General features: G+C 48.5%; 45 protein-coding genes (1 of these 45 only partly in view). 14 read left to right on the forward strand and 31 right to left on the reverse strand.

Going from position 1 to position 57671, the window contains the following annotated elements; genetic code table 11:
* Positions 1-116 precede the first annotated feature (116 nt).
* The 17 genes from H6F72_RS19660 to H6F72_RS19740 all read right to left on the reverse strand — a co-directional run bounded on the left by H6F72_RS19660 (position 117) and on the right by H6F72_RS19740 (position 21068).
* Positions 117-1211 (reverse strand): glycosyltransferase family 4 protein, encoded by a 1095-nt coding sequence (locus H6F72_RS19660; RefSeq protein WP_190439520.1) that lies wholly within the window; start codon positions 1209-1211, stop codon positions 117-119.
* A gap of 36 nt (positions 1212-1247) precedes the next feature.
* Complete coding sequence (locus tag H6F72_RS19665) at positions 1248-2414, reverse strand: glycosyltransferase (RefSeq protein WP_190439523.1); 1167 nt, start codon at positions 2412-2414, stop codon at positions 1248-1250.
* Between the two features lie 33 nt (positions 2415-2447).
* Complete coding sequence (locus tag H6F72_RS19670; protein WP_190439525.1) at positions 2448-3764, reverse strand: hypothetical protein; 1317 nt, start codon at positions 3762-3764, stop codon at positions 2448-2450.
* 42 nt (positions 3765-3806) lie between these two features.
* Positions 3807-4964, reverse strand: coding sequence for a glycosyltransferase (locus tag H6F72_RS19675; protein ID WP_190439527.1), 1158 nt, complete (start codon positions 4962-4964; stop codon positions 3807-3809).
* Between the two features lie 77 nt (positions 4965-5041).
* The gene (locus H6F72_RS19680) at positions 5042-6202 is read right to left on the reverse strand and encodes an acyltransferase (RefSeq protein WP_190439530.1); all 1161 of its coding nucleotides are present in this window, start codon (positions 6200-6202) and stop codon (positions 5042-5044) included.
* Between the two features lie 74 nt (positions 6203-6276).
* Entirely contained in the window at positions 6277-7689 is a 1413-nt protein-coding gene (locus tag H6F72_RS19685; protein WP_190439533.1) for an O-antigen ligase domain-containing protein, read from the reverse strand.
* Between the two features lie 41 nt (positions 7690-7730).
* Positions 7731-8567, reverse strand: a complete 837-nt coding sequence (locus H6F72_RS19690) for a glycosyltransferase family 2 protein (protein ID WP_199299182.1) — start codon at positions 8565-8567, stop codon at positions 7731-7733.
* 108 nt (positions 8568-8675) lie between these two features.
* Positions 8676-9692, reverse strand: a complete 1017-nt coding sequence (locus tag H6F72_RS19695; protein WP_190439537.1) for a glycosyltransferase family 2 protein — start codon at positions 9690-9692, stop codon at positions 8676-8678.
* Positions 9693-9769: 77 nt separating this feature from the next.
* A complete protein-coding gene (locus tag H6F72_RS19700) occupies positions 9770-10738 on the reverse strand; it encodes a glycosyltransferase (protein ID WP_190439541.1) in 969 nt (322 codons plus the stop codon).
* Positions 10739-10757: 19 nt separating this feature from the next.
* Positions 10758-11999: a glycosyltransferase gene (locus H6F72_RS19705; RefSeq protein WP_190439545.1), complete on the reverse strand. Its 1242-nt coding sequence runs from the start codon at positions 11997-11999 to the stop codon at positions 10758-10760.
* A 50-nt stretch (positions 12000-12049) separates the two neighbouring features.
* Positions 12050-13033 carry a glycosyltransferase family A protein gene (locus H6F72_RS19710; RefSeq protein ID WP_190439547.1) on the reverse strand — a complete coding sequence of 328 codons (984 nt, stop codon included), beginning with the start codon at positions 13031-13033 and terminating at the stop codon, positions 12050-12052.
* A 70-nt stretch (positions 13034-13103) separates the two neighbouring features.
* Positions 13104-14351, reverse strand: coding sequence for a glycosyltransferase family 4 protein (locus tag H6F72_RS19715; protein WP_190439550.1), 1248 nt, complete (start codon positions 14349-14351; stop codon positions 13104-13106).
* 41 nt (positions 14352-14392) lie between these two features.
* Positions 14393-16246 (reverse strand): heterocyst formation ABC transporter subunit HepA, encoded by a 1854-nt coding sequence (hepA, locus tag H6F72_RS19720; protein ID WP_190439553.1) that lies wholly within the window; start codon positions 16244-16246, stop codon positions 14393-14395.
* 131 nt (positions 16247-16377) lie between these two features.
* On the reverse strand, positions 16378-17292 hold the full coding sequence (gene hepC / locus H6F72_RS19725; protein WP_190439556.1) for a heterocyst development glycosyltransferase HepC: 915 nt from the start codon (positions 17290-17292) through the stop codon (positions 16378-16380).
* Positions 17293-17399: 107 nt separating this feature from the next.
* Positions 17400-19598: a polysaccharide biosynthesis tyrosine autokinase gene (locus tag H6F72_RS19730; protein WP_190439559.1), complete on the reverse strand. Its 2199-nt coding sequence runs from the start codon at positions 19596-19598 to the stop codon at positions 17400-17402.
* Between the two features lie 43 nt (positions 19599-19641).
* Entirely contained in the window at positions 19642-20724 is a 1083-nt protein-coding gene (locus tag H6F72_RS19735; RefSeq protein ID WP_190439562.1) for a glycosyltransferase, read from the reverse strand.
* Positions 20725-20834: 110 nt separating this feature from the next.
* A complete protein-coding gene (locus H6F72_RS19740) occupies positions 20835-21068 on the reverse strand; it encodes a hypothetical protein (RefSeq protein WP_190439566.1) in 234 nt (77 codons plus the stop codon).
* Positions 21069-22285: 1217 nt separating this feature from the next.
* Between H6F72_RS19740 and H6F72_RS19745 the strand changes: the two genes are divergently transcribed.
* Both H6F72_RS19745 and H6F72_RS19750 read left to right on the forward strand, forming a co-directional pair.
* Positions 22286-22681: a phosphomannose isomerase type II C-terminal cupin domain gene (locus H6F72_RS19745; protein WP_242017037.1), complete on the forward strand. Its 396-nt coding sequence runs from the start codon at positions 22286-22288 to the stop codon at positions 22679-22681.
* Positions 22682-22791: 110 nt separating this feature from the next.
* Complete coding sequence (locus H6F72_RS19750) at positions 22792-24321, forward strand: serine/threonine-protein kinase (protein WP_190439569.1); 1530 nt, start codon at positions 22792-22794, stop codon at positions 24319-24321.
* A gap of 60 nt (positions 24322-24381) precedes the next feature.
* Here H6F72_RS19750 and H6F72_RS19755 read toward each other — a convergent pair whose 3' ends face one another.
* Entirely contained in the window at positions 24382-24942 is a 561-nt protein-coding gene (locus tag H6F72_RS19755) for a pentapeptide repeat-containing protein (RefSeq protein WP_190439573.1), read from the reverse strand.
* Positions 24943-25384: 442 nt separating this feature from the next.
* On the opposite strand from H6F72_RS19755, the gene H6F72_RS19760 reads away from it, so the two are divergent.
* The 6 genes from H6F72_RS19760 (at position 25385) to H6F72_RS19785 (ending at position 30222) form a co-directional block, all read left to right on the forward strand.
* The gene (locus tag H6F72_RS19760) at positions 25385-26665 is read left to right on the forward strand and encodes a pentapeptide repeat-containing protein (protein ID WP_190439574.1); all 1281 of its coding nucleotides are present in this window, start codon (positions 25385-25387) and stop codon (positions 26663-26665) included.
* Positions 26666-26725: 60 nt separating this feature from the next.
* Complete coding sequence (locus tag H6F72_RS19765) at positions 26726-27220, forward strand: hypothetical protein (protein ID WP_190439577.1); 495 nt, start codon at positions 26726-26728, stop codon at positions 27218-27220.
* A gap of 63 nt (positions 27221-27283) precedes the next feature.
* The gene (locus tag H6F72_RS19770; protein WP_348252032.1) at positions 27284-27880 is read left to right on the forward strand and encodes a L,D-transpeptidase; all 597 of its coding nucleotides are present in this window, start codon (positions 27284-27286) and stop codon (positions 27878-27880) included.
* Between the two features lie 101 nt (positions 27881-27981).
* Positions 27982-29028 carry a PRC-barrel domain-containing protein gene (locus H6F72_RS19775; RefSeq protein ID WP_190439579.1) on the forward strand — a complete coding sequence of 349 codons (1047 nt, stop codon included), beginning with the start codon at positions 27982-27984 and terminating at the stop codon, positions 29026-29028.
* A gap of 95 nt (positions 29029-29123) precedes the next feature.
* Positions 29124-29900: an endonuclease domain-containing protein gene (locus tag H6F72_RS19780; RefSeq protein ID WP_190439582.1), complete on the forward strand. Its 777-nt coding sequence runs from the start codon at positions 29124-29126 to the stop codon at positions 29898-29900.
* 124 nt (positions 29901-30024) lie between these two features.
* Positions 30025-30222 (forward strand): hypothetical protein, encoded by a 198-nt coding sequence (locus H6F72_RS19785; RefSeq protein ID WP_190439585.1) that lies wholly within the window; start codon positions 30025-30027, stop codon positions 30220-30222.
* A 101-nt stretch (positions 30223-30323) separates the two neighbouring features.
* Here the strand turns inward: H6F72_RS19785 and H6F72_RS19790 are convergent, their stop codons facing one another.
* A complete protein-coding gene (locus H6F72_RS19790; protein ID WP_190439588.1) occupies positions 30324-31049 on the reverse strand; it encodes a hypothetical protein in 726 nt (241 codons plus the stop codon).
* Positions 31050-31431: 382 nt separating this feature from the next.
* On the opposite strand from H6F72_RS19790, the gene H6F72_RS19795 reads away from it, so the two are divergent.
* On the forward strand, positions 31432-33735 hold the full coding sequence (locus tag H6F72_RS19795; protein ID WP_190439591.1) for a Tex family protein: 2304 nt from the start codon (positions 31432-31434) through the stop codon (positions 33733-33735).
* 29 nt (positions 33736-33764) lie between these two features.
* Here the strand turns inward: H6F72_RS19795 and H6F72_RS19800 are convergent, their stop codons facing one another.
* A complete protein-coding gene (locus H6F72_RS19800) occupies positions 33765-34121 on the reverse strand; it encodes a hypothetical protein (RefSeq protein WP_190439594.1) in 357 nt (118 codons plus the stop codon).
* 290 nt (positions 34122-34411) lie between these two features.
* On the reverse strand, positions 34412-37012 hold the full coding sequence (locus tag H6F72_RS19805; RefSeq protein ID WP_199299183.1) for a dynamin family protein: 2601 nt from the start codon (positions 37010-37012) through the stop codon (positions 34412-34414).
* A gap of 84 nt (positions 37013-37096) precedes the next feature.
* Here H6F72_RS19805 and H6F72_RS19810 point away from each other — a divergent pair, with 84 nt between their 5' ends.
* A complete protein-coding gene (locus H6F72_RS19810) occupies positions 37097-38398 on the forward strand; it encodes a hypothetical protein (RefSeq protein ID WP_190439597.1) in 1302 nt (433 codons plus the stop codon).
* Between the two features lie 124 nt (positions 38399-38522).
* On the opposite strand, the gene leuS is transcribed toward H6F72_RS19810, so the two are convergent.
* Positions 38523-41087, reverse strand: a complete 2565-nt coding sequence (gene leuS, locus H6F72_RS19815; RefSeq protein WP_190439600.1) for a leucine--tRNA ligase — start codon at positions 41085-41087, stop codon at positions 38523-38525.
* 80 nt (positions 41088-41167) lie between these two features.
* Here leuS and H6F72_RS19820 point away from each other — a divergent pair, with 80 nt between their 5' ends.
* Positions 41168-41581 (forward strand): gamma-glutamylcyclotransferase, encoded by a 414-nt coding sequence (locus tag H6F72_RS19820; RefSeq protein ID WP_190439610.1) that lies wholly within the window; start codon positions 41168-41170, stop codon positions 41579-41581.
* 140 nt (positions 41582-41721) lie between these two features.
* Here the strand turns inward: H6F72_RS19820 and H6F72_RS19825 are convergent, their stop codons facing one another.
* The 5 genes from H6F72_RS19825 to H6F72_RS19845 form a co-directional block, all read right to left on the reverse strand.
* Positions 41722-42348, reverse strand: coding sequence for an anti-sigma factor (locus tag H6F72_RS19825; protein ID WP_242017025.1), 627 nt, complete (start codon positions 42346-42348; stop codon positions 41722-41724).
* Positions 42349-42491: 143 nt separating this feature from the next.
* The gene (locus H6F72_RS19830; RefSeq protein WP_190439613.1) at positions 42492-43151 is read right to left on the reverse strand and encodes a sigma-70 family RNA polymerase sigma factor; all 660 of its coding nucleotides are present in this window, start codon (positions 43149-43151) and stop codon (positions 42492-42494) included.
* Between the two features lie 256 nt (positions 43152-43407).
* The gene (locus H6F72_RS19835; protein ID WP_190439615.1) at positions 43408-43593 is read right to left on the reverse strand and encodes a hypothetical protein; all 186 of its coding nucleotides are present in this window, start codon (positions 43591-43593) and stop codon (positions 43408-43410) included.
* A 233-nt stretch (positions 43594-43826) separates the two neighbouring features.
* Complete coding sequence (locus tag H6F72_RS19840) at positions 43827-44159, reverse strand: hypothetical protein (RefSeq protein ID WP_190439616.1); 333 nt, start codon at positions 44157-44159, stop codon at positions 43827-43829.
* A gap of 106 nt (positions 44160-44265) precedes the next feature.
* The gene (locus tag H6F72_RS19845; protein ID WP_190439621.1) at positions 44266-47799 is read right to left on the reverse strand and encodes a DNA polymerase III subunit alpha; all 3534 of its coding nucleotides are present in this window, start codon (positions 47797-47799) and stop codon (positions 44266-44268) included.
* 370 nt (positions 47800-48169) lie between these two features.
* Here H6F72_RS19845 and H6F72_RS19850 point away from each other — a divergent pair, with 370 nt between their 5' ends.
* Both H6F72_RS19850 and H6F72_RS19855 read left to right on the forward strand, forming a co-directional pair.
* The gene (locus tag H6F72_RS19850; protein WP_190439624.1) at positions 48170-49399 is read left to right on the forward strand and encodes a DUF3747 domain-containing protein; all 1230 of its coding nucleotides are present in this window, start codon (positions 48170-48172) and stop codon (positions 49397-49399) included.
* Positions 49400-49539: 140 nt separating this feature from the next.
* Positions 49540-50700 (forward strand): isomerizing glutamine--fructose-6-phosphate transaminase, encoded by a 1161-nt coding sequence (locus H6F72_RS19855; RefSeq protein WP_190439627.1) that lies wholly within the window; start codon positions 49540-49542, stop codon positions 50698-50700.
* A gap of 17 nt (positions 50701-50717) precedes the next feature.
* Here H6F72_RS19855 and H6F72_RS19860 read toward each other — a convergent pair whose 3' ends face one another.
* The 4 genes from H6F72_RS19860 to gatA form a co-directional block, all read right to left on the reverse strand.
* The gene (locus H6F72_RS19860; protein ID WP_190439630.1) at positions 50718-54365 is read right to left on the reverse strand and encodes an NB-ARC domain-containing protein; all 3648 of its coding nucleotides are present in this window, start codon (positions 54363-54365) and stop codon (positions 50718-50720) included.
* Positions 54366-54642: 277 nt separating this feature from the next.
* The gene (locus H6F72_RS19865) at positions 54643-55548 is read right to left on the reverse strand and encodes an alpha/beta hydrolase (protein ID WP_190439631.1); all 906 of its coding nucleotides are present in this window, start codon (positions 55546-55548) and stop codon (positions 54643-54645) included.
* 105 nt (positions 55549-55653) lie between these two features.
* Positions 55654-55923, reverse strand: coding sequence for a hypothetical protein (locus H6F72_RS19870; protein ID WP_190439634.1), 270 nt, complete (start codon positions 55921-55923; stop codon positions 55654-55656).
* A gap of 74 nt (positions 55924-55997) precedes the next feature.
* Entirely contained in the window at positions 55998-57458 is a 1461-nt protein-coding gene (gene gatA / locus H6F72_RS19875) for an Asp-tRNA(Asn)/Glu-tRNA(Gln) amidotransferase subunit GatA (RefSeq protein ID WP_190439637.1), read from the reverse strand.
* Between the two features lie 124 nt (positions 57459-57582).
* Here gatA and H6F72_RS19880 point away from each other — a divergent pair, with 124 nt between their 5' ends.
* A protein-coding gene (locus H6F72_RS19880) for an alpha/beta fold hydrolase (protein ID WP_190439641.1) crosses the window boundary here: on the forward strand, positions 57583-57671 show its start. 775 nt of this gene lie beyond the right edge of the window; the window shows 89 of its 864 coding nt (coding positions 1-89); its start codon is at positions 57583-57585; its stop codon lies beyond the right edge, outside the window.

Genomic DNA, 57671 nt, shown 5'->3' on the forward strand with positions numbered 1-57671 from the left:
AGAGAAGACGGGGACAGGGCTACATAGGATGTCTGGTTTAACGAGTTGTTCTACTTGACTAGATAGAGACCCACCTTCAAGCCAGTGCCTGAATTCAACGGAGGAAACAGCAAATATTACAATTCAAAACTGGTAAATGCTTTAGAGCGATCGCGTTCTGCTATCAGCTCTTGGTAGACTGCTAAAGTTTCTTGATGCACACGCGACACACTCAGCCAAGCTAAGTTGCGTTGGGCCTGTTCCTTCCAGGCTTGCAACTGCTGAGAACACTGAAGCAATTCTAATAAAGCTGCCGCGATCGCTGCACTATCTTTAGGGTGAACTAATAAACCTGCGGCCCCCTGATCTAATGCTTCTGGGATACCATCTACATTGCTGGCGATGATGGCGCATCCCGCATCCCGCGCCTCCGACAGCACCAGACCAAATGGTTCTTGATGAGAAGCCAACACAAAAATATCTGTAGATTGCAAATATCTTTGGGGCTGAGGTTGAAACCCTAGAAAATGGATGCGCTCTGATACTGGCGTAGCCTGAGCTTGGGCTTCAAACATCTGGCGGTCAGGCCCCTCGCCAATTAAATACAGATGTGCCTCCGGGAAATCTGCGGCAATTTGAGCAAAAGCTGTAATCAATTCTGTAATGCCTTTGCGCTGATACATTCCTGCCACGGTAGCGATCGCAGGATGCTGGAGAGAGATCGTAGGGAGAGAAGAAGAACGCTGGCGAGGACTACCCAAAGTGCCATTGCGAATCACTCGCAGCTTCCTCTGCGGAATGCCCCGTCGCTCCATCGAATCAGCCACCGCTTGACTCACCGCAATCACGCGATCGGCCACGCCCATTAAAGTGGCGCTGCGCTGAAACTCATTATGAACGGTAGAAACTAGCTTATAGTTGCCAAATCTGCGTAAGCAGCGCGCCAAAACCACTCCAGTCATCATGTGGGCATGCACGATATCCGGTTGGAACGTTTGGGCGATCGCTCGGTATTCCTTGGTAGCTCGGAGGAGATTCCCCAATTGCCGCTGCTGATTCAAGGGGAAATGTGTGACACCGTAGTCTGCTAAAAGGGTTTCGTACTCGCCACCATCAGAGGCTACGGCTACCTCAAGCCCCGCTTTGGCTTGCAAACAGGCCAGATCGATCGCCACATTGATAATGCCGTTTCCGAGTTCTCGGACATCATTCAGGATATGGAGAATTCGCATCACGTTCTCTGCTCAACGACTTAGCTGTCTTGTAGATTAGCTAGCTTGAAGAGCATCTTGGCGGCTGAGGTTCTCCAGCACATCCAGATATTGCCCCACGATATTGTCCATAGCAAAAGCATTGGCCCGCTGCTGTAACACTTCAGCATCGGTTGGTTGCTCTAGCGCAGCAATAATTCCATCTGCCAAAGCTTTGAAATCACCGACAGGAGCCAAGCGACCATATTTGCCATTGCTCAAGATCTCTGCGGGGCCACTTTCGCAATCTGTCGAAACGACAGAAGTACCTGCGGCCAAGGCTTCTGCCACCACATTGCCAAATCCTTCATAAATCGAGGAGAGCACAAACACGGCTGACTGTGCCATGTAGGCATAAGGGTTTTCGACAAAGCCAGGCAACGATACATTATCTTGCAAGCCCAACTCTTGAATCAAAGCTTCCAACTCTGGCTTCACTAGAGGCTCGCGTGGATCGGCTTCTCCCAAAATCATCAATCGGGCGGGATGGCGTTGTCGCACCAAATCAAAAGCGCGGACTAAGGTGAGAAAATCTTTCTGCTTGACTAACCGCCCCACCCCCAAAACTACCGGAGGTTCTCCAGCCGCAAACCAGGGATGATCAATCGGTGCTTTAATTTTCTCGACCAAATTTGGCATCACGACTGGATTGTAGATGACTTGCACCTTATCCTCAGACAAGCCTGCCATCTGCGCCACATCTCTCGCTGTTCCTTGAGAAGCAGCCACGATCGCATCAGCCCAAGGATAAAACTGCCGCACCAGAAAAGGCCGAACGTTGCCACTCCCTCCATGCCTATCTTGAAACTGCTGCGAGAGATTGGTTTGCACACACATCACAATCCGAGTTGGCACCCCTGCTAAGCGCTGGGCCAAGGTTGCGGAACTAGCGATATCTAAAGCTGAGAGCAAGAAATCGGGTTTTTCTTGCTGCAAGTAGCGTCTGAGCGCCCAAGTTTTAGAAACGATGACAGGGGACTTGGCTTTGAGGTTAATCAGACGGACATTGGCAGGCACCTTATCGAGATAAGCACCTTCTCCTTGAGCCAGCACTAAATCAGTTTTTAAGCCTCTTGCCGCAAAGCCTTGAGCCAAATGCAACATCGCTCGCTCTGCTCCGCCCCCCGCTAAGTTAGGGATAAATAAGCTCACAGATGGTTGCTGCGATCGCAAGGTTACAGGCATAGAATCCTCCAGTTGCTTGGGTTATCGGTTCACTTACGCTGGAACTAGCTCAATCACGAGCGGCTGATCAGAGATAGTCAAGTTTAATTGCTTGGGATTGGCGTATCGCTGTACAGGAGCGACAGACGCTAACGGTTTGTAGGTGGTTGCCTGACGCACTCGCGTTCCCAGAGTTACAGTCACGGTCTGCTGAGGAACGTAAACATCCAGTTTCGTTTGCAAATCAAAACTAGAAATCTCTTGCCATAGCGCTAAATAAAATCGACCATCCCGTTTTTGCAGCAGCGTATGATGCACAGCGGGACTTAGGGGAGCACTGCTGCCGCTCAGGCTGTAGCTCAGAGCCTGCGGAGCAAACTCAGAACCCGGATCTTTTAGCAAAGCAATCAAGTTCTTTAGGGAGTCAAAGGCAGGTTTAGCAGAGCCATTGTTCCGGAGCAGACCAAAGTTCTGTTCTTGGGTAGTGCCCTGGCGCTCGTTGATGAGTTCGTAAAGGAACGATCGCTGGATGCCCCGATTAAAATACTCCAGATAGAGTCTAGGGACGTATTTAGCTGCTGCAAGTTCCGAAATCCCTGGCTGAGACGCTTTGAGATCGCTGGTGGCATTATGCCAACCGCATTCTGTCGCCACAATTGGCTTAGCTACCCCCGTGACTGCCTGAGTCAAAGGCACCCACTTTGTGTCTAGGTCCTGGCTGGGCAAGTTGCCCCCCGCATAGCTATGCATATTGCCCAGATCCGCCGAAGCCAGGGAGCCCAAGCGAGGAGCATAGTAGGGAATGGCCAAGGAAGGCATGAGCACAGGTAATGCGGCTGCCGTTGGATCTGCCTTGACTGCGGCATACAGTTCATCTTGGTAAGCCCGCAGCCCTTCCGGAAAAGCTTGGTTTTTATAAGTTGCTTGAGGATTCACATCCCACTCATTTGGCCCTTCGACTGCTTCAATCGAGGACAAGACAGGTTGAATCGCCTCTGCAACAACATTGGCAGGCGTAATGCCATCTCTAGAATCCATCACTAAGGTTGATTTGATTCCCAGGGTAGCTAAATCGTTGAGTCGGCGATAAAACTCTGAGTTCTTACCTCCGTCACGAATATGGCGCACTCCCAACTCTTGCAATTTGGGTCTGATAATCGTGTCGTAGTTGCCATAGGCAGTGTCAACATAGCGTAGATGAGTTGCCACGCCAATCGAGTTCACGAATGAGTCAGCACTGCGAGCCTGCTCTGGTTGTAATTGGGCCTGCGAGGGAGACCAGGAAGCGGTACAGGCAATTAGTAGAGCACTGAGTAAGGCTAGTAAGGGATAACGGTAGCGTTTCATGGAATAAGCAAGGGAAAACTTCATAAGCTGGCAACTTGCGAATAACGAGGAAAAGTCTAGGTGTAATTAAACCTGCGGGACTCGTGCGAGGGTTTGCCCTAGAAGTTGAGCAATTTTTTGGTTGATGATGTCTAGGTCAAAGCGTTGACTAGCTTGAATTTGAGCGTGATGGGCGATCGCGCTGGAGCGTTCTGGTTGATTCCGACAGAGATTAATCACAGCTGCCAGTTGTTGAGGATTTCCAGGAGTCGCTAGCCAACCATCAACCTCAGGCGTAATTAATTCGATCGCACCGCCCGATTTAGCAGCAACCACTGGTTTGCCGCAGAGCATGGCTTCTACAATTACCCGCCCAAACGGTTCTGGAGCTGTGGACGTGTGAGCAATCAGGTCACAAGATTTCATCAGGGTCACGACATCAGAACGAAACCCTAAAAAACGCACCCGTTTTTGTAAACCGAGCGTGTTGACTTGTTGATGCAGTTGTTCGACATATTGCTGCTCTCCAAATAAAGCGTCACCGACAAATAAAGCCATGACATCTTGTGGGCAGTGCGCCAAAGCCTCCAGCAAGACATGCTGCCCCTTCCAAGGCGAAAGCCGACTAAAATGACCCACTACAAACTGCCCCTCCAGACCCAGTTGCTGCCGCAATTGCGCAGCCTCAGCGTTGGAAGATTGATAGATTTGGGGTTCGAAGCCGTTATAAATGACTTGGGTTAACTCAGCACGACCACCCGCCGCAATAAAAGCGGTTTGGCTCGCCTCTGAGTTGGCAATCACTAAGGAGGAAAACCGATTTGCCAAAGTGACAGCAAGCCGCCGATTCATGGAGCTGAAGTGGTCGGGTGAGAGAATATCATGCAAGTGATAAACCAAAGGCCGACGACCGAGCCAAGCAGCCAAAGCTCCCACAACAAGAGCTTTCTGGGTGTTGGCATAGATCAAGTCGTAGTTGCGGCTCAACTGCACCACTTGGGTAATTAGGGGCAGGAGTTGAGCCAAGCTACCAAAGCCTTGCCGCCAACCGCTATCTTTTCGCACTTGGATGCCTTCAGAGCTAAGCACCTGTACCGGAATCTGATGTTGCTCTAGGAGATCCCGGAAGGGGCCATCTGCCAATAAAGCGACTAAACAGCGATCGCGATAGGGTTTCGCAATATCCAGCAGACATAATTCTGCCCCTCCTGGCTTGCCGCTTTGATCTAAGAAGAGAATCTTCATAAGAAATCCTTAGAAACGCCAGAATCAATTCAGAACTAAATAAGCTGGTTTTTTATCAACACTGAATTCAACTGAAGTTATTGAGCATTAACCCAAGCAGATTGCTTCGGAACTAATTTACGTCGTAGCCAGGTAATTAACGGTTTTTCAAGATACAAGTAGGTCAACCAACCAACAATGACTGCGATCACAGTCAACAGGCTCATGGTGAGGAAATTCCCAAATAAACTGACAAGATTTAGCGCGATCGCCACCTTGAAACAGGCAGCCAAACAGGGATAATGCACTAAATAAATCGAGTAGGAAGCATCTCCTAATCCGTTCAGCCAAGTAGGAGTTTTCCAGCCTTGATTCAAATCAATCGAGGCTGCCCCTAATACAACTAACATCGAGGGTAACCCATAAGCAATCACATCAAGAATTTCTACGTTTGTGTAGTTATCACCTAACCCCGAAGTGATAAATAATACTACTCCTGCAATCAAGTAGATTACTCCTGGTTTTATTCTTTTCCCTACTACCCAATAAGCCGCCAAACAACCAAAAGCAAACTCTAGATTGTGCGGATTAAAAATAAAGTTCAAGAGCAGGGGTGGCTGTACAGCGGAGGCGCGATCGCTGACACTCAACCAGAAAAAGGTCAGAGTTCCGCCTAGCCAACTACAAAGCACAAATCGAGAAACTTTAGGTGTGAGCCAAATTGCTAAACCAAAGATAAAGTAGAAGAAAATTTCGTGGCTTAGGGTCCAGCCAACGATTAAAACCGGAAAGTTTTCTTGAGGCACTAACAAAAGTGACTTTAAAATTACACCTAAATCCCGCTCGTAGCCTTTGCCAAATGAGGGAATTAAAAAGTAAATTGGCAATAAAGTCAGGGTGATGATCCAATAGAGGGGGTACACACGAATAACCCGTTTAACCATGAAAGCGTTAAGTTTTTGTTTCTGCCCAATATCAGCTTGGTGAGCGAAGAAGATAATAAATCCACTCAACACAAAAAAGAAATCAACGCCTGAACCCCCAAAAGCAAATAGCCCTGACAGGAAGTTTTGATTTAACTTTTCCTGGCTAAATTCGGTGACGTGAAACAACACCACTAACAACGCTGCAATACCTCGACAAGCCTGAATTAGTTCTAGCTTTTTCTTGGTAGATGAACCTGAGATTACTCCCTTAGCTGAAGTGCCTAACTGTACTGGACTGAGTGCAGTCGCAGGATAATTTGAAGTATCTTTCATTCATTTCTCCTGAAACTAAGTGAAATCCAGCGCGATCAAGAACGAGAGAGTCGCGATCGCTTTTTCTAAAATTTTCATCCTGACTGCAAAGCTGTTAACCGTTGGTAGCGATGGTATTGGCTAGCAGCCAGGGCCATACCCGCAAAACCCCAGAACACAACTCCTGAAAGGGCCAATGTGACGCTGCCTAGGCCAATTTGAGCAAATACGCCCAAACTGATCGCACGAGCGGCACTAGCAAAGGTATCGGCCCGAATATCGACAGACTGAAATAAGCTAAACAGCAGCAAAATAATGCCACCTAAATAAGGAATGGTGCCGAACCAACCGAGCGAGAAAAACATACTCAAAATGCCGCTGTCATTACTACCCAAACTGGTGCCTTCCAGCACAAATCCCAAGCCTTGGCCGAGAAATTGGGAGAGCGCTAAACTCAAGGTCGCGGCATACCCCTCGCTACGCTGGCTATAGCTGACATCTCCTTTGGTATTTGTGAGAGACTGCAAGCGGGCTCCAATCGTGTCGGCAAACGGATCAAGGTTGGCGAGCGGAATAATGCAAAGCGCCATCACTACAATCGTCACCACCAGACGCATCTGTAGCTTTGGTTTCAGGGATGGCAAAAAGGTCAACATCGCGACTCCCCAACCAAGCCAAGCCGAGCGGACCAGAGACAAGAGAAACGACAAATAGCCCACCCCAGAGGCAAAAAATCGCAGCTTGCCTTTGCCGCTTAGCAGCAACATTAAGCCTGCTAGCATGACTGTGGCGAAGGGTCCAGGGGAGTTCATGATGCTAAAGACCCGAATGCCCAAGGGTTCTGGGGTACCAAAGGCAATGGCTTTAGAATTGACTAGCCAAAATCGGTCCCATTGCGGTGCCACCAAATATTGATACACGCCGTAAGCCCCTGAAACTAAAACGCCCCAAAGAAATATGCGTTCTAAGCTTTGGCGGTAACTCGGATAACTCCGCCAATTGACAAATAGATGAAACCCAAACAGGATCGGGGTGAACCAGTTCAGCATGGGGACTACTACAGCCGTTGGCGGATATTTGATCAGCCCCACCAAAAAGCCGTAGATGACTCCCACAAAAGCCAAAATAAAGGGCAAACCTCCCTGGCGTGTGGCTCTAGGCAGCGATCGCACCAAAGTTGCTAGGGTCACTAACATGACCAAAAAAGGAGCCAGCAAGATAGTACTTGGGTCCACCCAACCACTGCTGTAATCCACCATGCGTCGCACCCAAGGCGACAAAAACGCAATCCACCAGGTAAAGCCTAGATAGAGCAAGGGATAACGCCCATAGAGAAACAATCCCACCAGAAAAGCGCCCCCAGGAAACGCAATTCTGAGTAGCCCTGCTTTCACCACCAGACATAAGGCTGAAAACAAGGTAAAACCCAGGATTGCCATCCAAGCAGGGGCTGGTTTCAACCCAAAGTTAAAGCTTTTTGTGGCTGCTCTGGAGGAGCGAATTTGCATGAGCTTGTGAAGTAATTAATGACTAAAAAGGTACGAAAAACTTAAGCTTGAACTTGATGAGTGGGTGTCACAGACAAACCAAATTCTTTTGGTTCTGGCTGAGTATTCCCTTTAGCTCGCCAATCAATTTCATAGAGCTTGATTTCCTTAAGAAAAATGTAATAACTCCACAAACTAGCTAATGTAAAACCTGCCAAACCTTGGCGATACATGCCATACCAAAGATATTGTTGCAAAAACTTTGCAGGTGGCTTTAATAGCAATCTAATTAAACTAAATTTCTTGCCTAATAAATGAGCTTGGTTAGCATCCAAATCAGTATATTTATTAAATCGAATTACTAGATCACTCATATCTCGAAATCCTTGATGCCATAAAGTTCCTGGCAACAACGTCACAGGGTCGTCTTTGACATCAGGCCCTTCATGAACGAGCACATCTTTAATTCGACATTGAGTTTTGTCATACAAGCGCACATGGGCTTCGGCTCGGCTATCTAACCATTTACCAAAAAAGTCTCCAACCCGTTTCACAGAGAGAGCTTTAGTAGTTGGCTCCAAACCCGTTTTCCAAGCTGAAATTGCGATCGCTAACTCTGTATCTACCACCTCATCAGCATCGAGAAAAAAGATCCAATCATGCTTTGCTTGGTCTGCTCCAAAATTGCGTTGCTTCGAGTATCCTGGCCAAGGATTGGTATAAACCTTACAGCCCAGGCTCTCAGAAATTTGCACTGTAGCATCTTGACTGCCACCATCAACCACAACAATCTCATCCGCAAAAGGTAAGCAAGATTGAATGGCATTAGCAATACATTCTTCCTCATTTTGGGCAATGATAACTGTTGAGATTGAGCGAATTAGGGTGGCTTGAATCATTTCTCTTTTCCTCTAAAGGTCTATTATCTAATAATTCAAAATTCAATAGATTTTCAAGTTTTCAGGACTTTAAAGCAACCATCTTCAGGAACAGAACAGATAGTTAACCTACAAATGATTGGAATGCTCGGCAAAGACATTTCGCATTTGCAAAAAAGGACTTGCTAACGACTGAGGAATAAAGCTTAAAGCTAAAGCCACCATCGTCCGAAGATTCAATTTTTGGTATTGAAGCGATCGCAAGAGATAGGGCCGAGCCGCGATCGCTTGATTTGCCCGCAACAATCCAATCCCCAAAGTCGTATTAGCGTAGGCCCATTCCCGCTCAAAGTATTTCCGTAGCTTTGGATTAGGCGCATCAGCCATAAAGCTTTCATAGCAAGCAATTCCTGCCTTACCTTTACGAATTTTGGCTTGAGCGTTGCGATTCCCACTAGTCATGTTTTCCGACTGAGCGTGAATGCGGTAGCAAGCTAAGCGCTCTGGGCAGTAGTAAGCTCCCTGACCAGAACGACAAGCCAGATAGCTAATGTAGTAGTCCCAAAATACGCCTGCTTCCTGTAAACGCTCCCAAGCCACAGCCTCACAGCGAATTAAGGCCGCAGAAGCTGCAAATACCGAGCGATCGATTAAACCCAGTTCCCAAAAGGGCCGATAAATACCCGCCTGCAATTGATGCCGCTTTTCCCGGCAAGATTGTTTCTCTGTGGCTGGAGCGTCGATCGTGCCCTCCGAGTTGATGATGAAGTAGTCACAGAATGCTAGAGCTAAATCTGGGTCAGCTTCCAACGGTGGTACCAATTTCTCTAGGAAATCTGGACACCAAAGATCATCATCATTCAGGCTTGCTACATATTTACCTTGAGCCTCTTTGAAGGCGTAGGTTGCATTCAAGCCAATGCCTAAGTTAGTCGGATTGCGGCGCAAGCGAATCCGCGCATCTTGAAAAGCATCAATAATTGGTTGGGGATGCTCCGGGCTACAGTCATCTGAAACGATGATTTCAAGATTGGTGTAAGTTTGCTGAACGACACTCGCGATCGCCTGCTTTAAGTAATCGGGGCGATTGTAGGTCGGAATAATCACACTGACGAGAGGCCCCTGATGCTTGGTCTCTGCGGTCATAATCTGTTTCCCCAATCCTCACAAAGTTCCATCATTTATTGCTGTCAAAGCTTAGGCTCACTAAATTAACCAGGAAATTAACCAGGCACTTCTTGTTTCAGCCAGGGCTTCTGCTTGCGGAGAGTATGCAACAGGTTTCTCAGCTTTTGGTAGCCTTGCGGACCTAACCAACGCATGGCGGTAATAATCAGACCCAAGCGCAGATAGCTTTTGGTGGAACGAAGTTGAGGATAGTAGGTCAAAGCCTGTCGCCGCAAGCTTAAAGCAGTGTCATAATCCTTCGCCAACAGAGGCTTCCAAGCGACCGACAGATGAGCCCGCCCATAGGCTCGATTTTTCAAATACTGGACTTCTGAGGAGGCAGAGGCAAAGGTTTTGTCGATTACCTTCAAACGGTGTTTGAGATGCCGCTGCAAGTTATTGGATTTACTGTTGGCATGCTGGCGATAAAACACCAACGGCTCCTTTACCACAGCAAAGTGATAGCGAGCGGCAATGCGAATCCACATATCCCAGTCTTCCGCCGATCGCAGCGTTTGGTCAAAAACTCCCACCGTTTCAAAGCAGCTACGCCGCACCATCGGAGAGCTGCCACAAAAGATCTGATTTTCTTCCGCGATCGCTTGCCAAATCTCTCCCTCAGCATCCGACATCAGAACTTGGTCGGTTAGGTTGCCTGCCGCATCCATATTTACAACCCAAGTATTGACCAAGCCAACGGCTGGATCTGCCTCCAAACACCGCACCTGTTTTTCTAGCTTGGTGGGTGCCCACAAGTCATCGGCATCCAGAAAGGCGATGTACTCTCCCTGAGCTTCCGCAATGCCTCTATTTCGCGCTCCCGCTGACCCTTGATTTTCCTGGGTAATCAGCCTGATGCGAGGATCGGTTAATGCAGATACCCATTCCACGGTGCGATCGGAACTGCCATCATCTACGATTAACAGTTCGAAGTCTGGATAAGTTTGCTCTAGGACACTAGCCACCGTATCGGGCAGGTAGGCGATCGCGTTGTAGGTGGGAATCACGACAGAAACTTGGGGCATAGGTCATCCTCTGAATTTACTAACAGGGTTGAAGCAACAGTTGCTGGTAAATTTCCACCAATCGGTCATTCAACTGGTTGATGTTGTAGTGAGTTTCTACATAAGAACGACCTGCGTGCCCCATTTGAGGCCAAATTTCCGGCTGCTCAATTAAGTAGCTGAGCTTGCTAGCTAAAGTATCAGCATCCCGCTCAGGCACTAAAAAACCAGAACTGCCATGTTCGATTAGCTCTGGAATGCCACTGTGGAATGTGCTAATTACAGGTAATCCCATTGCCATTGCTTCCATCAAAGCCACAGGAATTCCTTCTTGATCGCCGTCCTGGCTGGTGACACTCGGCGCTAGCAAAATGTGAGCTTGGTTCAAAATCTCCAATACTTCTTGGTCTTGTTTCCAGCCCAGCAGCTTCACATGTTTCTGCACACCCAAGTTTTGAATCAAGTCAGATAAAGCGTCTCGCAGTGGTCCATCCCCAACTACGTGATACTCCAGGCTTGGGTACGTTTCGGCTAGTTGAGCCACAGCTCGAATGCCGTACTCAATTCCTTTTTTCTCCACTAAGCGGGCGATCGTGACTAAGCGAATGCTGCCATCGGCATCGGGTTGGCGCGGTGCAAAGGTAAACTTTTGGCAGTCAATCCCCATCCGGTGAACCATAATTTTTTGCTCATCACAACCCAATTCAATCAAGCGTTGCTGCCACCGCTGACTGATGGGCAGAAACAGGTTGCCCATGCGAAATAGAGGATCGTAGAGGCGATCGCCAAACAGCTTCAAACTGGTCGTAATATCGAAGCCATGGAAGGTAGTGATTAGCTTTCCTCTGAGGGCACCAATATCCTTGAGAAAGGCACTTTGCAACCCACTCCAACCAAAGTGGCAATGAATAATGTCATAGGCAGGCCGCTCTTTGAGTAAGGGCAGAGTGGGGTAGAGCAATCGGAACGAGGCCGCTTCTTTGCCGTACTTCAACACATTGAGCGATCGCCCCAACAGCACTGGATCTTTGAAGCTATGCGTCAACAGCAACCCAGTCCCCTTGACCCATCGCCAGATTTGATTCTCAGGGATAGGGGGCCAATAGTGAGTATGGCGCAGCAAATCGTACTTCTCGACATCTGGATGGTTTTTAGGCTGCTTTTGCCCGACGTTGGCATAAATATCGACTTGATGTCCTCGGTCAATTAATCCTGTAATTTGGCTCAGGATAAAAGTTTGAGATATAGAGGGAAATTCCCCGACGACAAAAGCAATTTTCATGACTCAATTTCATCCCTAGCGACTCGTCTTACACCGCAAAGTTTTTGAGGTTACGATCGCACCAAGCTCTTGACCTGCCGCAGCCGATCCCGTAAACCAGGAGAGTCCATCAACCAGAGATGCACCTGGAGTTTGAGGTAGTCTCCCAAAAAATTCTGTGCCACTGGATAATTTTGCAAAAGCTGTTCTGCGGTGCCGCGATCGCCTGCCCGAATGCAACGCTCGGCAGCAATGACCGCTAAATAAGTCAAATAATGCTCCAGAGCTGAGTGATATTCAGGCGGACAATCCATCCGTAAAGGCTGAGGATCGCTCAGCATCGGCCAAGGCGGCACAATCTTTCTCGTACTATAAGCCGAGATCTCAGAGGCTTCGGTATGCCACCAAAAGAGCGGCGTGGGATTGCGATAGATTTTGTAGTTCAGGGCAATTTGCACCCACAGATACACATCCTCGCCATAGTTGCAGCCATTCTTGGTATAAAAGCCACCAAAACGTTCTAACACTTGTCGCCGACAGACAATCGCGCCTGGATGAAAGAAGTCTATGATTTGCTTGGTTGACTGACCATCCAGGTTAATCGGCATCCGCCACTCCCCTTCTGTCACTCCAAACCGTTGGCACTCAGCCTCCCAACTGGTGCGATCGCTACCCAAGAAGCGGCCAAAGGCACTCATCGCACAATCTGGATGTGCTTGCAGTTGTTGCACAGACTCGGCCAAATAGGTTGGCAGCCACTCGTCATCCGCATCCAAAAAAGCGATCAGGGAAGCTCGACTTTCCCGAATTCCCCGGTTACGAGCCTCGCCTGGTCCTGCATTTGCCTGACGGATAAATTGCAGCCGAGGATCTGTGTAGCCCTGGACAATTTCTGGCCCGTTGTCCGTGGAGCCATCATCCACCACGATGATTTCAAAATTTTGATGTGTCTGAGCCAAGATAGAATTTAATGCTCTAGCAATATATTGGCCCTTGTTATAGAGCGGAATAATGATCGAAACATCTGGGTTGCTGTGAGTTTCCACTAAATTCATCGGGTACCTCTGAGATTTAGACCTTGCGACTGGAGCTAGTTGGCGATCGCTTGCATACGATTGGGGATTGCTACCGAGTCACTAATCCAGCCAACGCTGTCGGATTGGTCACGACTTCGTGCTCCCAAGCTTGCAGGCTTTCGGGCGAGGGACCTAACCGCACCGGACCTGCCTCGACTGCTTCCTGCAACACGGTTTCTACTTCAGCCACCATCCGCTCCACCGGAAAACGCTTCTCGACATAGGCGCGACACCGCTGGCCTAAAGTCGGATCTGTTTCTTGCCAATTTCTCAGAGACCGCAGGCGATCGCTCAGTCCCGCCACATCTCCGACAGCAATCTGAAACTTTTCAAATTCATCCGAGAGAACATCTGGAATGCCACCATATTTGAGGCCGAGGGCTGGAGTTCCACAGGCCATCGACTCGGCTAAGACCAACCCGAAGGTATCTGGCAATAAACTGGGCAATACCGAAACATCGGCAGCCCGGAATATTTCAGGGAGATCGGTGCGGCGGCCTAACCAATTCACACTGTCGCTGATACGCAGTTGGCTGCACAAGTCTTTAAGTTCCTGGACATACGCTGTTGCCGCTTCGGGTGAGGAGTGAACCACAGGACTGCCGACAATCATCAACCGTGCTTGCTCAGGGGGCAATCCCAGTTGAGCAAAGGCCCGGATCAGCATTTCAATGTTTTTAGGGCGATCGATGCGACCTGCATAGAGCACGGCAAAAGCATCTGGAGGTACGTCTAGCCGCTGCCGAGTTTGCTGGCGATCGCCCTGCATCGAAAACCGTTTCAGGTCAATGCCGTTGTAAACCACTTGCAGCGTTTTGGGGTCAAATCCAGCTCGCAAGTAGCCTTGAAGCGTGGCCTGCGAAACCGTCATAAACCGGGTGACATGTTGCAACCCCCACTTAATCTGTGGCCGAAATGTTTTGTGGGGAAAGATATGTAGGTGACAGACCAGTGGCACATGCTTCAGCCGAGCCACAGCGCCGCCAAAAAAGGCTTCTCTCGTCTGATTAATATAAACCACATCAGGATTAATCTTGAGTGCTGGCAAGAGGGAGCCGAGCCAGGACAGCGACGAGAGGATGAGGTGACGTTTTCCGGTCGTATCAATTACATAACGTCGTACCTTAGTCATCGACTTACAAAATTGCTGGTACTTGGGCAAAAAATCTCCATCTTCTCGATAGATCAGATGAATTTCATGCCCCCGCTGCGCTAAACCTGTACAAACTTCGAGCAAACACCATTCCTGTCCGCCTCGACGAGAAGAAGGTTCATTTTCTAAGACCAAAATTTTCATAGCAATCTCCTTGGCTAAACGGTTGCGACTCCTTGCATGCTTCATCCAGCGGTTGAGCCAACTTCATGCTGCATTTGGTGATATTTCCACAGCTTGCCACCTTGAGCGAGCAATTCCTGATAGGTGCCCTGCTCAACAATTCGCCCTTGCTCTAACACCACCACCTTGTCCGCTCGGACAATCGTGGAGAGTCGGTGCGCGATCGCAATCACCGTGCGACCTGTAGACAGTTTTTCTAAAGACTCCTGAATTAAACGCTCTGAAACTGAGTCCAGCGCACTCGTGGCTTCATCGAGAATCAAAATCTCTGGATTGCGGAGGAGTGCCCGCGCGATCGCCAGTCGTTGTCGTTGACCCCCAGAGAGCCGCACCCCGCGATCGCCCAGTTGGGTATCAAATCCTTCTGGCATTTCCTGAATGAACTCTAGAGCATTGGCAAATTTAGCGGCTTCCCAAATTGCAGCTTCATCCACCCCGTCTAAGCCATAAGCAATGTTGTTACGGACAGAAGTATTAAAGATAAACGTATCTTGGCTAACCACTGCCATGCGGCGACGGACCGAGTTGGTGTCAAACTCGCGCAGATCTACGCCGTCCATCAAAACTTTGCCTTGAGTCGGGTCGTAGAAGCGGGGAATCAAATCAACCAATGTGGTTTTTCCGGCGCCTGATGCCCCCACTAAAGCGGTCATTTGGCCGCGATTAATCGTGAGAGTAACATTTTGCAGCACCAAATGAATTGGGTCATAACCAAAGTCAACGGAGACCAATTCGATCGCTTTTTTGACTCCAGTAAACTCTCGAACTCCATTGGGTAAATATGGTTTATTATCAGTGCGCAGAAGCTCTTTAATATTGTCTACTGAGCCGCGAAAGCTACTAATTAATGCGCGGTTGCCATTGATTTCGTGAACTGCGGGTACTAGCCGAAACAAGATGAATAGAAATGTGAGCAACGAAGCGGTTTGCATCGTGCCATTGGCGACAAATACAGTCAGTGCCACAATGATCATGCCGATCAAAATAGTGGTCGCTAATCCTTCTGCTAGAGGACGCACGATCGCCCAGCCCATGACTGCGTTGGTTCCTGCCTCCACAATGTCATCACTGGCTTTATAGAACCGCCTGCGCTCAAAATCCTGTGTCGCAAAAGATTGGACGGTACGAATTCCATTAATAAATTCCATCGCGATCGAAGCAAACCGACCGTTGGCTTGCGACACCGGAAAACTTGCTTCTCGCACTTGCTTATTGAGCGTGGATAACCCTACCCCTAGTAGGACAAATAGCATCACCGAACTAATCGATAGCTGCCAGGAGATGCTAAATATAATCGCCACGTAGACTAAAAGGGTTAAGCCTTTAGTCATAATGAAAGCGCTTAAATTAAAAACTTGCCTCAACCGCCCAATTTCACTAGTGATGCTATTCAGCAGTTCACCCGATTGGGATTTACTAAAGTAACTCAGGCTCAAGGATTGCCACTGCTCAAAAATTCGCTTGTGTAAGCGATTCACCAAGTGCATTTGGGCTTTTTCGGTATACACATAAGTCAGGTAGTTAAATCCTGCTCGCAACCAAGTTGATAACAAAATTAAGCCAGAGACCCGAAACAAACGGCTGGTCTCTGATGTGTTTATACCTAAAATCCAAAGATCAAACCAACGAATTCCGGTTTGAAAAGGTTCAGCACTAGGGTTGACCAAGTTTTGTAAGAACGCCAACAAGAACCCTAATCCGAATCCCTCAAATGCTGCCGCTAGAAGCGAGAAAACCACAGCCAATATTGCGATTTTTGGAAAATACTGAAACTCGCGTAGAATCAGGTCGTTATCTTTCCAAAAACTTGTCGCTTTTAGCAACTGACGGAGAAACGCTGGAAGCTTGAACTGCATTATGTTTCTAGTGGGGTAAGAGTTGTCACGCTTCAGGAAAGGTCCTTGATAACCTCTCCTCCAACCCCTCTCCTACAGGAGAGGGGAGTTGAAGACGGGATAATGGGGGGATGGCATATCATCCAACGACCTTAGTAGGCACCGAAACCAGTTAGAACCTTAGGCACTGTGAGCAGGAGAATTTTTAAGTCCTGCCAAAGTGACCAGTGACGGAGATATTTCAAATCAGAGCGATTGACTGTATCAATGTCTCGCATATTGGAACGAGCCATCACCTGCCACGGTCCGGTAATTCCGGGGAGCGCATTCAGTCGCTGCCTGACTTCGGGGCTGATCCGGACTGCGTCATACAGCGCCCAAGGACGAGGACCAACAAAACTCATCTCTCCGCGCAGCACATTGAATAGTTGGGGTAGCTCATCCAGACTGTACTTGCGTAACCAACGACCATTAGGAGTGACGCGGGGATCGTTTTCATGTTTGTGCAAGCCTGGCTGATGGCCCATCACTTGGTGGTGCAGTTGCTCGGCATTCGCGCTCATGGTGCGGAACTTATAGATCCGGAACAAACGACCTCGTTCGCCCACTCGCCACTGGCAGAAGAGAATTGGGCCAGGAGATTGCAAACGTACCAGTAAGGCGATCGCAAGAAACACAGGACTGAGGAGGAGAATGGCGATCGCGGCGGCAACTCGGTCCAGCAGACGCTTAATCCGCCAACTCCTGCCAGATTGCTTCTTCGGTAATTCTGAGGTGTTGGGAATAGTGAGGAACAAAGACTTACCTGCTTGCTCACAGGCATCCGCCCAGAACCGGAGTTTCTCCTCTCCCACATCCGGAGCAAGACTGATCAGGCGAATGGGCGATCGCTTGAGGCAGGCGATTAGCCAACGCTGGCTTTCTAGGGAGGGTAGATGGTTGCTAGCGCTGTTGGGAGCGCGGCGGACTACCAGATGTTTTTGCCGCCATTTCAGTTCGTACTTAAAAGAGCGATCGCTCTTGGGGAGAGCCTTGACAGAATTTGTAGGGATTGAAAGTAGATTCATAGCGATTCAGAGGGATAAGGTGACTCGGATGAAATTCAATCGGTAACCAATTTCGACATCTGAAGTTGATAGATTCAAAGATTCAATCCACGGCAACACGCAGAATACTAGGCAGACCGGGCGTAGGGTAGATAGTTATTCGCTGGCATTTCAGCGCCATTGGCAATTACGCCAACCATGTTGAGTTTGCTCAGCATGTTGGTGGCTTGAGTTAGCTCGCTACGGGTCACTTGTCCCATCCGTCCCACCATCAACACTCCACTACAGAAGGACGCTGTGAGAATGGCATCGACAATGCCCAAAACTGGCGGAGCATCCAGTAACACGAGGTCGTAGGATTCCTCAAAAGTAGAGATTAGCTCTGCCATGCGGCGCGAACTCAGGAGCTTGGCGGGATCAGCGGGCGTAGGGCCAGCCGTCAAGATGGAAATGTTGCTATAGGCGATCGCTGGCTGAATATAACTGTGCTCCTCCGTAATGGGGCGATCGCTGGCCAGCAAGGTAGACAGTCCTTGCTCATTGGGCAGGTTTAGTTGCTTGTGCAAACTGGGACGGCGGAGATCCGCATCAATTAGCAGCACCCGCTGGTGCAAGCGAGCCGCACTCATCGCCAACCCTAAAGCCAGAGTCGATTTACCTTCACCCGATAAAGCGGAGGTAACTACCAAGGAGCTAAAAGGGAAGGTGGAGTTGAGTAGCTGAATGTTTTTGTAAATCAGGTCCAGCGATTCCCGGAAGGGAGGCCAATCTACGACTTGAAGCGTGGCAGGAGCCAAAGCGGGAGTTTTGCGGAAGGATAAGTTGAGCATCGGCTCGCTAAAGCCAGACCGAGGCACCGCCGGGATCAAGCCCAGTAAAGGTACTGCCACTTGTTTCTCCAGTTCATCGGAGCTGTGAACCGCATCATCAATGCCCTCCCGGACAAAGGCGGCGACACTGCCCAGAATTAAGCCTGCTACCGCTCCTAGAAGTAAGTTTTGCTTCAGGCTCGGGCCAATTTGGGTTCCTAGTTGAGCCGCTTCTACCACTTGCCAGTCAAAGCCACCCCGCGCAATTTCTAGCGCTAGTTCTTGCTTCGCTTTCAGCAACTGTTGCAGTGTTTCTCGACCGACTTCCACATTCGGTTGTAGCCGCCCATATTCCGCTAGCAAGCGGGGAAAGCGCTTGAGTTCTGCCGTTAATTGCTGTTCAGTTTGGCTCAAGCTCTGACCCCGAGCCTGTAAAGCTCTGGTATTGACCTGAGCCTCAACCAATTGAGTAATCAGCGTTAAGTCTGTTGCGCCTAGTTGGCCTGCTTTGAGTAAGTCGTTCCCTGAGGCGTTAAATTGCGCGGGAACGGTTCCTAAAACACGGCTGACCTCGGCCCGCAATAACCCAAGTTGTCGTTGCCGCTGCTCTAGCAAAGACTTAATGTGCGGGTCAAAATCCTTAAAGCGGAGCCGTTGCTGCTCTAGGGTTAATTCACTTTTTTGCAGCTCGTTCAGTAAGGTTTGGTAGCGTGACGATTGGCTCAAGCGAGAGGCAACCAAGGCTTCTTGGGGCGATCGCTTGACTTGCTGTTGCAAAGCCACATAACGAGCCTGCATATCCTTGAGCTGCGCCTGATTGGTGCGTTGTTCTTGCCGCACACTATTCAGCGCATCAAACAAAGCTTTCGATTGGGCTTCGGGATCAATTAGGTTTTGGCGATCGCGGAACTTCTCCAGCGCATCTTCCGCTTGATTGACCTGCCGTTGGACCTTCGGCACTTGGTCAGTAATAAAAGACAAACCTTTGGATAAGCGTTGCTGTTGCTGCTCCCGGTTGTAGTCTTGGTAAACCTTTTGAATGGCTTGCAAAACTTTTTTGGTTTTCTCTGGATCAGAATCGGTATAGACCGCCTGAAACACCTTGGTCTTGACTTTGTCCTCCATCAGCTGAGTCAAGACCAACGATTTTTGAATCTCCGCCACCGTAACATCTGGATATTGCGGCTTCAGAATCTTAACCGCCCGCTGTAAGAGATGAGAACTCCGCATTAGAGTTAGTTGTGTGGCATTGTCCACCTCAACCGTAGCGTCCGCGAAGGGGACTTCTGTACTGCCGTTTTCTCCTTTTTTGCTTTGGTAGTTGGATTCCACCAGCAATTGCATGGAGCTTTGGTAAATAGGCTCAGCTAGAAATGTGAGGACCGCAGCGATCGATACAACGCCACTAAATACACCCAAGAGCCAGAAGCGTCGCCGCATTAAAACTGCAAACAGTTGTCCATATCCTGGATCTGTATCAGCAGCTTCTATGAGCTTGCTTTCAGTTAGGTCTACCATCCCTCACCTCGGAAACAGTTCAACAATCAAATCATCCGCAATCTTAGTAACAAGCCTGCTCCATCACCTGATCGACTTGGTCAAAGAAGGCCTCTTCCGAAAAGCGGCTCATCGCATGTTGGCGAATTTTGCCATAATCCCAAGTCATATCTGAGGCTTCAAATAAGGCAGTTTGCAACGCTTCGGGCGTTTGCCGATTGAAAAAGACACCCGTTTTTCCCGGCACTTGGGTATCTAGCACTCCCCCAGCTCCATAAGAGATGACTGGAGTACCGCTGGCGTTGGCTTCTACAGGTACCAAACCGTAGTCTTCTAGAGCTGCTACTACCACTGAGCGGGCCTGAGCCATCAGTTGAGTGCGCTTGGCATCACTGACATGACCGAGAAATCGGATGTTGCTTAAGGCTTGAGCTTCTAAGCGCGATCGCTCTGGCCCATCGCCTGTAATCAACAAAGGCCATCCCAGCCAGTTAAACGCCTCAATAATCACATCCATCCGCTTATAACTAATCAACCGAGCCGAAGCTAGATAAAAGTCTGCTTTGTGGTTAGCAAACAGAAACTTACTGCTGTCAATCGGATAGTTAATTACTAAAGCTGGCTTGCCATAGATTTGCTGAATGCGCTTTGCTACCACACTAGAATTGGCAATATATAGATCAGGTTCCTGAGCATATTGCAAATCCAAATTTCGCATCCGGTGGAAAACATTTTCCAGCAAGGGATAGAACCTGTGATAGGTGCCATACTCCCGCAAATAAGTCTGGGTATCCCAAAGAAAGCGCGTCACATTGTGGCAAAAACAAACATGACGTGATCCTGGGCCTTTTTTAACTGCTTTAGCGAAACTAGTACTACTGCTAATGATTAAGTCATAGTCCCGTAAATCCAGCGATCGAAATGCTGGAAAATAGAACGGTGCCATCAATCGAAAGTATTTGCTAGCTCCTGGAATGCGCTGAAGTAAAGTTGTGTTGACAAAGCGATCGCCTAGGTCAATTGTTCGTTTAGGATCGTAGAGAGAGGTAAAAATATCGGCCTTAGGATATCGCTTGCAAAGCAGTTCAAAGACTCGCTCTGCACCACCTCGTTGCGTTAAATAGTCATGAACTAAAGCAACTCTCATGGCTAACCAAGAATCATGGATTACGGTTTTACCCGGAAGCCAGCCTTTAAACTAGATAGTTTTCAACTCTTATGTTGCGTCTAGTTAAGGCTAGTAAAAACATTCCAGGGCTAGAGGGAGATGGGGATCATTTCTACCTTTAGTGAGATATTTGATGTCTGTAGCAATCGATGCCAAATCCACTCTGGACCTTTAGAAATACACCCAGGGCAGAGATCGCCACAGTTCTTTCCGCCTTCATTGCAAACGATGACTCTTGCTTCTTGCAACTCAAATTCTTGATTGCATAATAGGCAAGCTTGGTCTGTCAAGGAAGTGTTGTTACACTCAATTTGTAATTGCATAAACAATCCTCCTTGGCCTTAGCCAATCTGGTGTCTAAAACTCACTTGAAACATGAATCAATAACTGATCAATATGCTCAGTTAAAATCCAACAATTGCAAGTAACAAAGCCTACAAAATTTGCTTAACCTAGGCTTTATTTGCAGTGTAGTTTAAGCAGGACAAAATCTTTGTAGTCCACCCTACCTAAGAACCTCAAGATAGCCTTAGAAACTGAACTAAAGGATATTAAGAAATAGGGTAGCAAGCTCAAAAAATCAGGTTCTTGGTTCCACAATTGACATATCTCCTAGCTCAATTACCTCTAGTAATGAAGAAACTGATCGACCGATTGAGTTTGTTTTATAGAGGTAGAGCAACTTCTGTAGCATTGGTTCTAAACGAGATCTAGTGACGGGACTGACTCACTGGATACTCTGCCATGCACTGGAGGGAACAAACATAAAAGGGAACTAAAGTGTGTACGTTCAACGGTAGATGGCTTACGGGTGCTGATACAAAGCCATACACTTGGCACGTACCCTGTACTGCTAACGAGCGCAGCTTCTACGAACGATACGGAGTTTTTTAAGCGATCATCATCACCCTATAGAGTGATGTTGCTTTACATAACTAAATCCGCCCACAGAGGGACGACAGGTTTGTCACCGAGTAAAACTCATAAATGGATGGCGATCGCACTTTTCCTAGCTGCAACCTTTCCTAGTTCTCTAACGTCTACCTCGTTCAGTGCCTAACTGCATTTCCTAAAGCGCTTAGCTAACCAGGATTGCAGTTGTTAATCTATTCGGCACCTCAAAGACTGACAGGGATAGGGTTTATGAAGGGAGAGCAAATGCTGAATTGAAATAATTTTCGAGTTTAGGGTTATATTTTTCTGTGTTTCACCCTAATTTTTTAAGTATTCAATTTCCAGATTTGTCTTTTGAGTCTTGGTTTTTTAAGGGCAAACCTCCCTGTCTGACCGCAATACAGCTACAAAGTTCAACACCAAATTCAATGTCAGACTCCATGCCAGAGATGAGCGCATGACACCAACTAGGATGACAACCCTCAGTAAACATTTGCTATGGTGTCCTCCAGAGTCAAAAGAGGTTTGTAAGGCAGCGCGATCGCTGGCTCAAACCCTCTAGATTTTTCGTTTTGAAGTAATTCCAGGGAGGAAAACTTTGGCTAAACCTCGAGAAATGACTCAAGTAACCTCACATCCTGCATCGATGGCTACATCCAGTCCTGTCTCGGCTAGTATCGCCGCCACCGAGCTACGTCCTTGGGGAGCTTTCACGATTCTCGAAGAAGGCAGAGGCTACAAGATTAAGCGCATTGAGGTCAAACCGGGTCATCGCCTCAGTCTGCAAATGCACCATCACCGCAGCGAACATTGGATTGTGCTCTCAGGTACAGCGCGGGTGCTTTGTGATGGCCAAGAATTAACCTTATACAACAATCAATCTACTTATGTGCCTCAATGCACCCAACATCGGCTGGAAAACCCCGGTGTAATTCCGCTGGTCTTGATTGAAGTGCAAAACGGTGATTACTTGGGAGAAGACGACATTGTGCGGTTCCAGGATGATTACAATCGTCAGCCCAATTCGTCAGTCGCTTCTTAGCATTTTGAGGTCAGGTTAAATTTCCCAGATCCGGGCAACGACTTGTGTAAGATGACAATAAGATTTCTGATCTGACACAGACTCGCTGGCTGGGAAAGCACGCTCAATCAATGCCTCACTCCTCACCCATTCATCCGGACCTGATTTTAGACAAGCGGTACAAAATTGTTCGCATGTTGGGCCAAGGGGGCTTCGGACGTGTCTATCTAGCGGAAAACCTCAACCGCTTTCATGAATATTGTGTCTTGAAGGAGTTCGCTCCCCAAGTCAAAGGGACGGCAGTTCTGCAAAGGGCGGCTGAGCTATTTCAGCGAGAAGCGGGGGTGCTCTACCAACTGCACCATCCTCAAATTCCTGAATTTCGTGAGTTAATTCAAACTCATTTAAATGGCGAAGACTATCTTTTCCTGGTTCAGCAATATATTGAAGGCCCCACTTACTGGGAACTGCTAGAGCAAGGACAAAAGTTTAGTGAAACGGATGCCCTGGGTCTCTTGCTCGATTTGTTGCCTGTGCTGGAGTATATTCATGCTCAAGGCGTGATTCATCGGGATATTTCTCCGGACAATTTAATTCAGCAACGATTTACGGGTAAGCCAGTTCTAATAGATTTTGGGGGCGTGAAACAGGTAGCGGCGACCGCAGTGCGCCAGTTGACCCAACAGCCCATCCCCACACAGCTAGAGAAACCAGGCTACACCCCGATTGAGCAGAGATATGGCAAAGCTTCTGCAGCCAGTGATCTGTATGCTTTAGCCGTAACTATTTTGGTATTACTTACTGGCAAGAATCCGGCTGATTTATATGATGCTCACCAACGTACTTGGTGCTGGCGGCAAACCTTAAGGCTGAACCCTCAATTTGCCGCTGTCTTGGAAAAGATGTTGGCGGAGCGCGAGTGCGATCGCTATGCATCCACCCAAGAAGTCAGACAAGCTCTCCAGCCTCTAGTGCGATCGCATCCGGTGTCTCAAGCTCAGACATTAGCGGTAGCCAGAGCCGCTCAACCTGCTCAGCCTGCGGCTCCCGCTAGACAACCGAAAGCCAAGTCTAGTGTCTCTAGGGCAAAAACTTGGGTGGTTGCTCCGATCGCTCGGCAACCAGTCGCACCAACTCCTCCGCCAGCGCCTCCCGCCCCTGCTCTTGCTCCTGCTCCGGTCAGCCCTGCACCGAGTTCGGTTCAGCCACCGAAACGGTCATTTTTGGGGTTTTTGGGCAATCTGGTTTCCTGGCTCGTGATTAAACCCATCTATTATTTATTACTCAAACCTATTTGGTATCTGGTCAAAAAATTACTGATTTTAGGGATCAGTGTTTTGGTGTTCGTAGGCGTGAGCTATTGGTTTGGCCCTGCTCTGTTGGCTTGGCTAAAAGACTCGATCATCCCCAGTTCTCAAGTTGCCGATTCCGTTGCAGGCTCCAGTTGCCAAGAGCAGGTGTTGAAACGTTATGAAGCCCTCAACCTGCCTACAGGCTCTTTCTATCCACAAGTGAATGAGAAGTTCTACGCTCAGCACCCAGAACTGAAAGGACGCACCTTAACGAGCAAGCCAGAAGACGCGCCCTTACGACAGGATTGGTGCCAAATTGCCGATGAAGTTTTGGACCAAACAGAGAGATCGCAACAGAAGCTGAAGTAATAGCGTTGGGAGAATTGCGATCGCGATCGCCAACACTTCCTCGACTCACCTAACCCCTGCCTAGCTGATTAGGGTGCTATCTCCACTCTCTAGAACGGTGTCTTCTAGCTTGGCATCCTCCAGCTTGGCTCCGGCTAGATTGACATCCTCTAGATTGGCTCCTTCTAGATTGGCGCGTTCTAGGGCCGCTTTGCTTAAATTGGCTTGATGTAGATTCGCCACCTCTAAGTCGGCTCCGGTCAGATTGGCTGCTTCTAAATCTGCCTCGCTCAGATCTGCTTCACTGAGAACTGCCCCCGCTAAGTTAGCAGCTTTCAGATCAGCTTGATCTAAAATCGCGCTGTCGAGAATGGCTCCTTCTAAAATTGCTTCATCGAGCACAGCATCACTCAAATCCGCACCACTGAGGTCAGCTTGAGTCAAATCCGCACCCTTGAGGGCAGCTCCGCTCAATGTTGCTTGGCTGAGGTTGGCTCGCCGCAAGTTAGCTCCGTCCAGCATAGCTCCATGCAAAATGGCTCCACTCAAATTAATTTCTTCCAGAACAGCTCCTCTGAGGTCAATGATGCTAAAGTCTCGCTCTCCAGCACTGTAGCGTTGCACAAGTTCTTCCACATTCATCTGTGATCACTCCAGATTGATTAAACCAACGGTTAAATGACTCGCTGGCAGATTGCCTGAGCCAGCAATACAACAAAAGTAAGTGACCCGAAGTGCCCAAACGCCTGTCTAGAGGCACACCTTAGCAGATGGTGGTTCTCATTTCTGCCTGTGACCTAGAGGAGAGTGAGCCGAGGGTATTTGCTATTACTGAGCTAGGAAGAATATTCGTTGTGCCAGTTTAGACGGTGGAATAAGGGAGCAACCACGAAAGTCTACTGATGGCTTAACCTAATGCAAGCGATTTTGCAGAGTCGCGATCGCTTGATTTAGACCAGTCATGTTGGGAACCATTCACCCTGTTCAGACAACATTCTCAAGGGAGATGACAAGCTATATCATTTTTACTGATGCTAGTTATGCTCCCACGTCCCGATGTAGTTTGTGCGAGTAGGAGTTCTCCATGATAGAAACAGAGCACGAATTTCTGAGTCTGCTGGAACAAGGAGCAGACTCTTGGAATTCCTGGAGAGAGGAAAACCCTACGATCAAACCAGACCTCAGCAGAGCTTATCTGTTTGAGGCGAACTTAGCAGGGGCGAATCTGAGTGGTGTAGATTTGAGTCGCGCTTGCTTAATTGGCGCTAATTTGACAGGCGCAGATCTCTCAGGTGCCGATCTGCAAGGAGCTTATGCCAGTAGCGCCAAGTTGAACCAAGCTAATCTCTATCAGGCAAACTTAGAAGGTGCTGATCTCAGTCAAGCCAATTTAAATCACGCCAACCTGACAGAAGCGATCGCGACATCTACCAATTTCAATCTGGCTGCACTAACGGGAGCTTGCCTTGAAGGTTGGCAAATTAACAGCGCCACACAATTAGAAGACATCACTTGTAAATATGTTTACTTGCAAAGGGAGCAACAGCAACGACAACCTGCCAAGGGAAAGTTCAAGCCAGATGAGTTGAGCCGACTCGTGCAGGCAGTTCCCCAAAGCGTGCGTTCGGGGAAGGTATCTCAGCTCTCAACGACTGCGATCGCCCTGGGTAGCGTCACTACAACCGCTGCTGTTTTAACTCGGGCAGACAACTTGGCCGCCCAATCTCCTCATCCCAGTCAAACCATCCCTGCTTTTACTCCACCACAGGAGCGTAAGTGGCGCTTAATTGCGGCAGGAGTATTGATTGGTATCAGCCTAACCGCAGTTGCCAGCACCGTGATCCTCCGCTTGACCCAAGCTGAAGCGCCTACGGCACAAACGGATACAGCTCAGCGATCGCCCGCCACCACTGCGAACTTGCCCACTTTACCTTGCCAAGAACCACCGCCCCCTGCTTTGCCCAATCGTGCTCCTGACTACGAATACCAAACGGGGACGCAATATTTTGGCCCTCTGGCCAATGGCGAACCTACAGATGGGCGTGGCACGATGGCCTATAGCAGTGGCAATCGCTATGACGGCGAATATCGCAACGGCAAACGTAATGGCTGCGGCACCTTTACTTTTGCCAATGGCAGAAGCTATGTCGGGCAATTTCAGGATGACTGGTTTCAGGGTCAAGGCCTTTGGACGCTGGAGAATGGCGATCGCTATGTCGGAGAGTTTCGCCAAAATAAATGCAACGGACGCGGAACATTCATCTTTGCGGATGGTTCATCTCAATCTGGCACTTGGCAGAATGGTAGCTTGGTAGGCACTAATCTCTCTTGCGATCGCACACCCCTAGAAATGCCTCGCTCTTGAGAAGAGTCTCTCCACCTCGCATCCATTAGAAACAGCCCCAATTTTCAGGAGGACACATCCATGAGTCAGCAGTCACCCCACATCTTTCAGTGGCTCTGTGGTTCCGTCGTCTCGCTATCTGTGGTGAGTTTAGCGCTTGCGGCTCCTCTATCCGCTCAAGCTCAAGATGCACCGCCCCCCACTCCCGCTTCTGAATCTCCTGCTTCACCCAGGCCCAGTGCTACCCCAGAACCTACACCCGCGCCAGAAACAAGCCCTACCTCTCAGCCCACTAATACCTCTCAGCCCGCCACGACACCGCCAGGATCTTTCGTCGTGCCAGCGATCGAGGAACCCGTTCCTACCCCTGCTCCTGCCGCAGAAACATCTCCGACTTCAGAGCCTGTGACTTCTCCCCAAGCCCCCTCGAATATTGATGCTGCCCCGGTAGAAGAGAACGCAACACCAACAGATACTCCAACTGCCGCCCCAGAAGCTGAGCCAACTCAGCCAACTCAGGGCTCCGGGAGCACCCCAGCTCCGATCACTGATCCAAATCCTGCCGCTCTCTGGTAATGCCATTGCAGCAGCAGTAATTCCATCGCACCAGAATTTCGACCGTTAGGACAAAGCGTAGCCGTGTTTCCAGATCGTTCTCTGTGGGTTTGTTTTGGGGCAGCCATTTGCTTGAGTGCTGTTGCTACTCCAGCGGTTGGCCGAGTTGCTCAAACGAACCTCAACCGCAATCAAGCGCCAGCGCCTATGCCAGAGCTAAAAACTAAGGCGCTGACTCCCTATATTCCAGAGCTACCTCCGATTCGTCCGATTCTGCCAGACGTGACGACGCAAGAAACTCGATTGGTGCTGAAGCTGAAGCAACGCCGCCTCTACGTCTACCAAGGCAAGCAACTTAAGGCCAGCTATCCGGTTGCAGTCGGTCGCTCTGGATGGGAGACGCCCACAGGTCAATTCCGCGTCATGGGGATGGTACAAAATCCTGGATGGACCAATCCTTTTACTCGAAAAGTGATGCCTCCAGGTCCTGGCAATCCTTTGGGCGATCGCTGGATTGCCTTTTGGACCGATGGTCGTAACTCGATTGGCTTTCATGGCACCCCCGATCGCGACTCTGTCGGTCAGGCGGCTTCGCATGGCTGTGTGCGGATGTTGAATGAAGACATTCGTGAATTGTATGAGATCGCGGTGTTGGGGACTCCCGTCAGGGTCGAGCTTTAAAGGGAGCGGAGTTGAGGGGCGATCGCTGAGGGAAGTTCTGGATCTCACAATGCCTAGGATAGACTTGAAAGGTAAGGACATCACTTCACCTTAAGGTTTTCATGACGGCTGAAGCAGACGTTGTTAAGCAAAGCGACTTGCTCAATCAATTAGTCCTCGATCGCAACAACATGGAAGAGTTGGGGCGAGTCGATATGCTGTGGATGTATCCTGCAGCCCATCGTGTCCTCGGCTTTATTTGCAAGTCAGGCTTTTTAGGCGCAAAAAAGATTGTCTTTAAGCTGCCACAAATTCAGACGCTCGGTACCAATAGCATTCTGGTGCATTCCCAACCAGAGGAAACCGACGGCGAAAAAGTGAAGCAGCTAGATTCATTGCTCAATTGCGAAGTCTGGAGCGACGCTGGTAACAAGGTTGGCCGCATCACCGATTACCGCTTCCAACTGAAAACCGGAGAAATCACGCAATATTTGTTTGTCTCTAGCGGCTGGAGTGGTATTACGGGAGACATCTATCAACTGCCTCCGAGCCGCATTATCAGCTTTGGGCGTAAGCGGGTGCTGGTGCCAGAAGCGGCAGTGAAATCGTTTGAACTCTATCGACCTGGCATTAAACAAACGCTAAGCAAAGCCCGAAACATCCTCAAAGACGATTACATCTCGCTGGTGAAGCAAGCCCAAAGCCTGACGGAACATGCCAAAGAACGGGCACAGGCGATCGCGGAACAAGCCAAAGAAACAGCACAGACCTTTACAGATCAACTCAAAGAAGAAACCCAAACCTTTACGGAGCAAGCGAAAACCACCAGTCAGACCGTGGCAGAGCAAGTGAAGGAGCGCACCCAAACGGTAGTAGATCAGGCAAATACAGGTTTTCAGAGCCCTTATCCGCCTAGTCAAGCGCCAACCACCCCAGAACCATCTGTCAGTAAACCTGCCGTCTCTCCTCCGCCTCCTGCCTCAACCCCTCAGCCTCAAGCAGCAACAACACATGCCTTTGCCGATGAGGAAGACGATCCCTGGGACTTCCTAGAAGAGGATGAGCCTTTCACTCCCCCTCCTAGCTATCCAGAGACCTTCAGAAAAGCGGACACTAATCCCAAGACCAAGACAGAGACAGAGGATGACGATGACGAACCTTGGATTTAAGCTGAAACTCTAACACAGCTCTAGAACAGCTTATGAACTGCTGCTTTGAGGTGCGATCGCTGCACAAGTAAAGAATAATTTGCCATGATCGCAGTATGGAGCGATTTCCTACTGTTTTAATTCCTCCCGCGATCGCCGCTGCTGAATCTCCGTTGCAAGTTCAAGCAGCTTTGCAGCAAACTTTGCCGCCGATGGGAGTGCATATGAAGGCTCCCAAAGGTCATTCTGAAAGCCAGTTTGAGCATGATCTGTGGCGCTATTTCCCTGGCAAAATCCAGACGGGACTGCTGGTGAGTAACCCAGCGTGTAAGCAGCCATATGTGCCAGACTTCGCTTACATTGATGCGGCACTCAACTTACATATTGATCTTGAGATTGACGAGCCTTACGCTTACGGCACCCAGAAACCGATCCACTATCTCGGTTCTGCCAAAGACCAACAGCGAAATCAATATTTCCTAGACCAAGGCTGGCTGATCATTCGCTTCAGCGAAGAACAGGTGGTGCGATCGCCTGCGAGTTGTTGCAAAGCTGTAGCCAGCGCGATCGCCACCCTGCTCGGAGATAGCGCCATGCTGCATCCCTTCCGGCAAGTGGCCACGCTAAAGCCCCAGAAACGCTGGACTCAAGCAGAAGGGCAAGGTATGGCCGAACAAGCTTACCGAGAGAAATATTTAGTCGCGCAGACTCCACCTCAGCCTGCAAAGAATTCTCAGTTGCGCCAACGACAAAACCAAGCATCTCGCCCTAGCACCCGTTTAATCTCCGCTAATTTCACGTTCTACTGCCCAGAGTGCGGCGATGGCCCGATTCGCTGGCAAGGTCACTATGTCAGTTGCCCCACCTGCCACTATGACGAATTTGTTTTCTAGCTAGTCTGCCACTCGCCATCCTTCGCCCCAGCTCGGAGGTGAGGAGATCCGTCCAGCGTCCCTGGCAAAGTTTAGCCAAGATGGAAGTTAGAGAGAAGTTAGAGACATATACGCGAGGTGAACTATGTTTCCTTTCTGGAGTAATAATTGGGGCAACGCCTGCTACGGTAACGAACCCATTTCTCGCAAAACTCGCCTAGAACGTAAACTCGGTTTCCTGCGATCGATGCGAGATGACTTAGAAACTAAATTGGCAGGTCTCAACGCTGCGATCGACAACGTAGAGCGGCAGATTGGCCAAGAGGATGTCTCTCAGGTCTAGATAGCGATCGCCTTCTAGAAGTGCTTGAGAAAGCCAAAAACAAACCCCAACCTTCTGGTCAGCTCAGCTGCTAAATGAAAGAGGTTGGGGTTTGTTTTTGCTTATGACGCTTTGTTGGAGGCAGCCGCATTGCGAGACAGGCTGTATTGTCCAGTTCTGCCGCGATACCACTTGTTCTCTTTCACGCCCGCCGAGAGCACATGCAAAATGCGATCGCGAGCTTTGTTGCGTACAGTCTGAGGCATTTCCTGCTCAAAAATGGCATCAACAATCGCGGGTACTTCGATAATGTCTTCGGGCTGGCGTTGCAGCACTACCGAGACGGCTTCAGGCAAGGGAGTTTTACCAAACTCCGACCGCACATATCGCTGCCAACCTTCTAGTTTTCTAGCTGGCTTAGCGCCACGCTTGGGTTTGTCAGGGTTAGCCCGCCGACCTCGACCGGATTTAGCAGGAGCGGGAGTTTCGGTTTCTGCTTCTACTTCTGGAGGAGACGCAGGCGTAGAAGGCTCAGGAGCCACCTCATCGGCTACAGGTGCAGGTTTAGCATCCTGAGCTTTACTCGCTCTAGGCTTTCTACCCGGTTTACCAGGCTGCTTAGCAGGAGCAGCAGGCGCAGCAGGTGCAGCAGCAGGAGTTGAACCTGTATCTGCGGAGCTAAACATACCAATCACGCTTTTCAGGCTGTTGCGCTTTTCACGGACAGCCTCTAGCTGCACCAAGAGTGTAGCTTCCTGAGATGCCAAATCAGCATCTACGTCTAGGAGTTTAGTCAGAACGGAAGTAGATGTTTGTTCAGATGATGGAGAATCTGTCACCGGAGACATTCCTTTAGGTTACGCATGTTAGTGTTAATTCTAAAAGAGAGAATGAACTGTTCTATCATTTCAGACAAATGTTTTGCATAAAAATTCACATCTTTGTCGCACATAACCCCTCATATCTGCTTTTTTAGACATAAGTTGGCGATCGCTGACACGAATCTCAGTAATTTTACAGATCTAAGTAGAAAAGCTGAAATGCAGCTCTGAACGTTGATTGCTCATCTGTGTCACTGCCAGATTTACGCTGGTTAACAGGGAAGGCGATCGCCTCCAGTACAGATTAATTAAGCCAGTAATTTTGGCTGAGTCATGCAGGTGGAGATAAGATGATCAAAACTGCTAAAACAGTCAACCCTGACGTTCCCACTCGACTCTTGCGATCGCGATGCTGAACATTCCTCAAATTCTGGCTGAAGAGCTAGACCTCAGACCCCACCAGGTTAAAAGCGCCTTAGAACTCTTTGCTGAAGGAGCTACCGTTCCCTTCATTGCCCGCTACCGCAAAGAGCGCACCGAGGAAATGAATGAGGTGCAACTGCGAGATCTCTTCGATCGCTACACTTACCTCACCGAGTTGGAAGAGCGCAAAGCTGCCATCTTAGAGGCGATCGCGGCTCAGGGAAAACTGACCGAGGAACTGCAAGCTAAGATTGTTCCTTGCCTTCAGAAAAACGAATTAGAAGACCTTTACCTGCCCTACAAGCCCAAGCGCCGCACTAGAGCCACCATTGCCAGGGAAAAGGGACTACAACCGCTAGCTGAGTTTATTCAAACCTTGAACCGCCCTAGTGCGGCTCCTGCTGCCTTAGAGACAGAAGCCAGCAAATATCTCTCTGAGGAACAGGGAGTGAAGACGGTCGAAGATGCTCTCCAAGGTGCCTCGGATATTTTGGCAGAAGGTGTAGCGGAGCAAGCAGAGCTACGAGCTTATTTGCGGGATTACCTGATGGAGACAGGCATCTTTGTCTCCAAAATCAAGGCAGATTATGCAGAAGGTACAACTAAGTTTGAGATGTACCGCAACTTCCAAGCCAAAGCTAAAGCGATCGCTCCCCATAATCTCTTAGCGCTCTATCGCGGCGAGGCAGAAGGGATTTTAGACTTTGACCTCACCTTCGATGAAACAGCAGTGCTCTCCTATTTGGAGTCGCAGACAATCCGCACCAAAACTCCAGCAGTGCGCGACTTCTACCGCACCATGATTAAAGATGCGTTTAATCGCTTGATGAAAACCTCTTTAATCAGTGAGGTACGGGGCGATCGCAAAGCCTACGCAGATATGGAATCGATCAAAACCTTTGAAACTAATCTGCGGGAATTGCTCCTCTCCAGTCCCGCTGGCATGAAACCCACCTTGGCGATCGACCCTGGTTTCCGCACCGGATGCAAAGTGGCTGTCCTTGACCAGACTGCCCAGTTTCTTGCCTATCAAGCTATCTTTCCCCACCAAGCAGTCGCTCAACGCGCTCAAGCCGCTGCCACCCTCAAGCGACTAATTGAGGAATATCAAGTTGAGTTAATTGCGATCGGCAATGGCACCGCTGGACGAGAAACGGATGAGTTCGTCACAGAAGTATTGGCAACATTAGACCGCAAGCCAGTCAAGGTGATGGTGAACGAGTCAGGTGCTTCGATCTATTCGGCTAGTGAGGTGGCGATCGCAGAATTCCCCAATTTAGATATCACCGTGCGAGGCGCGATCAGCATTGGTCGGCGCTTACAAGACCCCTTGGCGGAACTGGTGAAGATTGACCCTAAATCCATCGGGGTGGGGCAGTACCAACATGACGTAGACCAGAAACTGCTAAAGAAGAAGCTGGATGAAACGGTAGAGAGTTGCGTCAACTATGTGGGCGTGGACCTCAACACCGCTTCTAAGGAGTTGCTGACCTTTGTTTCGGGCATCACTCCCACGATCGCCAACAACATCGTCGCCTACCGCAACCAAAACGGTGCTTTCAAAAATCGTCGTTTGTTGATGAAAGTCCCGAAGCTAGGCCCGAAAGCGTTTGAGCAGGCAGCAGGCTTTTTACGGATTCGAGACGGTGAGAACCCGCTAGACAACACCGCCGTTCACCCAGAGAGTTACAAAGTCGTAGAAGCGATCGCCAAAGATTTACAGGTGCCTTTAACCCAAATTACCCAAGTTGCAGAACGGCTGAAATCTACCAATCTGAAAAAATATGTGACGGAGACGGTGGGAGAACCCACGCTACGCGACATCGTTAGTGAGCTGGAAAAACCTGGTCGTGACCCCCGTGCTGAGTTCCAATACGCCACCTTTAGAGAAGGGGTGAAAGAGATCTCTGACTTGCAAGTGGGAATGGAATTGGAAGGTGTCGTGACCAATGTGGCGAACTTTGGAGCCTTTGTTGACATCGGAGTGCATCAAGATGGCTTAGTCCACATCTCCCAACTCGCCGATCGCTTTGTCAGCGACCCTAAACTGATTGTGAAAGTAGGGCAAGTGGTGAAGGTACGAGTGATGGAAGTCAACGAAGCTCTCAAGCGGATCAGTTTAACCATGCGCTCTGGCCAAGAAGCTCCTAGGCCCACCAGTCAGCCCAGTAAGGTGAATCAGGTGAGCAAACAACAAGTCGAGAAGCAGAGTGGAAAGCAAGGCGATCGCACCAAGACCCCACCCGCCACACTCAACGACCTCAAAGCCAAATTCGGTAAGAAGAAGTAGAGAGAATATGTTCGAGATTGCGTTGGTTGTTATTGCCCAACCTTCTCCAACATGTTAAACATCAAAGAATGCAGTGCTAAGAGGGCCAAAACTGCATAAGCAATGGTGCAAAGCTCAATACTACTCAGGGCACCCCAGGCCCAACCCCAGGAAATCGAGCGGCGATAAGCCAGAAACCAAACCACGCCACTGAGGACAGCCCCCAACCAAATCCAGCGATAACTATAGAAAACGAATTGCGTTATCAGGGGAATTGACATGCCAATCGCAATGCTTTGAAACTGCGGCACAAGCCAAAGAGCTAGAACCGCAACAGCGGTAGAAGAGACTGTAACTATACCTGCAAATAAGGTAAATGGCTGATTTGGTTGACGTGGGCTATTCATAAACTTTGCTAGACCTCGTTTCATCTTCCTAATTCTTGTGTGAATTGAGGAGAAATTCATCCTGCTTCCATTTGGTCTAGGGAGCTGAGTGTGGGTTGAGCTTCTGGCCCCCAACGCTTCAAGTTGCTGATTTATCCAAGCGATCGCCGCACTTGATTAGTTTCATTGGTTTGTTTCACTTCTGTTTTAGCAATTTTCAAACGAGTTCAAAGCTAAACGTGGCAAGAAAAAGTAGAGGCGATCGCTCCTTAGGAAGGAGAAATAGGGCGATCGCTGAATTGAATAGTGAGTTACTGATTAAGAATTGCTGTTACTTGTTGCTGAACTTTCTCTAATGCCTCACGTCTTTCCACAATCCAACTTCTATCAGTTTCACGTTGCTCTAATGTCTCAGCGTGAATTTTCTCTTGTTGCTCTAGTAAACTCTCATATAGAGATATAGCCTGCTCAATAATCTGATTCAACGCACTCATTGGTTGCTCAAAAGTAGAGTTTATAATTTCGTTTCGCTTCTGGGAAACTTTTTCCTTCGATTCATCAAACTTTTTAAGCCCGACTTTTAAAATTTCACCCTTGATCTGATTCTTTAAGCCGTCGAAGTCTAGCATTCCTAGGCCAAAGGAGCCTGCAACAGCAGCAGCTAAACTTGCCAAAATAACAGAGACTAGACCTACAGGTGTAAAGAAAATTAATGCGGCAGCCAAAGCTCCTCCTGCTCCAATACCTCCGAGAAAACCTCCTACTCCTGTAAAATCATCACTTACGCTTGTAATCCCAAGTTTCAACTGCTCACTGAGATTAGTTTTTACTTGGCGATCAAACTCTTTTGTTTCTGATTTGATAATGTCTAGCTCAGCCGAAATCTTTTTATTTAAGCTATCTAGGCTAGTTTGAAGAATAGGCTGTAAGCTTGTTTGTCCCCATTGATCTACTTCTCTGAGGAGATCTCTGACAAACTGATCAGTATAGTCTTGGATGAGTTTTTTCTGGTTCCAAACAGGGCTATAACTCGACTGCCAATCTTGGCTTTTTGAGGTCAGGGACTCAGAAACGCTTTGATACCATTTCTCCCAAGAGTTAGCAGCTTTTTGCTTAGTTATATTCTGTATATCTCTTGCCAGTTTTTTTAATTTAACATGACGCCCACTAACCTCTCCAATCTTCTCTATAATCTTTCGTTTCTCTGATTCAGATATAATTATTTCTCCATTCAATAGGCTTTCAGCTTGGTTCATACTGCTTAAACCCTCTTGAATAAGACCTAGAACTTCATATGCACATTGTTTAACTTGAAAAGAACCTCGCTCTGTCACAAGAAAATCTTCAATTGATTTAGTTAAATTTGAAAACGCATCAAAGTATTCATTTTTACTGCCAGACTTAATTGATTTTAGAGCTGCTTTGGCAGAGATGTAATGAATACGATCTTTCGTGGTTATGGACAAAGTATGACTTGCAAATATTTCAGTTCTTTGGATTACATCTGCATGATCCTCTTCATCATCCAGGAGATCCATAAAATTGACTACTAAAAACAGATTTTCAGTAGAAGAATTTGAGCTATTTTTATTGAGCTGTCTTTTTATGTCTTGTATTAGTTCCTTCTCTTTTTCAGGAAGAAGACGCATCGCATTAGTCATAACTACAGCTACGTCTATGTCTTGAAGTAGCTTTTGAGTAATAGCAGTTCTTTCAGGATGTTCATTTAAGCCAGGAGAATCAATAATCTCAACACCATTTTTACATAATGCTAAGTTCGGATGCTCAAAAACAATTCTTTCTATCTTAGATTGTTCTAATTCATCACTACGATGATCTCTAGCTGCATCTTTGGAAATAGATGCTTTTTCTTTGTATTTGTCAACTGAAATCTCTTGATGCTCTCCGTCTTTATAAAAACAAGTAACACGCTTTTTGTCACCATACTTTAAAACTGTAATATTCCCACTACAAGGGATTGCACGTGCGGGTTGAATTTCTTCTCCTAGTAAAGCATTAAGTAATGTAGACTTACCCTGACTAAACTCTCCTACAACTGCCAGTTTAAATTTTTGAGATGTAAGCTTCTCAGATACTCTTTCTAATCCTTCAATAAGAGGATGAGCTATAAATTTACGCTCATTACAGCTTTGAAAAATTTGATACAAATCACAGCATGATTTCGATAACTGTTTTTTGTAATTTTGAAATTCTTGAAGTTGCTTGTAGGAAACAACTTTTTGCTCAACATCTTCCTGTTCCTCTTGCGAGGCTAGCATAGCCAACAAATCGTTCGCAGCATCAACAAAAATAGTATCCAGTAAGTGAAAACGCGCTGGATCGAGTTGGGATTTCAGCTTATCTATAATTCCCGGAGCTATATGTTCTTGATTTGTCAATCTAGCTTCTAAAGCCGTTAGATAAGCTGGCTCTATCTTTAGGAGGCTGCCGATTGCACCCAAATACTTTTTCTCCTGCGGGCTAATACTGCCATCAACCGCAGACATTTCGTAGCTAATGCCAATCAGTAGTAGTCTCTCCGACTCTGATAAAGAATTTGTAAGGATCGATAGATTCTTAGACTGTGCATAAACTTTTTTCTCTCGAACTCCTTTACTAATGAATTGTACTAATTGACGAGTATTACTATTAGGTGGAATAAAACGATTTATTGTTTTTTGCCATTGTTGCTTTTCTTCTTCTGTAATTTGACCGTCTTGCAACATTACCCCTTGCAGAACTGTAATCAGCGCAGATAAAAAAACGATAGATGGCGAAAGATCTTCTTGACGTAAATCTTGTCCCGTAATGCGTGAAAGCAGCTCAAGAGTTTCAGAGTTAATACTGCTAAGATCCATATTTTTATGGCTGGTAATGTTGTTCGTCTTCCAATATGCCCAATTTTCTCCCACAGACGCCCAGATCCGGGTAAATACGGATACTTTTCTTAATCTCAGAATTTAGGCTGGAAAAATCTTCTGTAAGCGAGTAAAAGTATGCTTTTCCAATTCTCTCCTGCGATACAGGCTGGTTTAGCTGCTGGAAAATACGTACAAGTTCTCACTTCTTCAGGAGCGCCATTAAGCATTGCTAGAGACGCGACAACCGGGCAGTTCGTTGGTCATGCTGTCGGGTTGCTGAGTAATAGCGGCCTTCCTCTCAATCCACTGGCCGTTCCCCTGCAACTTGCTAATGCTGGAACACAAATGTACCAGATACATCAGATGCATCAAGGTTTTACAGCGGTGCAAGCTGGTTTACAGACACTTCAGGCTAGCGTTGGAGTTCTACAAGCGACAACAGCAGTCATTGGTGTGGGAGTCGCCGCTGGTGTAGCACTCTCAGCTGTAAATCTTTGGCAAACCCTTAAGCTTCGGGAAGATGTTAAACAGCTTAAGCTTGAGGTTAAAGATGGGTTTGTCGATTTAAGAAAGGCACTTAAAGACCAAGGATCTGAAATTCTTTTAAAGATTGAGCAGATCGCGCAAGATATCAAATTCGAGCAGCATCGTCAGATTCTGATTCGAGCCTATGGGAGATTTCTAGAGGCCACTAAACTCATCAAAGCAGCAATGTCATGCATTGATATAGCGATCCGAAATGCTGACTTAGCCAACGCACGACAAATGCTTGGAGAAGCTTTAGCAGACTACAGCAATCCCCATGTTTTGTCAGAAACTTCAGCCCCCGGCCAACTCCGTAGATTAGAGTGTGCTTGGGCAATTGAGCAAACAATCGCAGTAACTTATCAATTACAAAATGAATCTGCTGCTGCAAGCGATCGCCTATCCCACCTCCGCAAGCGAGTTTGCCAAGATACGCTAGCTGTTGTAGAAGCTTGTGAGTCTGAAGAAGAATTAGACTTTATTTTTCCTGAAATCACCCGAATTCATGATCACGATCTAGTTGCTTTAGAGTCTTGGCAAAACCATATTGATTGGGAGCGATCGCTGCCTGAATCAGAAAGAAAGTTATTGCAGAGTTCCAATTCACTTGAGCTAGAGAGCACTGCTGATTTCAATACAGCTACTAGTGTGATGGAAATAGTGCCTGAACAAACTCTCTATGAGGACTTGAAGGATAAGTCCCATCTCTCCTCGCTGAGAGATCAGTTAGAACTACTCATCAAACCCAACTTACGGCAAGAGTATGCTGCCTATATTGATAAGCAAGCTATCGCTGCTGGACATAAAGCTTTAACTTCTGCCAACCTTCAGGAAGCCTCTAACCTTACCATTGCCAATCTTTACTGGTATTTCAAAGTCAGGGATGATTCTGAGCAAGAGTTAGAAGATTAGTGGCACTAGAAAAACAGCGATCGCACTTCAATCACTTAAACAGAAACACTCAGATCAAAGCTACCTGAGTGCTTCTGTTTAAGTGATTGATTTTCTGAATCAGAAATAGCTGATTGGCAATGAATTAAGCCACTACGAAATTGACCAACTTACCAGGCACGACGATCACTTTCTTGATCTCCTTGCCTTCGATGTAGCGCTGAGCCAATTCCGACTCACGAGCATATTGCTCTTGGGCTGCTTTGTCAGCTCCCGCAGGTACTTGGATACTGCCACGGGTTTTACCCAAGATCTGAATCACGATCGTGATCTCGTCTGCTACCAAGGCCGCAGCGTCCGCTTCAGGCCAAGCTTGCAAGTGAATTGACTCCGTATGTCCGATCCCCTGCCATAGCTCATCGGCAATATGCGGAGCCAAAGGAGCTAACAACAAGAGCAATGTCTGAATCCCTTCCACATAGATAGGAGAGTCTTTGCAGGTGGTATCGGTGAGGGCGTTACTCAGCTTCATCAACTCAGACACCGCCGTGTTGAATTGATATTCTCCTTCAAAGTCTTCTGTCACCGCTTGAATCGCTGTGTGGATGGCGCGGCGGAGATCCTTCTCTGGCTTGCTTAGTTCAGCTAGATTAGCCTTCTTGGTGCGATCGCCACCCTTCTCCGCAAACTCACTTACCAACCGCCACACCCGACCCAAAAAGCGGAACTGACCTTCTACATCGGCGTCATCCCACTCCAAGTCTTTCTCTGGAGGAGCCTTGAACAGGATAAACATCCGGGCCGTGTCTGCGCCATACTTCGCCAAGACCGCTTCTGGATCAACCCCGTTGTACTTCGACTTGGACATCTTCTCGTAGAAGACCTCCAACGTTTCTCCCGTTTTAGGGTCTCTGGGATCGCCTGCGTTCACCAAGTTAGGTGTGACATATTTACCCGTGGTGGGATTCTTGTAGGTCAGACCTTGCACCATCCCCTGGGTCAACAAGCGCTCAAAGGGTTCATCAAAATTGAGGAGACCGCGATCGCGCAACACCTTGGTAAAGAATCGGGAGTAGAGCAAGTGCAAAATGGCGTGCTCAATCCCACCCACATATTGATCGACTGCCATCCAGTCATTGGTGATGACAGGGTCAAAGGCTTGCTGATCGTTGTTAGCATCTGGGTAACGGAGGAAGTACCACGACGAATCAATGAAGGTATCCATCGTGTCGGTTTCCCGCTTCGCCGCTGTGCCACAACTGGGACAAGGCACATTCACCCAGTCTTCGAGTTGTGCTAAAGGAGATGGCCCCCGGCCCGAAAACGCAACATTTTCTGGCAACCGCACCGGGAGATCTTGGTCTGGTACAGGTACCGCACCACATTGGGAACAATGAATGATCGGAATCGGTGCGCCCCAATAGCGTTGACGGGAAATCAACCAATCTCGCAAGCGATACTGCACTCGCGCCTTACCAAACCCTTGCGCTTCGGCAAATTTCACGATCGCTTCCTTGCCTTGGATCGATGGCGTGCCATCAAACTGACCAGAATTCACCATAATGCCTGGCTCAGTGTAGGCAGCTTCTAGAGGCGCATTGGCATCGCCGCCTTCCGGCACAATCACTGTCTTGATCGGCAAGTTCTTTTCCGTGGCAAACTTGAAGTCGCGCACATCATGAGCAGGCACCCCCATAACGGCCCCAGTGCCATACTCGTACAGCACGTAGTCGGCAATCAGGATTGGCACTTCCTCCCCGGTGAACGGATTAATCGCTTTGCCTCCGGTCGGAATACCCCGCTTAGGTTTGTCCTCTGCGGTTCGCTCCAATTCGCTCTGACCCGCCACTTCTTTAGCAAATGCTTCCACGGCTTCCTGGCGATCGCTCGTAGTGACGCGAGCCGTGAGAGGATGCTCTGGCGCGAGCACCACATAAGTCACGCCATAAACCGTATCCGGGCGAGTGGTAAACACCCCAATCTTTTCGTCAGAACCGACGATGGGGAATTCCAAATAAGCACCCACCGATTTGCCAATCCAGTTAGCCTGCATCAGCTTGACTCGCTCTGGCCAACCCTTGAGCTTATCCAAGTCAGTAAGCAGTTGCTCGGCATAATCGGTGATCTTGAGGAACCACTGCTTCAGTAGCTTGCGCTCTACCTGCGCCCCCGACCGCCAAGAACGGCCTTCATTATCTACCTGCTCATTCGCAAGTACCGTTTGGTCAACCGGGTCCCAGTTCACTGCCGACTCTTTTTGATAGGCCAAGCCAGCTTGGTAGAACTGCAAGAAGATCCACTGAGTCCAGCGGTAGTAGTCTGGCGAGCAGGTCGTGACTTCTCGGCTCCAGTCGAAACAGGTGCCCAGCTTCTGCAACTGCTTCTGCATTTGCGCGACGTTTTGGTAAGTCCACTCGGCAGGTTGAATCCCGCGATCGATCGCCGCGTTTTCTGCGGGCAGACCAAAGGCATCCCAACCCATTGGGTGCAGCACTCGGTAGCCCTGCATTTTCTTCAGTCGCGCAATTACATCGGCAATGGTATACACCCGCACGTGCCCCATGTGCAGATTACCCGAAGGATAGGGAAACATGGACAGCGCGTAGAATTTGGGCTTGTTAGGATCTGTAGAGGTCTGGTCTAAGCCTAGCTCAGCCCAAGTTTGCTGCCACTTGTCCTCAATTGCTTTGGGGGTATACCGGGACTCCACGAACGGAACTCCTGCTAAATTTCAGTCATCTGGTTTGCCTACCTATTCTAAATGCTCGGCACTGGTCTATTACATTGCAAATGGATTTCTTGAAAGTCTTTGTCTACGGCACCCTCAAGCCAGGCGAGGTGAATTACCAACGCTACTGTGCAGGCAAAGTTGTGACGGCAACACCCGCGATCGCTCGTGGTCAGCTATTTGCTTTGCCGTTGGGCTACCCAGCTATGACTTGGGGAACTCAAACGGTGCACGGGTTTTTGCTTAGCTTCCAGGACACAGCCATCTTGTCCCGCTTAGATGCTTTAGAAGATTTTGTGTCAGGGCGATCGCCAGAGCAAAACGAATATCAGCGAGAACTGATTACGGTTTTTGACTCAGAGGAGCAACCGTTGGGCAGGGCTTGGGCTTACCTCATGCACCCCCATCACATTCAACAACTCCGAGGTGTCCTAATCCCCGATGGAATTTGGCTGGCGCAAGCCCGACCCAGTTGAGAAAACACTGACAAAACGAAAGAGGTAAAACAGCTTCCACCCCTGTTTTACCTCTTTTGTGACCTGGTTTCGTTGCCTGAAAAATTGAGACCCGCGATCGCTAGAGCCCGTCTAGCCACTCATACTTCGCTAGCAAATATCTAGCGAATATTATCGTTGGAGTCGTTATGAATATCTTCGACTGCATCCGCTGGTAGAGAAACCGGAGCCTTGGGAATTTCCACCACTGGCTGGTCTAGAGCAATCATCAAAGCGTCAGAATTAACGGGCTGCGCCGAGCTAGGCAGTTGTGCATTCTGAGCTGCACCTGAGCCTTCAATAGGAGACTGGGCAAACTGGGGGCTGAAAGAGTTGTTGCCGGGAAGGAATCCGGAAACCGCACCCACAAATAAAGCTGCAACCGCTGCGCCACCCCAAAGTAGAAGTTGCTTAGGCCGACGATTAACTCGCTTGAACACGGCATCAACGGTTTGGTCAACCGATTGACTTGCCGCAGGTACGGGCATCGCCTGCAAGCCTTGGCGCAGTTCCAGCAAGCGGGTGTACAAACGCTTAACAACGGGGTCTGTTGCTAGCCATTCTTCGACTTGCTTACGTTCTGCGGCAGTGACTTCACCATCCAGGTAAGCACTTAATAATTCGAAGCGATCGCGTTGAAGCATAGAACGGGCACCCGTAGGTTGATGGGGGTTATCAATCTGTCCAGTGAAACCATCTTCAGGGGACGTTGGTTTAGAGCTGTTACGGGACTCAAAATCAGACATCATCTTTACATCACTACCAGGTCACGCCAGGAAAACACACTAAAATTTACAGACCATTTAGTCTAATAGACCAATCATAGAAGAACAGCTTGAGGCTGACACTGTTCCTAAGTCAGAGACCCTAACCGTATCTCTTACGGTTGATGTTACTGACCATCCAAATAGTTTTGCAATTGAAACTGCAAGCGCTGCCTTGCTCTAGCAATTCTTGACTTTACAGTACCCAGAGAAACGCCCGTAATCTCGGCAATTTCTTCATAGGCCATGCCTTCAATTTCGCGCAACACGATGGTTGTGCGGAAAACTTCAGGTAGGTCAGCGATCGCCTCACGAAGTTGGTCGTAAAACTCGCGGGTCGTCAAGTGCTCTTCGGGACCAGGATCAGCAGAAGCAATCTCCCAATCCATTTCTCCGTCATCCATCGCTCGCGGCGCATCCAGAGATAGAGGCTCTGATACCCGCTTGCGCTTCCGCAGTTCGTCATAGAACAAGTTGGTGGCAATACGGCTCAGCCAGCCCCGGAACTTCACTGGGTCGTTTAAGCGTTTGACGTTGCGGTAAACCCGAATCCAGACTTCTTGAGCCAGATCTGAGCGATCCTGCCAATCGGGAGCAAGATGATACAAGACCCGTTCTACATGGGATTGGTAGCGCCGCATTAATTCAGCAAATGCCGAGCGATCGGGCCGTAGCCCTTCTTGACATTGCAAAATCAAATCGTAATTTGAGAGTTTTTCGGGTTGCACTGGCACTTGAGGAGCATTTGCCTCAACCGTGGACCAGGATACAGGAAGAGAGTGACTCATGGGTGGAATCTGGGTCTATAACATTCCTGTTTGGTTTGACGCCGCTAGATTCAGAGAGTTCCCAGGATTCGTCTCAGTTAGTTTTAGCTCTAAGAATTGAGATTGAGCCGCTGAGTAGAGGCCCATCCTTATATCTAGAGCTGATAATCCTGCATCTTGCACATGGTTTTCATTAACAACATTTCAATAGTACTTTGAGGATTGCCAGATTGTTTCAACCTCAAACAAGTTCTATCAACCCCAAAGGCGCGAAGGGCTATAGGGCAGGAGGTTTGATGAGATTGGTAAAGAAAGCTTGAGCTTCTGAGTTATTGGCAAGTTGGCTGGAACCAACCGGGTTTTGGGCGGTTTCCGAAGCTTGGGAACCCGGGGACCAGTTACCGCCTAAAAATAAATTTAGGGAGAAGGTAATGGTAACAGCTAGCAAAAGTTTTTCTGACATCACGGGCTCTCCTCACAAAGTAGTTCAGTTAGGGAACACTTCTGAAGTAGAGGGTTGCTGGTTTAGTACCGCTCATCCTACCGAGGTCCCTGAATCCGCTGTACAGATTTAATGATTTCTACAGCCTTACTTAGAGTGCCCATCAATTACTAAATAACCATGAGGTAAGCAACAAGTTATGATGAATTTTGTCCTGGTTGGTTCCCACCTAAACAGCCCTAAACCAGTTCTTGTTAAGAATCCTTAGCTTTGAGGTCAGCCAGCATTAGATTGATGCGCTCCGCTACATCTGCTTTACCTTCGGGATCGGCATCGTAAAGAAACACATCTAGAACGAACCAGCGGCACAAAATGGGGTCGATTCGGACTAATTCCAGCATCACGCCATTGATGACTTCAGTCATCCAGGTTCTCGGCAAACGCTGTAATTCATCTCGAATAGCCAAGGCATCTTCTAAGTTTTGACTTTTGTGGGCGGCGATCGCGGATTTAACCACAGCCTCAACCAATTTGTTGAGACCTGCTGTTAGCTCGGAATTGGGGGAGTTCGGATGCTGGTCTTCCAAAGAATTTTTCAGGTAGCACTACTTCTGAGCTTAGTACGACTACCCGAATTATGCCTGACATTAATCACGATTATTTCCAGCGCCAGCATAGCCCCAAAGCATAGTGTTACGAATTCACCAAAGCCGATGCTCTAGCTTGAAATCCAGCTTGGGCCAAGGCATTCACAGCAGCTTGATAATCTTGAACGCGGAACTGCGCTCCTAAACGGACAAATTGGCGGCGATTCGGAGCTGAAATAACGGCCACTACAGAAATTTTGGCTCTCTCTTCTTCGCCTCGATGCTCTAGGAGGACTGTCCGCAAGCGGTGTTGGTCTTCAATATTGCTGGCTCGCTGGGGATCGAGTTCCACCATCAACATTCGTACTTCTTCCACAGGTTCAGCATCATCAATAATGAACTGGTTGCGATCATCGCGGCGATCGACTTTGCCCCAAATCATTAACCGCGCGTCAGGGATAATGTAAGCGCCGATCCGCTCAAAAGATTTCGGAAAGACTACAGCTTCCGCTTGTCCAGTTAAGTCTTCAATTTGCACAATTGCCATGCGATCGCCTTTTTTGGTGACGACAGGCTTGACGCTGGACAGCATGATGATGGCGCCAATGGTGACATCGTCACGCTGATCGCCCAAGTCACAAATATTGATCGGGGCCAAGATTTTAGCGGATTGCTGCACCGATTTCAGTGGATGGTCGGAGATGTAGAAACCGAGCAATTCTTTCTCTAGCCGTAGCTTTTCTTGTTGCGGAAAATCCTCTACGGGCGGCGCTTTAGGAGCAGATTCAAAATTAGTAGCAGTTGGATTAGGGCTTTCAGCCGTTGCCCCACCAAATAGATCGAACAAGTTACCCTGCCCGATTGCTCGATCCTTCGCCCGCGATTGCGCCCAGTCAGTCACTAGCTCCAAATCTTGAATTAGCTGGTTGCGGTTGGAGTTGGGGTCAAAAGCATCCATCGCCCCGCACTGAATTAAGGCTTCTAAAGCTCGGCGGTTCACAGAGCGAGAATCCACGCGATCGCATAAATCTGCCAGCGACTTGAAAGAACCTCCTTCATCACGGGCAGCCAAAATACACTCGATCGCACCTTGCCCGACGTTACGTACCGCTGACAAACCGAACAAAATACTGGTTTTAAGCGGGGTAAAGTCCACGAGCGATCGATTGATGTCTGGTGGCTCTACCTCGATCCCCATACTTAAACAGGTACTAAGGTATTTTTGAACTTTATCCTGGTCGCCACTATTAGCAGTCAACAACGCTGCCATGTATTCAACTGGGTAATTAGCCTTTAAGTAAGCGGTTTGGTAGGTTACATACCCATAAGCGGTTGAGTGAGATTTATTGAAGCAATATTCTGCGAAGAGCACCATTTGATTGAAGAGTTCTTCGGCAATTTTGGACTTCACACCACTTTTAGTTGAGCCGTCTACAAAGATTTCTTGATGCTTTTGCATCTCAGATACCTTCTTTTTACCCATAGCTCGGCGTAGCAAATCGGCTTGACCCAGTGAATAGCCACCCATATCTTGAGCAATTTTCATAATTTGCTCTTGATAGACCATGATGCCGTAAGTTTCTTTGAGAATAGGCTCTAAAATTTGATGAGCATAATCAATTTGTTCTCGGCCATGTTTGCGGTTAATAAACTTAGGAATTAGACCTGCATCCAAAGGCCCCGGACGGTAAAGAGCCAGAATTGATGAAATATCTTCTAGATTAGAAGGTTTGAGGTCACGCACTACCTGGCGCATGCCAGAAGACTCTAGTTGAAAAATACCTTCTAGTTCACCTTTAGCGAGTAGAGCAAAAGCTTTGGGATCATCAATAGGAATTTCGTCTGGATCAACTTTTTGACCATGCGTTTGCTCAATTAAGTCAACCGTCTTCTGGATCATCGTTAAGTTTCTAAGACCCAGAAAATCCATTTTTAGGAGGCCAATATTCTCAATGTCCTCCATAAAATATTGAGTAATCACAGAGCCATCATTGTTGCGCTGTAACGGCACAATTTCATCTAGAGGTTGTGCTGAGATCACGACTCCAGCAGCATGGACACCAAAGGTTTTGTTCGTGCCCTCAATCCGGATTGCCATATCAATCCAGCGGCGATAAGTAACTGAAGTGTTGGGAATGGTTTGATTCCCATCATATTTTTCTTTGAATTCTGGGGCGGGAGTGCCGTCCGAAATCATGACCTTGAGCTTGGCGGGTTTGCCCCGGGCTACTGGAATCAATTTCGCCATGCGATCGGATTCGCCGTAGGGAATATCCAACACTCTGGCTACATCTTTCAGCACCGCTTTTGAGGTCATGCGGTTGAAAGTAATAATTTGCGCTACTCGATCTTCACCATATTTACGGGTAACATATTCCAGCATTTGGTCACGCTTTTCAATGCAGAAATCGGTATCAATATCAGGCATTGACTTCCGTTCTGGATTCAAAAAGCGCTCAAATAGTAATCCGTGATGAACCGGATCAATATTTGTAATTTTTAGAGCGTAAGCGACCAGAGAACCTGCGGCTGAACCACGTCCTGGCCCCACCGGAATGCCGCTATCTCTGGCGTATTTAATGTAGTCCCAAACAACTAAAAAATAATTAGGAAATCCCATTTGTTGGAGCATTTTTAGCTCATACTCCAAGCGCTCGCGATAGGTGGGAGGTATTTCTTGACGGGACTGACAGTTTAATCGCTGGAGTAAACCTTCCCAAGTTACGTATTCTAGATAAGTATCAGGAGTGTGACCTTCTGGAACGGGATAATTTGGCAGGGGATCTTTTCCTAAGATGTCATAAGGTTCTACTTTTTCAGCAACTTCTAGCGTGGTTGCGATCGCCTCTTCAATCACTTCATCAGGTAAATGATCTTGGAATAGTTGCCGCATTTCATCTGCTGATTTTAGATACTCAGTTCCGCTATAGCGCAGCCGTTTATCCTCAGCAATTAGCTTGCCAGTTTGAATACATAACAGCGCATCATGGGCTTCGACATCAAAGCAAGAAATAAAATGCGAATCGTTAGTGGCGACAATTTTGATGTCTAACTCGCGAGCAATTTTAATAATTTCAACATTAACGATGCGGTCCTCGGTAGAACCGTGATCTTGAATCTCGAGATAATAATCCTCTCCAAACAGATCTTTGTACCACTGAGCCACTCGACGCGCGACTTCTGGTTTACCTTGCATGATGGCTTGCGGCACTTCACCGCCCAGGCAAGCACTCGTGACAATTAGCCCTTCGTGGTATTGCTGCAATAAGTCTTTATTAATACAAGGGCGAGAAAAAATGCCTTTACCCTGCACACCCTTTAGGTGAGAGATTGTGGTGAGCTTTACGAGATTCTTGTAGCCCTGGGTGTTTTTAGCCAGTACAACTTGGTGATAGCGAGGACGACGCTCTTGCTTCTCGATGTCGCCGTTGATTACATACATTTCGTTGCCGATAATTGGCTTAATATTTTTGCCACGGCAAACTTTGATCAGTTCGATCGCCCCATACATGACTCCGTGATCCGTCAGCGCGATCGCGGGCATACCGAGTTCCAAGGCGCGATCGATGAGGGCGGGCAACTGGCTGGCTCCGTCGAGCAAGCTGTAGTCACTGTGAATATGCAGGCCAACGAAAGACATGGGCTTCTCAACCACAGACGGATGGAGATTAGATTACCGCATATCTAGTGTTCGCACCAATAAGTTAACCCCATCACTCCCAATATCTAGCGGAGGTTAAGGTATTAAGTGAAGTTTAAGTCAACTGTGTCATTTACCTCAGGCTGTCTGATAGTACTCTTGCACTATTTTATTCGCTATACAGCCGAAATGCGGTTAAGTTTTGCGGGCTTGACTGATATATTTAGGGCACTTTAAGTAAAAATGAGGCTCAAAATAACCGGACCATCCCAGTCCCAAGTCGTTAAAAAATTAATATAAGGCCAGCAACTTTATCGGAACTGGTGCAATCACTATTAATACCTCACACACAAGATTTCTCCCAACCACTATGTCGAATTCCCTGCGACTCCAATTGGCTGTCTCAGCCACGCTAGCGTTGAGTGCCATCAGTTCTGTTAATCCAGCGATCGCGGCGGCTACCTTCACTCAACAGGAGGTAGATCAGAGCAAATTTATTGCGGTAGCTGCTCCCTATGGCCGACAAGCTCACCAACTCCTCATCTTAGAACAGGTCTCCAATAAGCAGGCCTGCTGGCAAGAGGGCGGAATCGCCACAGGAAGCCATACGCCTGTAGAACCGTTGTTACTCGGCTTTGATTTCACTGGCATTTGTGGACGTAGCACCGATAGCAATGGCTACTCTGTGCGGATGGCAGGCCAAGACCTAGGATTGAAGTATAGTTTGCGAGTGGTCAAACGCAACAATGAATTGGTGCTCATCGGGCAACCCAACCGGGGACAAAATTTACCAGCGTTGGAAATTGGCAGAACCCGTGGCTTAGACTCAGGCTTCGCCAAGATTTTCCTTGATCCAGGTTGGCGGTTGAGTAAGCGCGTTTACAACGATCGCCCACTGGGTCATGTTTACCTCACCAATGATTTGGCTCCAGAGACCTTGCTACCCAGCAATATTGCCACGGGTTCGACTCCACCTACCACGATTCCTGTGGTGGGCTCGACAAAACCTGCGGCTCTACCTACGACTGGCCCGACTCGGCCTGCCAATGGATCTGTAACTGTTCCTGCTCCCCTACCATCGGCTCGACCTACTCAACCAATTGGGATCGTTCGACCCGCGCAACCAATTGGGACCGTTCGGCCTGCTCAACCCACAGTAGTGATTCCCAAAACCCCCACGACTGCAACTGTGATTCCAGTGCCAGTCCCTCCTCCTCAATCCACAAGTCAGCCCGTTAGCCAGCCGATTGGCCAGCCGATTGGGGTAACATCTCCAAAACCGACTGCATCCACGTCTGTTCCTATTTTGGTACCCTTACCAGAAACCAAGACGGGAAATAGACCCAGCACTTCTAGTGTCAAGCTCCCCACCATCACGCCTGCGGTGAGCATTCCCCCCGTGACCAACTCCAGTCGTCCTTTACCCAACAGCGGTATTAAGGTGACACCCGCTCCCAGTCTCCCATCTGTTATTCCCTCCCCCAGTGCGCCTAGTAAGGGGGGTTTCGTGGTGCCCACAGTAGGAGAGCAAAGCAGCACCCAGGCACCTGCGACTCCCACAGTTCAGATCAAATTACCAACCGTTACGGTTTACCAGTAAGTTGAATTCTCCATCCATCTACTAAGGGGCAGAAAGATCGCCAGTGAATAATTCGGCCTTCTGCCCCATGTTTTTTAAGCTGGCTTGGGTTGCTATTAATATTGTCAGCAATACTGTCAGCCCTGTTAGACTTATCCTCCATGCTGGACGATCGCCCAGAATTTCGTCACCCAGAATTTCGGCATTTCATGCTGAAGGAGATCTATGAGCAACCTGATGTCGTTCGGGCTTGCCTAGAGAAGTATCTGAATTTGGATTGGACACAGAATCGCACTTCAGAGTCTCCAATCCATCTGGGATTGCCAGCCAGCTTCTATAACGGTTTGGCCGAAATTCACATTGTTGCTTGTGGCACCAGTCTCCATGCCAGTTTAGTTGGGCAATATTGGCTAGAACAGTTGGCAGGTATTCCGACTAGAGTTCGTTATGCTTCGGAGTTTCCAGACCACCCATTTCCCTTAACTCCCAATACATTGACGATCGCAGTCACTCAATCGGGAGAAACAGCAGACACACTCAAGGCGCTGACATTCGAGCAACAACGGCGGTCTCAACTCACTCCAGCTTGCCGTCCTCGCTTGCTAGGTTTAACCAATCAACCGAACAGTACCCTACAGCAACGAGTAGACCATATCCTACATGCACCTTCTGAACAGGAAGTGGGAGTGGCAGCAACCAAGAGTTTTGTCGCTCAGTTAATAGTGTTCTACACCTTGGCGCTGGATCTGGCTTGTCGCCGCCAAATGCTATCTAGCGATCGCCTCGATATCTTGCTCAGAGAAGTAGAACGGTTGCCCGAGAAGATCTCCCAAATCTTAGCAGCAACAGACGCGATCGCCCAACTGGCGAAAGAGTTGGTGGATACTCAAGATTTTATCTTTTTGGCTAGGGGGATTAATTACCCCATTGCGCTCGAAGGAGCCTTGAAGCTAAAAGAAACCAGCTATATCCATGCTGAAGGTTATGCGGCTGGAGAGTTTCTCCACGGGCCGATCGCGATTCTGGATGAGCAAGTAACGGTGGTTGCGATCGCGATGCCAGGGCAAGTTTACGACAAAACTTTGGCGAATCTGCAAAAGGTGAAATCTCGTGGCGCTAGGTTAATTGCCATTACCACGCCTGTAAATTCTGAAGCCGCCGCTTTGTTTGATTCGTTGCTGCCGATCCCAGACGTAGATGAGTTACTCTCGCCAATTTTGACGGTGATTCCCTTACAACTCCTGGCCTATTACATCACGGTGTATCGGGGGCTAGATGTCGATCGCCCGCGTGGTTTAACTAAATCTTTGAGTGCAGAATAATACAGTCGCGTTTGGTGCTATGAGTCAGCGATCGCTCCCAAGGCGATTAATGTGGTTTTTTGGGCTTCTGTTAAGCCTTTGACCTCTGTAATATTCATTCCTTCATAGGGTCGGGGTGGTTGCAGGGTGTTGAGACAGGTTCCAGTTTCCAGATCCCAACACTTCATCGTTTCGTCTTGGCTACCACTCCACAACAGGTAATGATGAGCATCCAAGAGCAAGGACCAAACCCAGTTTTGATGCCCCGATAAGGTGTTGAGACATTCTCCGGTAGTTAAGCTCCAGATCTTAATCGTTCTGTCAGCACTACCAGTAATGAGCTGGTCACTGCTGGGATGAAAAAGAATGGATAGAACGGCACTAGTATGTCCTGACAGAGTTCTCTCACATTCTCCAGTGGCAATATTCCACAGTTTGACGGTGAAGTCATCTCCCCCAGTTGCCAGTAGTTGACCATCCGGGCAAAACGACACAGACCACACTCGGTTAGCATGCGCTTGAAGGGTTCTGAGACACTGGCCTGTAGCTACATCCCATAGATTAATCATTTGCTCATAACCACCACTCGCAAGCAAGCAGCCATCTGGACTAAAGGCAACTGACAACACAGAACTCGTATGTCCTGACAATGTCTGGAGACATTCTCCACTGGTGATGTCCCACAACTTGACTAGATGGTCGTAACTACCACTGGCGACTAATCTGCCATCTGGACTTAAGGCGATCGCCCAAACCCAACTGGTGTGACCTTGCAATGTTTTCAGGCATTCTCCAGTTTGCACATTCCACAGTTTAATTGTGCGGTCTAAGCTGCCTGTTACTAAAGTTTGGCTATCCGGCGTAAAGGCGACGCCAAAGATACGATTCGCATGTCCGCGAAAGATTTTTTTCAGTGGGTAGGTCAAACTGCGAGATGCGTCTGAATCTATGGCGTTGAAATCCCATAATCTAACTGTTTGGTCTTCATGACCACTCGCAAGCCATTGCTGATCTGGACTCAGGGCGATCGCATAGATCGAGTTGCTGTGTCCCTGAATAGTTCTGGCACATTGGCTCGTAGAGATATCCCAAATTCTGGCTGTATGGTCATCTCCCCCGCTCGCGAGTAGATGTCCCTCTGGGTGAAAAGCTACAGACCAAACCCGATTGGTATGTTTTTCTAAAGTAGTGAGACATTTACCTGAAGGCACACTCCACAGCTTTACAGTTTGGTCATAGCTACCACTAGCAACCACTTTGCCGTTCGGGCTGAACGCGACAGAGGCTACGGTGCTGACATGCCCTGGAAGCGTTTTCAGACATTCTCCCGTGCTAGCATTCCAGAGCTTCACGGTATTGTCAAAACTGCCACTCACCAGCGTTTGTCCATCTGGACTGAGTGCCAGCGCTTTAATCCAATGACTATGTGCCGGGAAGCTTTTGAAACATTCTCCTGTGGCGATCGCCCAGAGCTTGATGGTTTGATCTTCACCTGCACTGGCTAGGGTTTGGCCATTAGCAGCAACACTCACCGCCCAGACACAAGCGGTATGCCCTGCCAAAACTCGTAGGCAATCTCCTGTCTGGATATCCCAAATGCGGATGGTATGGTCGGTACTACTACTAATGAGAATTTGCGCCGTTGTACTATCTGGAAAACTAGGATGAGGCGCAAAGGCGATCGCCGTGACAATGCTGGTGTGTCCATGCAAAGTTTTGAGGCATTGTCCTGTTTCGACATCCCACAGCCGCACTGTATGATCTTGCCCACAACTGGCTAAAACTCGGCTGTCCTGGTTAAAAGCAACCGCCCAAACCCAACTATTATGGCCTTTGCAAGCTACCATCTGCTTGCTGTTTGTTGCTCTCCAAATATGAATGTCGCCATTGGTATCACTGGTGGCTAAGAGCTGACCGTCTGCGTTAAAGGCTACGGAAGTAATGCCGCCGAAAGTCGCTGCAAAAACACAGTGAATGAATTCTGCCTGAGCGAAATTTACTTGATGTAAATTGACATCTTGTAGATAGGCTTGGCGGATCTTTAACCCGGAAAAATCATAACCTGCTAAATTCGTCTCTAACTGACGAAGTAAGTTGAGGAGATTGCCACCGCCATATCCGGTGAATCCGAGTGATTGGCTCTGTAGCTGAGTCAGGAGCTGATTCAGTTTTTGCTCAAGCTGTTGTAGAGAACCTAATTTGGTCAGCGATCGCTCCACCACAGCTTTTAGAATGAGCCGAATTTGGCTTTCCCGAATATACTCTTTGGCTTGCCCCTGCATCAACACATGACTCAACAGCAACCGAGGGGACACCGTGACGATCTCCTCACAGACTTGCTCGATCAGTTTCTCGGTCACATATTCCATCACCACAGGCTGTTGCGTAAATCCCAGTGGGCGAGTTGCACCAGCAGTCGGCTTGGCTGTGTCAATCAGACAGCGCCATGTCAGCGATTCCAGAGTCTCCATCAATTTGGGTCTGGAAATCTCCGGTATCATGTTGACTTGCAATTCTGCCGGAACAACTGGTTCCCGATTAATTGCTAACCAATACATCACCTGAGCTTCTATGTCTGACAAGCGCTCAAACTGTTGAGTCAGTAAGGTCGCAATGCCGTTAAATGCTCCCATACCTTGGTCGAGAAACGCCGCAATATCACCGGCAAATAAATCCTGAATTGAGGTAGCGGCAATCTTGAGCGCCAACGGATTTCCTCGGTAGTGCTCGATCAACTGCTCTTGTTCGGTGGTCGAACCTGCCAATCCTTTAGCCAGCAAAATTTCATGCCCTGCGATCGCCTCTAACCCAGCCACGGAAAGCGTTCGCACGGATAGCAAATCTCCTTCTAGCGCTCCGACTTCTTGAGGTTTCTCCCGAGTTGTAATTACCAAGCAACTTTGATGGGAGATCTCGCCGACCCGCCTCAGCAACTCTCCATAGCTTTCATAGCCGCTGCGGTAAGCTCCTGCTCGCATACCTCCTTGGAGGATCGCCTCAAAGTTATCCAGAATCAGTAGACAGCGAGATCCTCGTAACAGCTCCAACAGACGAGAAAGCTGGCCACTTAAGCTTTCTGGCAAGGTGATGTCTTGCTGACGAGATAAAAACTTGATCAAAGTTGCGAGTAGCTCTGGTAAGGGCGGGGCATCTCGCAGCGATCGCCAAATCAGACACTCAAACTCACCCTGTAATTGTTCCCCAACTTTGACAGACAAAGCTGTTTTACCAATCCCTCCCATCCCCAAAAGGGTGACGAGACGGCAACGGTCTTGCTGCACCCACTGACGCAAAGTGCTGAGTTCATCGGCTCGACCATAAAAGATTGACACATCAATCGCTTCTCCCCAATCTTGAGCCGGGAGTGAGGAGCTAGAAGCGTGAGCTAAGGAGGTGCTACTGTCTCCTCGATCGCTAACTGCAACTTCCTGGCGCTTGGCTTGCGATCGCTTCAACACGGTTGGACAGTTGAATTTTGTGACTCTCTCGCCTAAAGCATCCGAGAGTAACTGCCACAACTTAGCACCCGTATCTTTGATGTAGCCTTGGTCATAGCCAGATTCTTTCGCAATTTCTGAATATGACCATCCTTCCCAAGCTCGCTTAAATACTGTCTCTTGCACTTTATTTAAGCGGCCTACCTCTAGAACCTGCTCAACAATCCCTAATGCTTCTTCAGCAGTCATCAACCTGCAACTCAATCTTGGCTTTCAGTGAATAAATGACATTTAGCACGCTCACCAGGCGTACTAGCCGTTTCCGCACCCCTCAATAAGCTTATCCGCAAATTTACGGTTTATCTGACTTTATTCCGACTTTCCCAGACGAACAAATCAGGGAGATCAAGGTTGATATCGTTCAAAACAACATTTCACAACTAAGTAGCTTGGGTATACAGTTCTCCGCAAAGCCCTGCTACCTCGCCACCTCAGGCGATCGCTGGCTTAAGGCCTCATTGCTCGATCACTGAGAAACAGCGGTTTGCTTCTGTCTGGTCTGCACCTGCTCCACAAATTGTTGAATCACTTGAAGATAGCGGCCCTCACCAATGGCAGCGACATCATTGTGTCCCGCATCCTCCACCAATAAAAGTTGCTTAGGTTCTGGCGCTGCCTGAAATAAAGTGCGGCTCATTTCTGCGGGGACTGTCAAATCCAAAGTACCGTGGATGAACAACACAGGTGTCTTCAGCGATCGCACCTTTTCCAAGGAGTTAAACTTCTGCGTCAACAACAGATCCGCTGGAAATAGACCAAATCCACCTCGAACATCGACCATCCGGCGCATGGAAGTAAAGCTACTTTCCACGATCAGCCCAGCGACTTCAGGCTGCTTGATGGCTAAGTCAATCGCGATCGCCCCACCTAAGGAATGACCATAAAGAAAAATCTGTTCCGGTGGAATCTCCCGGACTTGAGTTAAATAGTTCCACGCAGCTTGTGTATCTGCATAAACCTGCGCTTCAGTAGGGAAACTGCCCTCACTGCGACCATATCCTCGGTAGTCAAACACAAAGACAGATAGCCCTAGCTGATGAAACCGCTGGGATTGAGATACAGTGGCTCCCACATTCGCCCCATTGCCATGCACATACAAAATCACGCCTTGTTCTGGCTCTGTAGGGGGCATCCACCATCCATGTAAGCGCTCGGCTTTGCCTGTAGGAGTGGTGATGGGTATCCAGATATCTTGATAAACCAGATTGACAACTGCGGGTGTGGTTTCGCTAACGGGAGCAGGAAAGAAGATAAACCGATTTTGCCGAAATAGCAGGAAGACACAAGCTGCTAAATAGGCGATCGCCAGCCCGCCTCCCAAGACCAGCAGTAACTTCAGCAAGAGTTTGAACAGCAAAACCAGCGTGGGCATAAGTTTCAATTCCAGAGCCAATGAATAGCGCTAGCCGTAACTCCCGTTGAAGTTGTTACTGACTAGCGCCATTCTCTGTATCACTTTAGCTAAGTGCCACTCCAGCTAAATAGAGCGCCGCTTGAACACATAGTAAGAGCCTGCTGCCGCGACTCCTAGTAACAAGCTGCTTCCTAGCGCCAGAGGCATTGTGGTGTCAGGACTCGCAACTGTACGAGTCACTGTTTCTTCAGCAGAGTGGATCGGATCATGATGAGCTTGAGCGCTCGGGGCGATCGCGTGAGCAGCACCCACTAAAGCTAGCGTCAGGGAGGAGAATTGCCAAAATAAGCCTAAGTTCATACATCCTGCCTTAGAGTCTAGAAATTGCGTCATCCCTACAGGAAGACTGAAGGCATAATAACTAGACTCTCAATGTTCACTAATGGATCTTTAGAGAGAAAACAGAGTTAACCCATATAGGGCAATTGCTCGTGCCAAGGCGTAGATTGCTCATAGGCATAGGCAACCTGGAACAAGATATCTTCCCGCAGCACATTGCTGATCATCTGTAGACCAATGGGCATGCCTTTGTCATCAAAGCCACAGGGAACGCTCAAGCCTGGTAAGCCCGCTAAGTTCACCGGAATGGTCATCAAGTCAGACAGATACATGCTTAACGGATCAGCCGTTTTCTCACCTGCCTTAAATGCCGTAGAAGGGGCAGTGGGACAGACTAACAGATCCACTTGTTCAAAGGCTCGCTCGAAGTCTTGCTTGATCAAAGTCCGAACTTTTTGGGCCTTCAGGTAATAAGCGTCGTAGTATCCAGCAGACAAAGCATAGGTGCCAATCATGATCCGCCGCTTCACCTCAGAGCCAAACCCTTGAGCGCGGGTCTTGGTATACATCGCCAGGATGTTATCAGGGTCTTCCGAGCGGAAGCCATATTTCACGCCATCATAGCGAGCCAAATTAGCCGAAGCTTCAGAGGGCGCAATGATGTAATAAGTCGGCAAACCGTAGCGGAAGCTAGGACAAGAAATTACTTGAATTTCCGCGCCCAAATCCTGAAGTTGTTGAATCGCTTTGGTGACTGCGGCTTCTACGACCGGATCAAGCCCTTCGCCAAAGGTTTCTTGAATTACCCCAATTTTGCGCCGACCTCTGGGTTTGAGATCAGGCTTGAGAAATTTCGAGTAGTCCGGGATTTCTACGTTAAGGCTGGTCGAGTCTTTGGCATCGTAGCCCGCGATCGCCTGCAACAACACTGCCGCATCTTCGACACTGCGACCAAACGGCCCAATTTGATCCAACGAAGAAGCATAAGCCACCAAACCATAGCGCGAAACCAAGCCATAAGTTGGCTTCAGACCCACCACACCGCAGAAGGAAGCGGGTTGCCGAATTGATCCGCCGGTGTCTGATCCCAAAGCGACTACGCACTCTCTAGCCGCAACCGCCGCCGCCGAGCCACCAGAGGAGCCACCAGGCACACGCTCTAGATCCCAAGGATTCGCGGTGACTTGATACGCTGAGTTCTCGGTGGAGCTACCCATCGCAAACTCGTCCAAGTTAGTTTTACCCACCATCACAGCTCCAGCGGCAGCTAGCTTCTGGGTCACTGTGGACTCGTAGGGCGGCACAAAGTTTTCTAAAATTCGCGAACCGCAGGTCGTGGGAATACCCTGCGTACAGAGATTGTCCTTAATCCCTACAGGGATACCTGCTAACAGTCCGATTTCTTCCCCTGCCGCAATTTTGGCATCGACTTGCCGTGCTTGCTCTAGCGCCCGATCTGCCGTGACGCACAGAAAGCTATGCAATTTCGGCTCTAGGGCTTGAATACGCTCTAGAGCTTCTTGGGTAATTTCCACAGCCGAGCGCTCTTTGCTGACAAGCTGTTGATGCAACTCGCGGATGGATGCCATGCAGCGACCTCTTCCTGACTCAAAGTCCAAAACTTTAGTATACGTTTCTGCAAATACACCTTATCCGTTTAGGCGAATAAAGTTCTGGTCAGCCACTATAGAAATTGAGAAATTAAGGGTTAAGATGCAATCGCAAAATTCGAGTTTCGATCGCGCTGCTCAAGCTGCTCGTTTGCATGTGCAGAGCCAAGGGAAAGGGTTTCCCATTCTTTG

Origin of the sequence: Trichocoleus sp. FACHB-46 (genome assembly GCF_014695385.1) — a bacterium.
Taxonomy (GTDB): domain Bacteria; phylum Cyanobacteriota; class Cyanobacteriia; order FACHB-46; family FACHB-46; genus Trichocoleus.

Bases quoted from the DNA above. Each gene is read 5' to 3' on its own strand.
- H6F72_RS19660 (WP_190439520.1), bottom strand. From the start codon at position 1,211: ATGCGAATTCTCCATATCCTGAATGATGTCCGAGAACTCGGAAACGGC.
- H6F72_RS19665 (WP_190439523.1), bottom strand. From the start codon at position 2,414: ATGCCTGTAACCTTGCGATCGCAGCAACCATCTGTGAGCTTATTTATC.
- H6F72_RS19670 (WP_190439525.1), bottom strand. From the start codon at position 3,764: ATGAAGTTTTCCCTTGCTTATTCCATGAAACGCTACCGTTATCCCTTA.
- H6F72_RS19675 (WP_190439527.1), bottom strand. From the start codon at position 4,964: ATGAAGATTCTCTTCTTAGATCAAAGCGGCAAGCCAGGAGGGGCAGAA.
- H6F72_RS19680 (WP_190439530.1), bottom strand. From the start codon at position 6,202: ATGAAAGATACTTCAAATTATCCTGCGACTGCACTCAGTCCAGTACAG.
- H6F72_RS19685 (WP_190439533.1), bottom strand. From the start codon at position 7,689: ATGCAAATTCGCTCCTCCAGAGCAGCCACAAAAAGCTTTAACTTTGGG.
- H6F72_RS19690 (WP_199299182.1), bottom strand. From the start codon at position 8,567: ATGATTCAAGCCACCCTAATTCGCTCAATCTCAACAGTTATCATTGCC.
- H6F72_RS19695 (WP_190439537.1), bottom strand. From the start codon at position 9,692: ATGACCGCAGAGACCAAGCATCAGGGGCCTCTCGTCAGTGTGATTATT.
- H6F72_RS19700 (WP_190439541.1), bottom strand. From the start codon at position 10,738: ATGCCCCAAGTTTCTGTCGTGATTCCCACCTACAACGCGATCGCCTAC.
- H6F72_RS19705 (WP_190439545.1), bottom strand. From the start codon at position 11,999: ATGAAAATTGCTTTTGTCGTCGGGGAATTTCCCTCTATATCTCAAACT.
- H6F72_RS19710 (WP_190439547.1), bottom strand. From the start codon at position 13,033: ATGAATTTAGTGGAAACTCACAGCAACCCAGATGTTTCGATCATTATT.
- H6F72_RS19715 (WP_190439550.1), bottom strand. From the start codon at position 14,351: ATGAAAATTTTGGTCTTAGAAAATGAACCTTCTTCTCGTCGAGGCGGA.
- hepA (WP_190439553.1), bottom strand. From the start codon at position 16,246: ATGCAGTTCAAGCTTCCAGCGTTTCTCCGTCAGTTGCTAAAAGCGACA.
- hepC (WP_190439556.1), bottom strand. From the start codon at position 17,292: ATGAATCTACTTTCAATCCCTACAAATTCTGTCAAGGCTCTCCCCAAG.
- H6F72_RS19730 (WP_190439559.1), bottom strand. From the start codon at position 19,598: ATGGTAGACCTAACTGAAAGCAAGCTCATAGAAGCTGCTGATACAGAT.
- H6F72_RS19735 (WP_190439562.1), bottom strand. From the start codon at position 20,724: ATGAGAGTTGCTTTAGTTCATGACTATTTAACGCAACGAGGTGGTGCA.
- H6F72_RS19740 (WP_190439566.1), bottom strand. From the start codon at position 21,068: ATGCAATTACAAATTGAGTGTAACAACACTTCCTTGACAGACCAAGCT.
- H6F72_RS19745 (WP_242017037.1), top strand. From the start codon at position 22,286: ATGGCTACATCCAGTCCTGTCTCGGCTAGTATCGCCGCCACCGAGCTA.
- H6F72_RS19750 (WP_190439569.1), top strand. From the start codon at position 22,792: ATGCCTCACTCCTCACCCATTCATCCGGACCTGATTTTAGACAAGCGG.
- H6F72_RS19755 (WP_190439573.1), bottom strand. From the start codon at position 24,942: ATGAATGTGGAAGAACTTGTGCAACGCTACAGTGCTGGAGAGCGAGAC.
- H6F72_RS19760 (WP_190439574.1), top strand. From the start codon at position 25,385: ATGATAGAAACAGAGCACGAATTTCTGAGTCTGCTGGAACAAGGAGCA.
- H6F72_RS19765 (WP_190439577.1), top strand. From the start codon at position 26,726: ATGAGTCAGCAGTCACCCCACATCTTTCAGTGGCTCTGTGGTTCCGTC.
- H6F72_RS19775 (WP_190439579.1), top strand. From the start codon at position 27,982: ATGACGGCTGAAGCAGACGTTGTTAAGCAAAGCGACTTGCTCAATCAA.
- H6F72_RS19780 (WP_190439582.1), top strand. From the start codon at position 29,124: ATGGAGCGATTTCCTACTGTTTTAATTCCTCCCGCGATCGCCGCTGCT.
- H6F72_RS19785 (WP_190439585.1), top strand. From the start codon at position 30,025: ATGTTTCCTTTCTGGAGTAATAATTGGGGCAACGCCTGCTACGGTAAC.
- H6F72_RS19790 (WP_190439588.1), bottom strand. From the start codon at position 31,049: ATGTCTCCGGTGACAGATTCTCCATCATCTGAACAAACATCTACTTCC.
- H6F72_RS19795 (WP_190439591.1), top strand. From the start codon at position 31,432: ATGCTGAACATTCCTCAAATTCTGGCTGAAGAGCTAGACCTCAGACCC.
- H6F72_RS19800 (WP_190439594.1), bottom strand. From the start codon at position 34,121: ATGAATAGCCCACGTCAACCAAATCAGCCATTTACCTTATTTGCAGGT.
- H6F72_RS19810 (WP_190439597.1), top strand. From the start codon at position 37,097: ATGCTTTTCCAATTCTCTCCTGCGATACAGGCTGGTTTAGCTGCTGGA.
- H6F72_RS19820 (WP_190439610.1), top strand. From the start codon at position 41,168: ATGGATTTCTTGAAAGTCTTTGTCTACGGCACCCTCAAGCCAGGCGAG.
- H6F72_RS19825 (WP_242017025.1), bottom strand. From the start codon at position 42,348: ATGATGTCTGATTTTGAGTCCCGTAACAGCTCTAAACCAACGTCCCCT.
- H6F72_RS19830 (WP_190439613.1), bottom strand. From the start codon at position 43,151: ATGAGTCACTCTCTTCCTGTATCCTGGTCCACGGTTGAGGCAAATGCT.
- H6F72_RS19835 (WP_190439615.1), bottom strand. From the start codon at position 43,593: ATGTCAGAAAAACTTTTGCTAGCTGTTACCATTACCTTCTCCCTAAAT.
- H6F72_RS19845 (WP_190439621.1), bottom strand. From the start codon at position 47,799: ATGTCTTTCGTTGGCCTGCATATTCACAGTGACTACAGCTTGCTCGAC.
- H6F72_RS19850 (WP_190439624.1), top strand. From the start codon at position 48,170: ATGTCGAATTCCCTGCGACTCCAATTGGCTGTCTCAGCCACGCTAGCG.
- H6F72_RS19855 (WP_190439627.1), top strand. From the start codon at position 49,540: ATGCTGGACGATCGCCCAGAATTTCGTCACCCAGAATTTCGGCATTTC.
- H6F72_RS19860 (WP_190439630.1), bottom strand. From the start codon at position 54,365: ATGACTGCTGAAGAAGCATTAGGGATTGTTGAGCAGGTTCTAGAGGTA.
- H6F72_RS19865 (WP_190439631.1), bottom strand. From the start codon at position 55,548: ATGCCCACGCTGGTTTTGCTGTTCAAACTCTTGCTGAAGTTACTGCTG.
- H6F72_RS19870 (WP_190439634.1), bottom strand. From the start codon at position 55,923: ATGACGCAATTTCTAGACTCTAAGGCAGGATGTATGAACTTAGGCTTA.
- gatA (WP_190439637.1), bottom strand. From the start codon at position 57,458: ATGGCATCCATCCGCGAGTTGCATCAACAGCTTGTCAGCAAAGAGCGC.